Annotated in this window: 55 protein-coding genes and 2 pseudogenes; 7 read left to right on the top strand and 50 right to left on the bottom strand. The window is 59.1% G+C overall.

Features of this window, described 5'->3' with window-relative positions; genetic code table 11:
• Position 1: 1 nt before the first annotated feature.
• From NITLEN_RS18945 to NITLEN_RS15500, 4 genes are all read left to right on the top strand, one after another.
• Positions 2-391: a helix-turn-helix domain-containing protein gene (locus NITLEN_RS18945; protein WP_121990545.1), complete on the top strand. Its 390-nt coding sequence runs from the start codon at positions 2-4 to the stop codon at positions 389-391.
• Entirely contained in the window at positions 384-1,250 is an 867-nt protein-coding gene (locus NITLEN_RS15510; protein ID WP_121990544.1) for an ImmA/IrrE family metallo-endopeptidase, read from the top strand. The genes NITLEN_RS18945 and NITLEN_RS15510 overlap by 8 nt, the downstream gene beginning before the upstream one ends.
• 10 nt (positions 1,251-1,260) lie before the next feature.
• Complete coding sequence (locus NITLEN_RS15505; protein ID WP_121990543.1) at positions 1,261-1,569, top strand: helix-turn-helix domain-containing protein; 309 nt, start codon at positions 1,261-1,263, stop codon at positions 1,567-1,569.
• A 502-nt stretch (positions 1,570-2,071) separates the two neighbouring features.
• Positions 2,072-2,386, top strand: a complete 315-nt coding sequence (locus NITLEN_RS15500; RefSeq protein ID WP_121990542.1) for a helix-turn-helix domain-containing protein — start codon at positions 2,072-2,074, stop codon at positions 2,384-2,386.
• A 661-nt stretch (positions 2,387-3,047) separates the two neighbouring features.
• Here NITLEN_RS15500 and NITLEN_RS15495 read toward each other — a convergent pair.
• The 17 genes and pseudogenes from NITLEN_RS15495 to NITLEN_RS18940 all read right to left on the bottom strand — a co-directional run bounded on the left by NITLEN_RS15495 (position 3,048) and on the right by NITLEN_RS18940 (position 22,736).
• On the bottom strand, positions 3,048-5,108 hold the full coding sequence (locus tag NITLEN_RS15495; protein WP_219999476.1) for a heavy metal translocating P-type ATPase: 2,061 nt from the start codon (positions 5,106-5,108) through the stop codon (positions 3,048-3,050).
• 269 nt (positions 5,109-5,377) lie between these two features.
• On the bottom strand, positions 5,378-6,322 hold the full coding sequence (locus NITLEN_RS15490; protein ID WP_219999475.1) for a copper resistance protein B: 945 nt from the start codon (positions 6,320-6,322) through the stop codon (positions 5,378-5,380).
• Entirely contained in the window at positions 6,319-8,214 is a 1,896-nt protein-coding gene (locus NITLEN_RS15485; protein ID WP_121990541.1) for a copper resistance system multicopper oxidase, read from the bottom strand. Before NITLEN_RS15485 ends, NITLEN_RS15490 begins: the two co-directional genes overlap by 4 nt.
• A 37-nt stretch (positions 8,215-8,251) precedes the next feature.
• Positions 8,252-8,614: a DUF1622 domain-containing protein gene (locus NITLEN_RS15480; protein ID WP_121990540.1), complete on the bottom strand. Its 363-nt coding sequence runs from the start codon at positions 8,612-8,614 to the stop codon at positions 8,252-8,254.
• Between the two features lie 98 nt (positions 8,615-8,712).
• Entirely contained in the window at positions 8,713-11,109 is a 2,397-nt protein-coding gene (locus tag NITLEN_RS15475) for a glycoside hydrolase family 15 protein (RefSeq protein WP_121990539.1), read from the bottom strand.
• Positions 11,102-12,502 carry a glucose-6-phosphate dehydrogenase gene (gene zwf, locus NITLEN_RS15470; protein ID WP_121990538.1) on the bottom strand — a complete coding sequence of 467 codons (1,401 nt, stop codon included), beginning with the start codon at positions 12,500-12,502 and terminating at the stop codon, positions 11,102-11,104. Before zwf ends, NITLEN_RS15475 begins: the two co-directional genes overlap by 8 nt.
• Positions 12,503-12,512: 10 nt before the next feature.
• Complete coding sequence (gene gnd / locus NITLEN_RS15465) at positions 12,513-13,592, bottom strand: phosphogluconate dehydrogenase (NAD(+)-dependent, decarboxylating) (RefSeq protein WP_281267830.1); 1,080 nt, start codon at positions 13,590-13,592, stop codon at positions 12,513-12,515.
• Positions 13,593-13,612: 20 nt separating this feature from the next.
• Complete coding sequence (locus tag NITLEN_RS15460) at positions 13,613-14,305, bottom strand: ROK family protein (RefSeq protein ID WP_121990536.1); 693 nt, start codon at positions 14,303-14,305, stop codon at positions 13,613-13,615.
• Positions 14,283-14,432, bottom strand: a complete 150-nt coding sequence (locus tag NITLEN_RS18215) for a hypothetical protein (protein ID WP_181416912.1) — start codon at positions 14,430-14,432, stop codon at positions 14,283-14,285. The genes NITLEN_RS15460 and NITLEN_RS18215 overlap by 23 nt, the downstream gene beginning before the upstream one ends.
• 188 nt (positions 14,433-14,620) lie before the next feature.
• Positions 14,621-15,004 (bottom strand): CBS domain-containing protein, encoded by a 384-nt coding sequence (locus tag NITLEN_RS15455; protein ID WP_121990535.1) that lies wholly within the window; start codon positions 15,002-15,004, stop codon positions 14,621-14,623.
• Positions 15,005-15,146: 142 nt separating this feature from the next.
• Positions 15,147-15,962 (bottom strand): cytochrome c3 family protein, encoded by an 816-nt coding sequence (locus NITLEN_RS15450; protein ID WP_121990534.1) that lies wholly within the window; start codon positions 15,960-15,962, stop codon positions 15,147-15,149.
• An 8-nt stretch (positions 15,963-15,970) separates the two neighbouring features.
• Complete coding sequence (locus NITLEN_RS15445; RefSeq protein WP_121990533.1) at positions 15,971-16,714, bottom strand: hypothetical protein; 744 nt, start codon at positions 16,712-16,714, stop codon at positions 15,971-15,973.
• A gap of 2 nt (positions 16,715-16,716) precedes the next feature.
• Positions 16,717-19,035 (bottom strand): 2Fe-2S iron-sulfur cluster-binding protein, encoded by a 2,319-nt coding sequence (locus NITLEN_RS15440; protein ID WP_146216222.1) that lies wholly within the window; start codon positions 19,033-19,035, stop codon positions 16,717-16,719.
• A gap of 381 nt (positions 19,036-19,416) precedes the next feature.
• The gene (locus tag NITLEN_RS15430; protein ID WP_121990530.1) at positions 19,417-20,343 is read right to left on the bottom strand and encodes a periplasmic heavy metal sensor; all 927 of its coding nucleotides are present in this window, start codon (positions 20,341-20,343) and stop codon (positions 19,417-19,419) included.
• Positions 20,344-20,577: 234 nt separating this feature from the next.
• The gene (locus NITLEN_RS15425) at positions 20,578-22,149 is read right to left on the bottom strand and encodes an oleate hydratase (RefSeq protein WP_121990529.1); all 1,572 of its coding nucleotides are present in this window, start codon (positions 22,147-22,149) and stop codon (positions 20,578-20,580) included.
• Between the two features lie 73 nt (positions 22,150-22,222).
• Positions 22,223-22,453, bottom strand: a pseudogene (locus tag NITLEN_RS15420) (aldehyde dehydrogenase family protein); the annotation flags it as partial.
• Positions 22,454-22,601: 148 nt separating this feature from the next.
• Positions 22,602-22,736: a DUF2934 domain-containing protein gene (locus tag NITLEN_RS18940; RefSeq protein WP_121990528.1), complete on the bottom strand. Its 135-nt coding sequence runs from the start codon at positions 22,734-22,736 to the stop codon at positions 22,602-22,604.
• 218 nt (positions 22,737-22,954) lie between these two features.
• Between NITLEN_RS18940 and NITLEN_RS18210 the strand changes: the two genes are divergently transcribed.
• Positions 22,955-23,119 carry a hypothetical protein gene (locus tag NITLEN_RS18210; protein ID WP_181416911.1) on the top strand — a complete coding sequence of 55 codons (165 nt, stop codon included), beginning with the start codon at positions 22,955-22,957 and terminating at the stop codon, positions 23,117-23,119.
• 527 nt (positions 23,120-23,646) lie between these two features.
• Here the strand turns inward: NITLEN_RS18210 and NITLEN_RS15405 are convergent.
• The 4 genes from NITLEN_RS15405 to NITLEN_RS15390 form a co-directional block, all read right to left on the bottom strand.
• Entirely contained in the window at positions 23,647-24,963 is a 1,317-nt protein-coding gene (locus NITLEN_RS15405) for a type II restriction endonuclease (RefSeq protein ID WP_121990526.1), read from the bottom strand.
• An 11-nt stretch (positions 24,964-24,974) separates the two neighbouring features.
• Positions 24,975-25,181, bottom strand: a complete 207-nt coding sequence (locus tag NITLEN_RS15400) for a hypothetical protein (RefSeq protein ID WP_121990525.1) — start codon at positions 25,179-25,181, stop codon at positions 24,975-24,977.
• A gap of 166 nt (positions 25,182-25,347) precedes the next feature.
• Entirely contained in the window at positions 25,348-25,539 is a 192-nt protein-coding gene (locus NITLEN_RS15395; RefSeq protein ID WP_121990524.1) for a hypothetical protein, read from the bottom strand.
• A gap of 75 nt (positions 25,540-25,614) precedes the next feature.
• A complete protein-coding gene (locus tag NITLEN_RS15390; RefSeq protein ID WP_121990523.1) occupies positions 25,615-28,320 on the bottom strand; it encodes a calcium-translocating P-type ATPase, SERCA-type in 2,706 nt (901 codons plus the stop codon).
• Between the two features lie 105 nt (positions 28,321-28,425).
• On the opposite strand from NITLEN_RS15390, the gene NITLEN_RS15380 reads away from it, so the two are divergent.
• The gene (locus tag NITLEN_RS15380) at positions 28,426-29,241 is read left to right on the top strand and encodes an SHOCT domain-containing protein (protein ID WP_146216221.1); all 816 of its coding nucleotides are present in this window, start codon (positions 28,426-28,428) and stop codon (positions 29,239-29,241) included.
• A gap of 55 nt (positions 29,242-29,296) precedes the next feature.
• On the opposite strand, the gene NITLEN_RS15375 is transcribed toward NITLEN_RS15380, so the two are convergent.
• From NITLEN_RS15375 to NITLEN_RS18935, 14 genes are all read right to left on the bottom strand, one after another.
• Positions 29,297-30,508 carry a hypothetical protein gene (locus tag NITLEN_RS15375; protein WP_121990520.1) on the bottom strand — a complete coding sequence of 404 codons (1,212 nt, stop codon included), beginning with the start codon at positions 30,506-30,508 and terminating at the stop codon, positions 29,297-29,299.
• 24 nt (positions 30,509-30,532) lie between these two features.
• Complete coding sequence (locus tag NITLEN_RS15370) at positions 30,533-31,000, bottom strand: c-type cytochrome (RefSeq protein WP_121990519.1); 468 nt, start codon at positions 30,998-31,000, stop codon at positions 30,533-30,535.
• Positions 30,997-31,728, bottom strand: a complete 732-nt coding sequence (locus NITLEN_RS15365) for a hypothetical protein (protein WP_121990518.1) — start codon at positions 31,726-31,728, stop codon at positions 30,997-30,999. The genes NITLEN_RS15370 and NITLEN_RS15365 overlap by 4 nt, the downstream gene beginning before the upstream one ends.
• A 124-nt stretch (positions 31,729-31,852) precedes the next feature.
• Positions 31,853-32,089 (bottom strand): DUF2934 domain-containing protein, encoded by a 237-nt coding sequence (locus tag NITLEN_RS15360; protein WP_121990517.1) that lies wholly within the window; start codon positions 32,087-32,089, stop codon positions 31,853-31,855.
• A gap of 19 nt (positions 32,090-32,108) precedes the next feature.
• Positions 32,109-33,110, bottom strand: coding sequence for a sugar phosphate nucleotidyltransferase (locus tag NITLEN_RS15355; RefSeq protein ID WP_181416910.1), 1,002 nt, complete (start codon positions 33,108-33,110; stop codon positions 32,109-32,111).
• Between the two features lie 187 nt (positions 33,111-33,297).
• Positions 33,298-33,948 carry a response regulator gene (locus NITLEN_RS15350; RefSeq protein ID WP_121990515.1) on the bottom strand — a complete coding sequence of 217 codons (651 nt, stop codon included), beginning with the start codon at positions 33,946-33,948 and terminating at the stop codon, positions 33,298-33,300.
• Between the two features lie 67 nt (positions 33,949-34,015).
• Complete coding sequence (locus tag NITLEN_RS15345) at positions 34,016-36,343, bottom strand: glycoside hydrolase family 57 protein (RefSeq protein WP_121990514.1); 2,328 nt, start codon at positions 36,341-36,343, stop codon at positions 34,016-34,018.
• 32 nt (positions 36,344-36,375) lie between these two features.
• Positions 36,376-37,050: a methyltransferase family protein gene (locus NITLEN_RS15340; protein ID WP_121990513.1), complete on the bottom strand. Its 675-nt coding sequence runs from the start codon at positions 37,048-37,050 to the stop codon at positions 36,376-36,378.
• Entirely contained in the window at positions 37,043-37,303 is a 261-nt protein-coding gene (locus NITLEN_RS18590) for a DUF2933 domain-containing protein (RefSeq protein ID WP_425464147.1), read from the bottom strand. Before NITLEN_RS18590 ends, NITLEN_RS15340 begins: the two co-directional genes overlap by 8 nt.
• Positions 37,290-39,143 (bottom strand): alpha-glucan family phosphorylase, encoded by a 1,854-nt coding sequence (gene glgP / locus NITLEN_RS15330; RefSeq protein WP_121990511.1) that lies wholly within the window; start codon positions 39,141-39,143, stop codon positions 37,290-37,292. Before glgP ends, NITLEN_RS18590 begins: the two co-directional genes overlap by 14 nt.
• Before the next feature lie 76 nt (positions 39,144-39,219).
• Positions 39,220-39,432, bottom strand: coding sequence for a DUF2934 domain-containing protein (locus NITLEN_RS15325; protein WP_121990510.1), 213 nt, complete (start codon positions 39,430-39,432; stop codon positions 39,220-39,222).
• Positions 39,433-39,620: 188 nt separating this feature from the next.
• Positions 39,621-39,965, bottom strand: a complete 345-nt coding sequence (locus tag NITLEN_RS15320; RefSeq protein WP_121990509.1) for a hypothetical protein — start codon at positions 39,963-39,965, stop codon at positions 39,621-39,623.
• A 47-nt stretch (positions 39,966-40,012) separates the two neighbouring features.
• Entirely contained in the window at positions 40,013-40,357 is a 345-nt protein-coding gene (locus NITLEN_RS15315) for a hypothetical protein (RefSeq protein ID WP_121990508.1), read from the bottom strand.
• 154 nt (positions 40,358-40,511) lie between these two features.
• A complete protein-coding gene (locus NITLEN_RS18935) occupies positions 40,512-41,162 on the bottom strand; it encodes an RNA polymerase sigma factor (protein WP_425464149.1) in 651 nt (216 codons plus the stop codon).
• A gap of 801 nt (positions 41,163-41,963) precedes the next feature.
• On the opposite strand from NITLEN_RS18935, the gene NITLEN_RS15300 reads away from it, so the two are divergent.
• Positions 41,964-42,323 (top strand): hypothetical protein, encoded by a 360-nt coding sequence (locus NITLEN_RS15300; protein WP_121990505.1) that lies wholly within the window; start codon positions 41,964-41,966, stop codon positions 42,321-42,323.
• 24 nt (positions 42,324-42,347) lie between these two features.
• Here the strand turns inward: NITLEN_RS15300 and NITLEN_RS15295 are convergent, their stop codons facing one another.
• The 15 genes and pseudogenes from NITLEN_RS15295 to NITLEN_RS15230 form a co-directional block, all read right to left on the bottom strand.
• A complete protein-coding gene (locus NITLEN_RS15295) occupies positions 42,348-42,764 on the bottom strand; it encodes a tetratricopeptide repeat protein (protein WP_121990504.1) in 417 nt (138 codons plus the stop codon).
• Between the two features lie 34 nt (positions 42,765-42,798).
• Positions 42,799-43,395 carry a class I SAM-dependent methyltransferase gene (locus NITLEN_RS15290; RefSeq protein ID WP_219999473.1) on the bottom strand — a complete coding sequence of 199 codons (597 nt, stop codon included), beginning with the start codon at positions 43,393-43,395 and terminating at the stop codon, positions 42,799-42,801.
• Positions 43,396-43,467: 72 nt separating this feature from the next.
• Complete coding sequence (locus NITLEN_RS15285; RefSeq protein ID WP_121990503.1) at positions 43,468-46,641, bottom strand: efflux RND transporter permease subunit; 3,174 nt, start codon at positions 46,639-46,641, stop codon at positions 43,468-43,470.
• Between the two features lie 6 nt (positions 46,642-46,647).
• The gene (locus NITLEN_RS15280; RefSeq protein WP_181416909.1) at positions 46,648-47,901 is read right to left on the bottom strand and encodes an efflux RND transporter periplasmic adaptor subunit; all 1,254 of its coding nucleotides are present in this window, start codon (positions 47,899-47,901) and stop codon (positions 46,648-46,650) included.
• Positions 47,898-49,241 (bottom strand): TolC family protein, encoded by a 1,344-nt coding sequence (locus tag NITLEN_RS15275; protein ID WP_219999472.1) that lies wholly within the window; start codon positions 49,239-49,241, stop codon positions 47,898-47,900. Before NITLEN_RS15275 ends, NITLEN_RS15280 begins: the two co-directional genes overlap by 4 nt.
• A gap of 95 nt (positions 49,242-49,336) precedes the next feature.
• The gene (locus tag NITLEN_RS15270; RefSeq protein ID WP_146216220.1) at positions 49,337-49,693 is read right to left on the bottom strand and encodes a hypothetical protein; all 357 of its coding nucleotides are present in this window, start codon (positions 49,691-49,693) and stop codon (positions 49,337-49,339) included.
• 534 nt (positions 49,694-50,227) lie between these two features.
• Entirely contained in the window at positions 50,228-50,584 is a 357-nt protein-coding gene (locus NITLEN_RS15265) for a carboxymuconolactone decarboxylase family protein (protein ID WP_121990501.1), read from the bottom strand.
• Positions 50,581-51,021, bottom strand: a complete 441-nt coding sequence (locus NITLEN_RS15260) for a heavy metal-responsive transcriptional regulator (RefSeq protein WP_121990500.1) — start codon at positions 51,019-51,021, stop codon at positions 50,581-50,583. The genes NITLEN_RS15265 and NITLEN_RS15260 overlap by 4 nt, the downstream gene beginning before the upstream one ends.
• Positions 51,022-51,660: 639 nt before the next feature.
• Positions 51,661-52,071, bottom strand: a complete 411-nt coding sequence (locus tag NITLEN_RS15255; RefSeq protein ID WP_121990499.1) for a tetratricopeptide repeat protein — start codon at positions 52,069-52,071, stop codon at positions 51,661-51,663.
• Positions 52,072-52,103: 32 nt separating this feature from the next.
• A complete protein-coding gene (locus tag NITLEN_RS15250; RefSeq protein ID WP_146216219.1) occupies positions 52,104-52,877 on the bottom strand; it encodes a transporter in 774 nt (257 codons plus the stop codon).
• Positions 52,874-53,884, bottom strand: coding sequence for a hypothetical protein (locus NITLEN_RS15245; protein WP_121990497.1), 1,011 nt, complete (start codon positions 53,882-53,884; stop codon positions 52,874-52,876). Before NITLEN_RS15245 ends, NITLEN_RS15250 begins: the two co-directional genes overlap by 4 nt.
• Before the next feature lie 121 nt (positions 53,885-54,005).
• Complete coding sequence (locus NITLEN_RS17935) at positions 54,006-54,260, bottom strand: hypothetical protein (RefSeq protein WP_146216218.1); 255 nt, start codon at positions 54,258-54,260, stop codon at positions 54,006-54,008.
• Between the two features lie 244 nt (positions 54,261-54,504).
• Positions 54,505-56,931, bottom strand: coding sequence for a heavy metal translocating P-type ATPase (locus NITLEN_RS15240; RefSeq protein ID WP_121990496.1), 2,427 nt, complete (start codon positions 56,929-56,931; stop codon positions 54,505-54,507).
• Positions 56,932-56,944: 13 nt separating this feature from the next.
• Positions 56,945-57,115: pseudogene (locus NITLEN_RS18725) on the bottom strand (cupredoxin domain-containing protein); the annotation flags it as partial.
• Between the two features lie 205 nt (positions 57,116-57,320).
• Positions 57,321-57,539: a heavy-metal-associated domain-containing protein gene (locus tag NITLEN_RS15230; RefSeq protein ID WP_121990495.1), complete on the bottom strand. Its 219-nt coding sequence runs from the start codon at positions 57,537-57,539 to the stop codon at positions 57,321-57,323.
• Positions 57,540-57,671 lie beyond the last annotated feature (132 nt).

Here is a 57,671-nt window from a genome sequence, read left to right as displayed (position 1 = left end):
TATGTCGATAGGGTTTGGTGGACTTCTTGAGCGTCTCAGGACCGAAAAGGGCCTATCATTGCGACAATTGGGTCAGTTGGCCGATCTCGATCATGCATATGTGCATCGACTGGAGACGGGGGAAAAGGCTGATCCATCGGATGACACTGTGGATAGCTTGATCCGCGCGCTGCGACCTGGAGAACGCAAAGCAAGAATCTTGAAGTTCCTCGTACAACAACCAGTTGACGAGGATTTATTGAACTATGTTTTGGAAAGTTCCAAAGTTTCCATCGAGGACTTTGAATCCGCTGCCAGAATGAGATCGCGTGGACGGCCAATAGGAAAGGACGCCTGGGAAAGAGTCCTCGAACAGATCCGGAAAATCAGGGAGACTATGGAAGGTGGATGAGTCTACCGTTATTTTGAAAGCTCGTGCTTTTGTGCGAAGCTTTCCAGATCTTACATGCCCAGTTTCAATGGAACGCTATGTCAAGAACATCGATGCAGGGCTTCGATATGAGACAGAACTTCCTGAAAACGAATCCGGTCACTCCCTACCCATCAAAGACAAGTGGCACATCATTGTAAATAAGAACCACCTTGAAGAGCGGCAGCGCTTTACCATCTGTCATGAACTTGGACATATTTATCTAGATCTTTCGAGTGAACACACTGGCAAGAGTGATTCGCAACATTATACCAAGCGGCCTAAAAATGAAGTGCTCTGTGACGTCTTTGCCTCTGAAATTCTATTGCCCTCTGATCATTTTAAGCCGCTAGTAAATGCAGTAGATCTGGGGTTTAATTCTGTAGTCACATTGGGAAAGAAATTTAAGGCCTCGCTGACAGCGACGGGATCCCGTTTTGCGGCGCTGAACGACATGCCTTGCACATTTGTCTTATCTGAGCATGGGATCGTGCGTTACGCGAGCCGCTCCCCTTCCCTGAGAGAAATGGGAGCATGGGTTCAGATTGGATATCGTGTGCCGCCTTCATCCCTGGCAGCGCAAGGAGCAAAGCTTGTTCAAGAGGGTCCCTGCGAGGTTGACCCCACAGAATGGTTTGAAGACTGGACTCGAGGCGGAACTCTCTATGAGGAGTCGAGGTATTTGCCTGATTGGGATCGAATGTTGTCGTTGCTCTGGTTCGAGGAAGACTCTCTTCCTGCGGGAGGAGTCTCAGCAAACGAGGAAACGGAAGACGGCGACCCGTACTGTCGAGAATTAGATGGTATGCTTTCATGGCCAGACAGAACGAAGAAGAGATAACGTCATACAAATGAAAGAAGATATTATCCGTGGGAGCGGAAACGTCTATCAGGATTTGAACATTCCTTATGCAGATGTTCGGCAGTTTAAAGCTATTCTGGCCGCTGAAATCATTAAGGCGCTTGATAAGAAAGAACTCAGTGTTCGGAAGGCGCAAGGCCTTACAAGGGTTCCGGCTGCTGACTTTTCGCGAATACGAACGGCTGATCTCGAACGGTTCACCTCTGACAGATTGATGATGATCCTCAATAAGCTTGGCTCGCGCGTCGAAGTCTCTGTGAAAGTAAAAGAGCGGAAACGAGAGGCGGTTCACGTCTGAGACGGTTGCGTTCTTCGGTCTTGGTTATTTCTTTCGGGCGCGGGTTGGCGGCTGCGGGTACCTCATTCCATCCATTGACAACATAAGCTCTAATCTGAGACGGGTCAAATGGAGAACTTTCTGGCATATTCAGACGCCAAAACGATCGGTTGAAAGCACACCAGACAACCAGGTGGATAGTTGGCAAAGACTTTTCTACCAGCCGGAGTGTGCACTGCCGAAGGACTCCGAATATGTGAGCCGGCTGTCGACGATCAATGATGCATTGTTCCGCCTGCGCCGGTTTCTCTGTTCATACTTCGAATTGACTATGCCGGTTATGCCAGACGAGGCGCTGCGCCTCATGATGCCCGGGTGCTGTCCTAGTTAGGTCAGTGAAAATTAAATTAGGACACTTCAAATGAGCCTAGGACAGCTCAGGGGAAACGAGGACAGCACCCACTCACGGCGCAAGCGCTCGGCCACGCACAGCGTGCTGGTGAATTGATGGAGGTGGATTGCGATGCGAAAGACCAAATCAGCGATTCTTGAAGCCGTCCTCGAAACGGCGAGGGGGCTACACAAGGCTGGCGCGATGGATCAGCTCACGCTGCAGGAATTTGACCGTCTGTGCGTGCCGCCCGTCACGCCGTTGAAGCCGGCGCAAATCAAGCGCATCCGCGAGTCCTCACGGGTGAGCCAGGGAGTGTTTGCCCGTCTTCTGAATACAAGTGTGTCGACGGTCCAGAAGTGGGAGATCGGCCAGAAGAAGCCCACAGGCACCGCTCTCAAGCTGCTCCACCTGGTGCGACAGCGCGGTTTGGAAGTTGTGGTCTAGTCGGCAATCGAGAAGTGGAGCGAATCTATCTTGCTGGGGCGCACGCCATCGTCTACTGAACCGATTGTGGAGATAAATATAGTTGTTTACAGCACTCCACACTAATAGCGGCAATTTCGGAATTTTTTCGATTGGCCAGATTTCATCCAAATTGATTACTTTCCAGATTCGCTATAGGCCAAAGAAAAATAAAGTCGTTTATAATCCGCTTATGGAAGGAAACAGTGTTTTGTGACACTGAGGTCAAACAGCTTTGGCGCTCAGAAATATTTTGCCAATTACGTCACTTTATAATTGGACGACTACAAAGTCATGCTTGGAGCGACCCCCTGTATATAGACGCGAGACCTTGAGGTCAATACCAAATATAGTGCTAACCCTTACAAAGGTCGTATGACAGGGCGCTCATGCGATCCAGCCGCAGCATTAGCTGGCACGCTCATGACCATAGCATTACGGCACTCACGAAACTCCGCTGAAGTCCACCCATAAAGACCACCTTCCGACGTCTTGCTTAGATGAAGATCGAGACAATTTTCTAACCTATTCGCCAGATGTCACGCTGGGAGACTAAAGGAACCAGTGAAAGCACTAGCAATTCTATGCCCAGCATCATGCAGATGTGCTCCGAGCCGAGCCGCCCCTATGATACCTGTATCGTTCAAAGGGTCTCACGCTGGAGTTTCAGGCGACGAAGCAACTGCGCATTCGCCGCCACAATGATTGTGGACATGCTCATCGCGACAGCACCCACACTCATGGGAAGATCGAATCCCCAGCGGACGAGCAGCCCCCCGGCGACCGGGATAGCGACCAAGTTGTATGCGGTTGCCCAGATGAGATTTTGGATCATCTTCCGGTAGGTCGCACGCGAGAGCTCAATGGCTCCGACCACGTCGCGCGGATCGCTCCGCACGAGCACGATGCCTGCGGATTCGATGGCCACATCCGTTCCAGCACCAATCGCAATCCCGACATCGGCGGTGGCCAGTGCCGGAGCATCGTTCACGCCGTCTCCCACCATGGCCACCCTCTTGCCGCCCGCCTGAAACCGCTTGACGGACGCAGCTTTGTCGCCGGGAAGCACCTCCGCTGCGACCTCATCGATCCCAAGGCGCCGGGCGACGGACTCCGCCACGGTTTTCGCATCTCCCGTGATCATCGCGACTCGGATACCCAGGCGATGCAGGTCGGTGACGGCTTCAAGCGACTCGGGCCGGATCTCGTCTTCTACAGCAAGCGCACCGAGCAGCCGTCCTTCAGCGACGACAGACAGCACGGTCCTTCCTTCCGACGCCCAGGCGCTCGTGGCCTTCTCAATTTCCGGAGGCACCGTGGCCTTGGCCTCGACCAACAGGCGCGGTCCGCCGACAGCAATGCTCTTGCCATCCACCATGGCCCGCGCCCCTCGCCCTGCCAGCGCCTCGAAGTTGGCCGCTTGCAGTTGGCGCACGCCCCGGCGTGTGGCTTCTTCGACGACGGCCCGAGCCAGGGGGTGCTCGGAGTTGGCCTCGACAGCAGCGGCAAGGGCAAGCAATTCTGATTCCGACGTGCCAGGCACAGCCGCAATTCCAGATACTGCAGGAGCGCCGCGGGTCAGCGTGCCGGTTTTATCGAATATCACCATGTCCAACAGGCGGGCTCGTTCCAGGGCCAGTCTATCCTTCACGAGCAGCCCATTCCGCGCGCCGAGTGAGGTGGAGATGGCGATCACCAGCGGGATCGCCAGCCCTAAGGCGTGGGGGCAGGCAATGATGAGGACGGTGGCCGTCCGGATCAGGGCATGTTGGGTGTCCCCCGCCACCCACCAGTAGGTGAACGTGATCGCGCCGGCTGCGACGGCCACATAAAACAGAATGGCGGCGGCACGGTCGGCAAGGACTTGCGTGCGAGAACTCGACGCTTGGGCGGCGGCTACCAGCCGCATGATACCGGAGAGGGCGGTCTGCTCGCCGACTGCGGTCACGCGGACTCGCAGGCTGCCACCGCCGGCGACCGTTCCCGCGATCACGGTCGTCCCTGGTTCCTTCGAGACCGCTTTCGACTCGCCCGTGATCATCGACTCGTCGACATCGGCGACGCCTTCGACAACGGCGCCATCCGCCGGAACGCGCCCTCCGGGCCGGACAAGGACCACGTCACCCACGTGCAGTTCCGATAATGGCACCGTACGGACTTCCGCGCCGGTGACCCGCTCGGCCGTGTCTGGGAGCAACGCGGCGAGTGCAGTGAGCGCGCCCCGGGCTTGGAAAATGGCGCGCATTTCGAGCCAGTGGCCCAACACCATGATCGTAATCAACGAGGCGAGTTCCCACCAGACTTCGACCTGGAAGAGGCCAAATGTCGCAGCGAGCGACGTCCCAAATGCGACAATGATGGCCAAGCTGATGAGCGTCATCATGCCTGGCTTATGGTCGGCAAGCTCACCCTGTGCCCCCCGCACAAACACGAGGCCGCCGTATAGGAAGACGGCGGTTCCCAGAATCGCGGGAATCAATGTGGAGCCAGGGAAGGAGGGCGCCGTGTAACCAAGCCAGTGTTGAACCTCGGGCGACCAGAAGACCGTGGGAAGTGTGAGGGCAAAACTCAACCAGAATTTCTCGCGAAACATCGCCACGGAATGGCCCGCGTGGCGATCGTGGCCCTGGTGGTCGTGCGACATCTGGTGACCAGCATGTGGGTCAGACGTCTGTCCGGGATTTGTGTGTGTCATCAAGTCCATGGTGCGCTCCGATCGTTCCCAATGGCTGTCCTTTTACCACGAGTCCGGTGACTGGCCCACAATAGGGCGGAAAACAGGTTTCATGAAATCTAAGGCCCCATCCTGAGGGATGCTGTCCCTGGAGGGACAGCATGCTTACATTCCCTCAGTCAGATAGCTGGATCGAGTGGCAGGGGGCGTGAGTCAGGATTTCCATTTTACCTTCCGAACCCCGGACATAGGCTTTCCATCGCGTCCCTTTGTCCACATCACAGTGTGCTCAGCATAGGTCAAAACCACGCCCGCACGCCCACCATGAATCGAATTTGACTCGGGTTTCCCCCCTCTTGGCGCACAAGCGTGGCCGTCTCGCCAAAACTCCGATCGAGAGAGATGCCGACATAGGGGGCAAACTCGCGCCGGATTTCATAGCGCAGCCGAACCCCAAATTCCAGGTTGTTGAGACCTGAGCCCGTCGTGAACTCCTCGACTCGTTGTATAGCGGCGTTGGTTTCCAAGCGGGTCTGGAGGATCAGTCGTTCCGTCAGCAACAGATCCTTGGTCAAGGTCAGACGCGCAGACACGGCGCCGTTTTGATCGATGAATGCAGTGGCCTCCAATGCATAGTTGTACGGTACGATTCCCTCGATCCCGATCACGCCGAACCCACGGGTCACGTTGCGTCCGCGGAACGTTTGCGTCTCGACGCGTGGGCCGATCTGAAAATCGTAATATTTCTGAATGAACCGGCCATACAGCAGTTGAAAGTCCACATCGTAGTCTGCTTTGAAGGCGGTACCGCGCTGCCCTTCGCTTTTGAACCAGAGTCGGTTATAGTCTCCGCCGTACCAGCCCTCGACATCCCACCGGTAGTCGCTCGTACTTTCACCTCCCCCTGTTTTTGGACGGAATTCGAGGACGTCGACGAGGGTGAACAGATGGTGCTCCTCATCGTTGACGGGTGGAGGCCAGTCCTGTTGCGGCAATACATTCGGTCGCGTCCGATCCCGTCCGGTGGAAGCGTTGCTGCTCAGCGATTCACTCGTAGCGGTGAAACGGCGAGGAGCCTTTGAAGAGGTGTTATTGGTCCCTTCTGACCACGTTACATGGGGGGAGGGGTCGAAGGTCGATTGCGCCCCGATGCCTCTTGCGCCGATACCTTGGCCCACTAAGCAGAGCAGAAACACGGCGAGGAAGCTCGCAGACAATCTGCCAGGAGGACATGATCCGGTCACTCTGACACCTCGACGACGCGGAACATCCCGGCCTCCATATGAAGCAGCAGGTGACAATGAAACGCCCAGCGTCCCGATGCGTCCGCGCTGATGGCGACGGACAGCCGCTCGGCCGGCTTCACGATGACCGTATGTTTTCGCGGAAGATACGCTCCGGCGCCGTTTTCCAGGTGCATCCACATGCCATGCAAATGGAGCGGATGCTCCATCATGGTATCGTTCACGAAGGTCAAGCGCACCCGCTCGCCGTAGCGAAAGCGAATCGGCGCTTTTTCATCCGAATACTTCTTGCCATCGAAGGACCACATGTAGCGCTCCATCTGGCCCGTGAGGTGGAGTTCAATCTCGCGCTCCGGTTCCCGTTGGTCCGGATAGGGCGCCAGGCTTTTCAAATCGGTGTAAAGCAGCACCCGCCGCGCACTGCCTTCCAGTCCTCTCCCTGGTTCCCCCATCCGGTTCTGCGAATATTCGGCGACCACTTGATTGCCGGTGCCGTGATCGTCGGGGCCATGCTTGACAGGTTCGGCGCCAGGCATCTTCGAGCGATCTTGATCGCCCGTCCCCATATCCGGCGTATCCTGCATGCCTGGCATGGGCTGCATGCCCGGACCATGCTCCATGTGCGGATTGTCATTAGACGGCTTCCTGCTCGGCCTGTCGCCGGCCGTGGCCAGGCCAGGCATCTTCATGCCGCTGCCATTCAGGTTCTGTTTCATACCTGGCATATCCATGCCCTCCATCGCCATACCTGCCATGTTCATCCCCATGTCTTCCATCGTGCGGAGCGGTCTGGGCCGACGTGCAGGGATCTCCCCACTCATGCCCGCTTGCGGTGCAAGGGTCCCGCGCGCATAGCCGCTGCGGTCCATCGTCTCCGCAAAGATGGTGTAGGCGCGATCCTCGACGGGTTCGACGATCACATCGTAGGTTTCCGCCGGTCCCATGCGAATCTCATCCACCACGACGGGTTGCACATTCTGCCCATCCGCTTGGACGACCGTCATGGTGAGCCCCGGGATGCGCACGTCTAAAAAGCTCATGGCAGCCGCGACGATGAAGCGCAGCCGCACCCGATCGCCTGGACGAAACAACCCCGTCCAGTTGCCGGTGGGCGACAAGCCGTTCATCAGATAGGTGTACGTGTAGCCGGTGACATCTGCAAAGTCCGTCGGGTCCATCCGCATCCGGTCCCAGCTCAAGTAGTCCCTCAGTGTCGGTAGCCAACCGGACCGTGCCACATCCGAGAAGAACTCGCGCGCGGCGCGCTTCTGGAAGTTATAGTAGCCGGGGAGCTTTTTGAGATGGGCAAGCAGGGCTTCGGGTGATTCAAAACTCCAATCCGACAGCATCACCACATAATCACGCTCATAACGAAACGGCTCCGGCTCGACGGGGTCGATGATCATCGGCGCGTACATGCCCAAGAGCTCTTGGCCGCCCGAGTGACTATGACACCAATAGGTGCCACTCTGGCGCACCGGGAACTGATACGTAAAGGTGGTGCCCGGCTTGATGCCGCCGAAGCTCACCCCGGGCACGCCGTCCATGTCGGGCGGCAGGAGCAACCCGTGCCAATGAATCGATGTGATCTCCTCCAAACGGTTTGTGACGCGTAGCGTGGCCTGTTGACCTTCTTTCAGCCGGATCACGGGACCCGGGATCGTCCCATTGATCGTGATGGCCGGCGCGGTCCGGCCGTCCAGGCGAAACGGAGTCTCGGCGATGGTTAAATCAATGACCGTTCCGCTCAACGGCAAGCTGTGCGCCGCACCGTTCGTCGCGCTGGCCCATGCAGAGGATGGAACGAGATGTTCCACCGCGGCCAGCAGCCCCAACGCCCCCGCGCGTTGCAGGAACACACGCCGCGTCACACTGTGATCGTGGATGTCCATGGTGATGTTTCCTTTTTCTTCTTCTCGAGGGGTACCCTCACGCTTGTCCTGTACCGTATCCGCCCTTCACTCGCTCTTCTTTCATTTCGCGCATGAGAAAATAGTTGAGTCCGGTGCGGATCACCACGATGGCGCCCAACTTGCCGATTTGGTCCCAGCTCGGTGCAATCGCCGTCGAGAGGATGTCCGCGGCCAGTTCAAACTCAATCGCGAGTGCCAGATAACGCGCCAAGGTCAGCCGGACCTCGACGTAATGTTCGGGCCGTTGCAAAGCAAGCGCGCGTCCAAAACCGTAGATCGCCACAATGACGCCGACCGCAATCACGAGAGCGCCCATTGTTTCTACGGCGAGCCGCAGCCACTGCACCAGGGTAACAATGGTGCCTTCAACCGCTTCCATGTCATTGGTGCCTTCTTCTGCAATGCTCCGTCATGCGCCAAATCCCGACGCTCCATCGATGAGGCTTGTCGTCGTATCAACAGCCCAGTTGGATTGGTTCATGCCATGTGCCGGGTGGGAGGTGACGCATCAATCAGCACCTGAAAATCTTGCCCCTCCCATCCCTCTTGCCACAACAACGTAAACACGATGCGGGTGCGGGCCGAGAGTTGGGCCGACGGCAAATCTCCAAACCAGCACCCGAGTCCCGCCTCCCGCGTGTCCAGATCATTCGCCGTCACCCATCCATCAACGCTCCAATGAATCGTCGCTGCCTTTTCGGTGATAATGCGGAGCGTGTTCCCTTGGGCGATCCGTTGCGGCTGATGCGCGAGTGTCCACATGTCAATGGTGCTGCTTGTCCCGGCCTTGGCATAACGCTGATACACCGGCTCGATGCGGTCAAAGCACACCCCGTCCTTGTGACTGCGCACCAGGGTCACATACTCCGCGTGCGCCCAACACAGCGGCATGGCCGACCCGGTCGGGCGACCGCGTTTCATCGTTCCCTCCGGCAAATCATCGGCGTCCCAGAGCTGTTCCGGTAACATGCCGCCCTCGTTGGCGAATGTTTCCATCGCGTCGATGAACGGCAACGGATCGCGTCCAGCGGCCAGCTCATAATGACCACGTTCGCCCGTCAGAATCGGCCAGCAGCGACCTTCACCCGTCCCGTCGTAGGCGCTGCCGTCGGGCTTCTGGCCATAGCCATCGTGATTGTAGCGCCGCCAGCACGGGCCTTGAGGCAGATCGCGTTTGAGCACGTGATCGATCACCGCGAGGGAATCGACGATCAGCGGGTCGTCTGCAGCACGAACCCCCAGCCGGACAAGGTGGAGAAAATCGCCGCTGACAATGTTGCGCGCCGGATGTGTGCCGCCACCGTTCGCTATGACAATCTCCGCCTCATCCTGGTCAGGCGAAGCCACGGCGTGTTTCGGATCGGCCGGCGTGATGCGGACGTAGTGTCGCGGTGTGCCCTTCACGAGTTCGCCGCGGGTCGTGACGGTCCATTCCTCTAAATGGGCCACCAGCCAGTCGGCATAATCGAGCAAAAAGTCCGCCGCGCATGTGTCTTTTCTGCCGCGGGAAAATTCCGCCGCACACACCACGCTCGCGATGATGGTCGCCAGCGTCGAAGGCGAGTAACCGGAGTTCTCCTCCCACCGTTCCTGCGAAGTCACCGGTCCGTGCAGGATCACATACCGCGCGGCGCGCGAGACCAGCGGCCACGGATCGAATTGCCGGAGTGCGGCCGCCTGCTGCACACGCCAGGCGAGCAGAATCGGCCCCGCCACTTCATCCAGTTGAATCCCGTGCCAGTACGCCTCGCCGGCGATCGAACTGTTTTGCGGCAAGCTGCCATCGGCTGCCTGGACACACGCAAGCCAGATCAGCGCGCGCAATGGCGACTCGGTCTGCCCGCAGGCCAGCAGCGCCGTGGCGGTTTGCACCATGTCGCGCGTCCAGACCAGATGATACCCGCCGCGATCGCTGTCGTCCTTCGTCTCGCCCCAGGGAATGCTCAGCGACGCCACGAACGCGCCCTGGAACGTCTTATCTTCATGCGCCAGTAACACACATTGACTCACGCGCATCAGTGACCCGCCGTCTTTGGTGTGCGTGCTCAAATCGACCTCGGCACGAGTGCGCTGCCATTGGCTGATATACTTCTCGCGCTGGTCGGCGAACGGGGTGGCGAACGCTTGCAAGAGGTGGGCTGATGCACTGTGCCGAGTGCGCCCGAAACCCACGCCCAGCGTGAACTCCATTCCATCCGATAAATCGATCTCCCCGATCAACGCGATGTTGCCGTCCTCGGCCTGTTCGAATTCCCAATCCATTGTGAAGTTGTCCATCAAGTCCTGCCAGCCATCGCTGAATCCGACGTAGCCGACGGAGCGCCTAGTGAAATCGGGCGTACAACCGAACGACAGATCAATGTCTTCTCGTTGCACGTCGAAGAGTTTCCGGCCATCCAATCCACACCACCAGGCCGAGTTATTCTTGCCCGTGCCTTTCATGTGAGGGGCGAGCAACGCATAGAGACGGAGTTTGCCGCGCAGCTTCGGGTCCAAGACGTCCAGCCGCGTGTGCATCAACAACACCGACGAGTGCGGGTCCACGACGATTTCTTTGACGAGGCGATAGCGGCCCTCGCGGTCGGAGTTGGTGAGGCGATACAACAACGCGTTTGGCTCCGGGTGTTCGGTTTTGTGAAGCAGGTCGCGCCGCTCCTCGTGGCAGAACGATTCGCCGTCCGTGATGAGAAACTGCAAGTCGCGCGTATTGGGCGTATCGACATGGGGAAAATAGATCTCGTTGACGATGCCGTGGCTCAGCGTGAACCAGACGCGGGAACTGCTGTGATACGCCGTGCCGATGCCGTCCTTGGCGCTGGACGTCCAGCGCGGCTCAATCCCTGGCGCCCCAAAGGCAATGCAGTGATTATTCATGGGGCACCATAGGTTGCCATGGGGTATCAGCCGCACTGGGCTGTGCGCCACAGATACCCGCCGTGAGTTTTTCGGTCTCGGACGGTCCCCACGTACCGGTTTCGTATTCATGCACGGGTGTCACCACCCCCAAGATGGGTTGAACGACCGCCCACGCGGCCTCCACGCCGTCTTGACTCGCGAAGAGGGTGCCGTCGCCTACCATGGCGTCGCTCAACAGACGCTCGTAGGCGGCCATCTCATCCCCGCGCGGGTGGTTGACCACTTTGAGTTCCGTCGGATCACCAATCAGTTCATCGCCGGGGCGCTTCACACGGGCGCCGATGGCAATCGTCACGTCGGGGCTCAGCCGGAAGCGCACATAGTTCGCCTGGCCTGGGCACAGGGTGCTGAGTGCGGGTCGTTTGAGCATGACCAGCACCTCGGTCATCGTCGTCGGGAGGCACTTGCCCGCCCGGATGAAGAAGGGCACGCCGTTCCAGCGTGGAGAGTCGATGCGGAGCCGGGCGGCGGCGAATGTTTCGACCATCGAGTCGCGAGCAACGCCGTCCTCCTGGCGGTAGCCACGGAACTGCCCGCGCACCAGGTCCTCGGGGCTGAGCGGGCGGATCATCCTGAACACCTTCATCTGCTCCTCGCGGATCGACTCGTGATTCGTCGTCGTCGGCGACTCCATCGCGAGGAAGCCCACGACCTGGAGCATGTGGTTCTGGATCACGTCACGAATGGCGCCGGACTCCTCGTAGAAACTGCCACGGCTTTCGACGCCAAAGCTCTCGGCCATCGTGATCTGCACGCTCTCGACATAGGTGCGGTTCCAGACCGGCTCGAGGAAGGTGTTCGCGAAGCGGAAGACCAGCAGGTTCTGCACCGGTTCCTTCCCCAGGTAATGGTCGATGCGGAAGACACACGACTCGTCGAAGACCGTGTGGAGCGTCGCGCTGAGCGCCTGCGCGGACGGGAGGTCACGGCCGAAGGGCTTCTCGACGATCACGCGCGCACCGCGGGCGCAGCCCGACTGGCCAAGCCCCTCGACCACCCTCGCGAATAGGCTGGGCGGGATGGCGAGATAGTGCAGCGGATGGGCTGCACCGCCGAGTGCCTGACGGAGCGCGGCGTGGGTGGCCGGATCGCCATAGTCGCCGCTGATGTAGTGGAGCCGCTCCTGAAATTTCGCGAAGACCGCCTCGTCGAAGCCGCCCTGTTTCTCAACACTCGCGCGGGCACGCGCCTGGAACTGCTCGATCGTCCAGTCCGATCTCGCGATCCCGATGACGGGCACTTGGAGATGTCCCCGCCGCTCCATCGCATAGAGAGCGGGAAAAATCTTCTTGTACACGAGGTCGCCGGTGGCTCCGAAGAAGACGAGAGCGTCGGAGTGAGGAATGTGCATACGTGGCTCCCTATTTCGCAGATTTCTCCAGATGGCCGCCGAACCCGAAGCGCATGGCCGAGAGCAGCTTGCCCTGGAAATCCGCCTCGCCGCGGGACGCGAATCGCGCATACAGCGCCGTGGTGAGTACCGGCACCGGCACTCCTTCATCGATGGCGGCTTTGATCGTCCACCGACCTTCGCCGGAGTCCGACACCCGGCCCGCAAATTGCGCGAGGCCGGCATCCTTGGCCAACGCGTCCGCCGTCAAGTCCAGCAGCCACGAGGCGATGACGCTGCCGCGCCGCCACACCTCGGCGATGTCAGCCAGGTTGAGGTCGTATTGATACTGCTCGGGATCGCGGAGAGGCGTCGTTTCGGCGTTGGGGTCCTGTGGTTGCTTGCCGATATTGGCGCCGCGCAAGACGCTGAGCCCTTCAGCATAGGCGGCCATGAGGCCATACTCGATGCCGTTGTGGACCATCTTGACGAAGTGGCCGGCGCCGTTCGGGCCGCAATGCAGGTAGCCTTGCTCGGCAGTGCCGCCGAGCTTCTCGCGTCCGGTTGTGCGCGGAATGTCGCCGATGCCGGGCGCCAGCGTGGCGAGGAGGGGATCGAGATGCTGCACCACGTCTTTCTCGCCGCCGATCATCAGGCAGTAGCCGCGCGTCAATCCCCACACCCCACCGCTCGTGCCCACGTCCATATAATGAATGCCCTTCGGCGCAAGGTCCTTCGCGCGCCGAAGGTCGTCCACGTAGCAGGAATTGCCGCCGTCAATCAGGATGTCCCCGGGCTCCAGCAGCGGAATCAGGTCGGCGATGCACTGGTCCACGACGGCGGCGGGCACCATCAACCACACGGCCCGCGGGTTCTGGAGTTTCGTCACGAGGTCGTCGAGCGAGGAGGCGCCGATGGCCTTCTCCTTGACCAAGTCCTTCACCTTCTGTGGCGACCGATTGAAGACCACGCACTCATGCCCTCCCTTGATCAGCCGTCGCACCATGTTGGCACCCATCCGGCCCAGTCCCACCATTCCGAGTTGTGTTGTTGTGTTTTTTTTCATCACAGCCTTTGCGATGTGTTGAGGTACGTCTCTTACTTGGTCCATGGCCGTTCGCCGTGTCTCTCTCACGAGGGACGGGCCTTCTTCATAGGTCGTCGCACGCCAGTGGCATGTGCCCACAGCCAAAATCCGCCGATGAATGCCTTCGCGTTGTCGCCGGCGCGGCAACCGGGAGGCAGCTTCTTCAGTTTCTTGACATTGTCTCCGCCCAGCACCACGTCGTCGGGTTCGAGGGCGGCGATCAGGCGCTCCACCACGTCCGCGACATGTCGCCGCCATCTTTCTTTGCCGTGCTGCTTCAGTCCGCGAATCCCCACATAATCCTCGTACGTTGCCTTCCTGTAAGGCAGGTGGGCCAGTTCCATGGGCACGACCATGCCCTCCACAATCATGGCGGAGCCCAGGCCGGTTCCCAGGCCCAGGAAGAGCATGGTGCCGCGCTTGTAGTTACCCAAGGCTTGCAGGGCCGCATCATTGATGACCGTGACGGGACGCTTAAACGCGGCGGCGAAATCAAATCCAACCCAGCCCGGCCCGAGGTTGTGCGGTTCCGAAACGGGTCGCCCGTGGACCACAAGGCCCGGATAGCCAATCGACACCACGTCATATTTCCAATCCTTTGCCAGTTTCGTGACGGCCACGACCATCCGCTTGGCCGTCAGCGCCCGTCCGGAAGGAAATTCCCGATGCGTGGTCTTTCCGGACGCAAGGATTCTGACGTGCGTTCCACCTCGATCAATCGCAAGGACATTCATCATCAGATTCTCCAGAGGTGTACGCGATGACCCCTTTCACCTCGCGTGTGAGATGCGCGATCGGCACGCACATGCCGCGCGTGACAAGCCCGGCGCCGAAGATCTCGACACCGAGCGTCACCCAACGCACGACAAATCATTGTGCCTTCGATGGAATCTGGCGTAAGGGTCATGGCTTCTCGGTTCCCCGGCTCCGCGATGTTTATACAAGCCCACAGGGGATGCCCCCCCCGTGCTGCGCCGACACGCCCGTACAGGGGTGTGGTTTCGGCGTCGTCGAATGGCTCGTCGCATTTACCGATGCCGTCGTCCGTTGCTCTACCACTTCTCCAAACCGTGAACGCTGACTGTGCCGCAACAACCGCCCGCCTTGTCCGCAACGGGCAAGCATGTCGCGCGCTGCTCGTGGAGTTTCCGGCGCGCTTCTTCAACCGGCTCGCTCGCCCCACAACAGGCAGACACGGGTCGCATGATTTTCTCGACGCGCACTTCCGACGCGCGCCGGTCATCAGCCGCCCCGCCGCAACACACGTCGCGCTCGGTGACGACGCCGACCAGCTTGAGGTGTTCTGTATCCTCAACCACAGGTGCGCAGCCGCAACCGGAATCACGCATTGCTTGCGCCGCGTGTGCCACCGTATCGTGCGGGGTACAGCATGAGGACGCTTCGATGGGTGTCATCACTTCGCTACAACAACTCATGTGCTTTTCCTCCTTCAGTTTGGGAGATCGAAATTCAGCCGCAGCTCCTGCACGAGATTGATCATGGTGCCTTCGCCTGCGTCCATCTCACTTTCTCCTCCTCTGAAACGCTCCGTCACGCTCCAAACCTCGTGTCGCTCCATCAATGGTGCTTATACCAACCGACGCCTTTGATGTCGTTCCAGGATGTGGTCTGGTGGCAGCGATAACACTGGTTCACTTGAGCAGGCCCGCAGCACTGGGCTACTTGCGCATCTTCCTGCCTGGCAATCCGTTTCGAGATCATGTCGAAGTGCATCATATAGTGACTCGGCGGCGCCTGGTGGCACTGGGCACACTCGACCGACCGCGGAGAGGGATGGCGAAATCCGGCGATGGCCCATTGTGTCGTCCCGTGGCACACCGCGCACTCGCCTCCAAAAAGACCACGGTGGCGGTCTTTGGTGCTGTGGCAGCTCGAACAATTCAATGTCATTTCGAGCGCTGTCACGGGAGGCAGCTTCGGCAGGGAACCCGGCATGGTGACCTGGCGGACCCAGGCCACCAGCTGATCGGCGGCCTGCCTCTGCTCACTATCAGACGCCGATCGCTCCAACTGCTGCAACCCAATTTCCGCTAACTTCACGTGATCCATCCTCGTCAGTCGTGCATACGTGCCCTGATGTTCGATATGGCATTGCGCACAATGGCCGATGTTCACGTGAAACGCGGTGGGTTGACGTTGCAGCAGCGTGTCATTGTTGGCATGGCAGCCGATACATTTCACATCGACCGGTCCTTTCACGGGCGTGTGACAGGCGGCGCAATTGTTGTCGAGCGACGCATGCGCCACCGAGAGGTTCCCCGGGCGCACCTGCCTCTGCCACAGAGCGACGTCGTTGGCTCCCGATTCCCACAGAGCGGCAAGCGCGGCCGCCGTGGCGAAAACGAGGACGAGTAAGAGAATGGATTTCTTCATCTATACGCTCAGCTGAACCACCTGAGTCCGAAATGAATCCCCGACCAGATATGGAGCAGCAGCAGGACATAGAGCACGAAGGATGCTGTTATATGCAGCGTGAGAGATCGGCTAAACCAGCGCTTGAACAACTCGTGCGTGCGGATCGCATATTCCAGGTCCGCTACGCCATCGGCCGTGCGGATGACCTCACCGGCTGGGCCGCCGAAGGGGAGCTCGATTCCCAGCGACGCCAGGCCCGTTGCCAGGACAGGTGTCTTGGGAAGGACTCTCATCTCAGCAGGGGTGTGCTCAAGCACTCCCCACGCACTGTCGAGATCGCCCCTGGCGGTCTGCAGCAGGAGTAATTTGTCTTTGATCTCATGGGCGCAATGCGTGAGCAGATAGCGGACGGCAAACCCGCTCACGACGACGAGCAGCATCACGGCCGTGAGGGCAATTCCCAGCACGCTGTTGAACTTGTGACCCGTGTGAATGATCGCGAGCAGAGGGCCCAAAATGCCGGCGTAGACGTGTAGGGTCAGCAACGACTGCATCGACACGTGCGGTGTAATTCGAGCCTTGAGGAAGCGAATACGCTTGACGATCGGGTACGCGAGCGGGACGAGCATGAGCACGGCCCCCGCGATCCCGAACACGGCCCCCATTCCGCTGCCCGCAAAGCGCGGCGAGCGGTGGAGGAGGAAGCCGAGCCAGGCCAGCAATAAGAGGCCAACGGTGCTGCTGACGACGATGCCTTCACGTTCTTTCATGGCTACGCCTCCACCGTGACTTCGCCCTTCGGCTTGGCCTGGCAGGCAAGAATGATGTTGTTGGCTGTGTCGTCAGCATCGAGCGCGTCCTGCACCGCCATCTCGACCTCGCCGGACGTCAGCTTCACTTTGCACAGGCCGCAGGTGCCCACGCGGCACGAGAAGTCGATTCCGATGCCGAGCTCCTCGGAGAGTTCCAGGATGCTCTGCTTCGGCGGGCTGTCTCCAGTCTGGAGATCCACACGAATGTTGGCCGACTTGTTGTTTTTCGAAAACGTGACGAGCGGGCCGGTCGCGGGGGCAGTGGGTTTGGCGGTGGTCCCCGCGGCGGCCGGGGTGGGCTTGGGTGCGCCGAATGCTTCGGTCTTCACGCGGTCCGGAGGGACTCCGATCTCGGCGAGGAGGGCCTTGGTCGTGTCCATCATCGCTGGCGGCCCACACAGGTGGATCCTCCGCGAAGCCAGATCGGGAACCGTCTGCGTGAGCCATTCCTTCGTGATGCGTCCGCGAGCGCCCTTCCAGTCTGTCCCTTCTGCCTTAGAGATCGTGACCGCGACGCGCAACTTCGGATTCCGGCGCTGAAGCGCGGCGACTTCGTCCGCAAAAATGAAGTCGGCCGGAGTGCGGCACGTGTAGATAAAGAAGATGTCTCCGGCCCATGCCCGCTCCGTGAGATAGCGAGTGATGCTCATCATGGGCGTAATGCCCACGCCGCCGGAGACAAGCACGATACTGTCGGCCTCTGTTCCGGTAAACGTAAATTTTCCGACCGGGCCTCCCGCTTCGATCTGGTCGCCCACCTTGAGCAGATCATTAATGTGACGGGAAACGGCGCCCCGTGGCTCACGCCGCACGGTCAGCTCGACGTAATCCCGCTGCGTCGGGGAGGACGAGATGGAATACGAGCGGTTCATTCTCGCGCCGCCAATCCAGAACGCGACGTTGAGGAACTGACCGGGCACAAACGTGAACGGCAGCAGGCCGTCGTTGGACAAAGGCAGGAGACGAAACGTTTTCACGCTTGGCGTTTCCGTGACGATGCTCCCCACGCGGAGCTGCCCTCGCCAATTCGCAGTCAGGGGAGGCGCGGAGCTCGCGGTCGGAACGGGGATCGCCGATGACTCTTCTCGCGATGGCGCTGATGCCGCGGGCGCGGCAGGCGACGGAGTCGGCGGCGGTGACTTTTCGGCTGGGGGCGCCGCGGGCGAGGGCAGCGAACCTCCGGCAGCAGGTGGGGCTGCAGGCTTTTCCGCCACTTTGGCGAGTTCCTCTTCGGCTCGCACCCAGTCAATTTCGGGAGAGCCCAGAGGCCGCCCTCTCGCTTGCCAGAGTTCATCTGCTCGGCCGGCAATTTTTGCGGCATCTCCGCCACCCGGCGCGGCTGGCGGCGTGGGAGGCGAAGGCGGCGCCGCAGGTGGCGGTGTCCCTCCAGCCTGTGGTTTCCCTCCGGCTGGCGGCGCGGACGGCCCGGGGGCTCCGGCAAGCGGCGGTGACGCGCCGGGCGGCGGCGGCCCCGAGCCGGGATCGAGACGTCCAAAGAGAGCCGCGGCGCGGCGCATCTTGAAGAAGTACATGGCAACCATGGCGAGCGCGAACACGATGAGCAGCCCCATCGTGAAGAGGTGAAATGGCGTAATCCCAAGAAGCGCATGTAGCTCGTCGCGCGGGATGGGAGACGCGAGGTTCATCTCGCGTTTGAACCACTGCAGGGCCACGTTGCGGGTGACCTGCCCCTCGCTCAGCGCTCGGTGCGCCGCCAGCCCGCTTTCAAATTGGGCAAGGCCCTGTCGCATGTGCTCGGTCGCTTGTTGCATGGCCGAGTAGTCATCATCTGAGGTTGCCCCGGCGAGCTTCTCCAAGCCGGACGAGAGACGTGCGGTCCCCGCCTTCATTCGTTCATGCGCCAACTGCTCGACCTCGGCACGCTGTTCGGGCAGCAGATCCGGCACATCCATCAGCAAGGGGTAGAGTTCCTTGGGTGGCGGCGTCCCCATTTTGTTCATCATCTCGTCCATACCACCGCCCATGCCGCCTGGCGGCCCAACGCCAGCGGGCGGCCCCATACGGCCGGGCTCTGGGCCTCCACCGGCCGCGGACTGGTCTCCACCCATACCAGCCCCCATGCCCGGCCCCATCCCCCCGCCCACGCGGCCGCCCGGAGCTACACCCGCCGCATTCCCACCGGCAGCCGGATTGGCTGTGCCCGGTTGAGGATGGTGTTTGGCATGCTCGTCGGGCCCTATCTGGCCGGTGGCGGGCGTGCCCAGCACCAGAATTGTCGCCAGGGTCAGTACGCAAACGTTACGGTGAGGATCCTTCATGGCATCACACGCCTCTGCTAGCGCATCTCATGAGGACCTGTCATGGGACCCATGCCCTCTGGACGCATGCCACGAGGACCCATCATGTGTCCCATTCCCTTTTCAATCGGACACTGACCTGTCTTCGCGACCACCGGGCAATCTTTCGCTATCTGTCGCTGGCAGTCCTCGCTTGACTTCCCCGTTCTCACACAGTCCGCCATCTTCTGGTACATATCCGCCATGTCTTTGCGCAACTCAGGTGACATCTGGTCCGTCATGGACTGGGACTTGTCTGCTCCGAAGCTCAAGGAAGAAAGACCCAACGTGAAACAGACAAGAACAGCTGAAATGGTGTGTCTTTGGGTACGCATGGCATGTGCTCCTTTCATGGTTCGGTCCTTACTTTTGATTAGACGTCATCGTCCCTAACAGGGCTCGATGTTGATCATGCGTGAGAACGTTGGTGGCCTCCCCCACCGCTCGGATGAAATTCATGCGCTGATCAGTCCGCAGTTTCTCGATCTCGGCTATTTTCGCCTGAATCTGAGTCGTGTCCGGCTGGTCGGCGCCTGTCAACTGGTACAGCTCCTGCTCGGCTTGATCGATGCGTCGTTGTGCCGTGGTGCGGTCAAGAAATGCCCTCTCCTTGAGCCGGTTCAACGTCATTTTTTGGTCGGCAGTCAGGGTGATATGTTTCGAATGGTTGAGGAAAAAACCGGTTGACCCGATGTGATACAGATGGGAGGCGCCAGGCTGTCCAGGCATCGTGGAAGACGAACTTTTCATGCCTCCCATGCCGCGACCAGGACCCATCATGCCACTCATCATCCCGCCCATCTCTCCCATACAGCACATCCCCATTTCTCCCCCTGAAGCCATCCCGCCCATCTCACCTTCATCCATCATCCCCATGCCACCGCCCGCACCAGACGACTTGCCACCAGGTGACATGCCCCCCATCTCACCCTGGTCACCCATCTTGCCCATCCCCCCGCCTAGACCTTGCGACATGCCACGGTTCTGACCCGTACCCATGCCGCCCATCTCACCCATATCGTCCATCACGACCATGGCCTTGCCGCCACCCATCTTCATACGGGAACCCGCCCTTGATCGCTTCATCCGATCTGTCTGTTGCACCGCCGCGCGCAGCTTTGCGACTTCCGCTTGCAGTTCTGTGATCTGATCGAGCAGGGCTTGAGGATCCTTATTCGAAAAGACATCTTCCCCCCAGCTCACTGAAGGCCATACAAACGTCACTACCATCACGGCTACAACGAGGGCATGAAACACTCGATTGGCCATAAGCGGTCTATTCTGTGTCATCGAACGACTCCTTTCTTTAAATGATTATGTAAGTAAGATCGCATTCCCTATCTGTACGGAAGCCGTTTCTAAAATCAGACCAGAACGCCGCTGCCGAAGCCTCTGACGCTTTCATGTTCGGCCTTCCAAGACTCGGCGATTTGCCCCACCTCGCTAGGTCCATGACACGCCGACGTATGGGGCCGGCACCGATCTCTTTGAGCGTGCCTTCCATTCGGTGCTATTTTCCCAACATCACTTAAACGCCTTGATCAACGCCTCAAACTGCGTTCGAAGTGATTTGTCGTGGGGCGTGATGGGCGGGATCGCGCGGTCGATACCGAGCAACTCATAGACGGCTATCTGCGCTGCCCGCACCGAATACTCCACCGTGAAGACGACATCGCCAGGAATTTCGACGAACTGGCTGATGAACGCGAAATTCCTCGAGTCACGCGGCACCGGCAGCGGCCGGTCGCTGCGCATGCGCGGCATGAACATGCTGGTGATGTAGGGCATCCGGCAAGGAATGCAGTTGGCCGATGCAACGGTCTCCAGATCGAAGCGTAAATGACCGCAGAGCTCCTGCAGGATGTCGGTGCCAGTGCATTCGGCCATCGGCTTCGGAACGAAATCGCCGACCCGATCCGGAAACAGCGCGTACCCCCAGAACACCTGGACGTCGACAGGCTGGTTGGTGAAGTGGGGCTGGTGCGCCAGCACGATCGACATCAGCCAGTTCGAGTCCTTGAAGGTCACCAGCCCGCCGGTGCCCGGCTCATTGCCGCTGAACTGATTCATCTCGTCGAAGAATGCGGGGTGCTTGAGCGTTACCGTGAACGACTCCCAGCACGACTGCGCGATGCAGCTGTTGAAGGCCGCAGGATTGCCGAACTGCGGCCGGCCTTGCGCGAGCTTTTCCCAGAGCGTCCAGCCGCCGCTGTCGGCCTTGGTTAGCTTCGCGGGTGCGCTCGTCATCGAACCGAGGCTGGAAGCGTCGGTCATGGAGCCGTTCTGCAGGAAGACGAGGTCGCCATCATTCACCGCAATCACTTCGCTGTTGCCCTGGCACAGACAATGGATCCCGGTCACGACGAACTTGCCGTCCTCGCTCTTGTGATCCAGGTCCGTCACCGTGCAGTCCCGGACCAGACGCACGCCCTGGGCCTCAAGCCAGCCCTGCAACGGCAGCACCAGGGAGTCGTACTGGTTGTAGATGGTCCGCTTGACGCCGCCAAGCGTTTCTATGCGCGAAAACTCCAGCATGAAGCGGTGCAGATAGCGCTTCAATTCAACCGCGCTGTGCCAAGGCTGGAACGCAAACGTGGTGACCCACATGTACCAGAATTCGGTCTCGAAGAACGCCGGCGAAAGCCAGTCGGTGATCCGGCTTGCGCCCAACGCATCTTCGTCGGCATTGCTGAGCTTCAGCAATTCGATCCGGTCCTGCATCGAGAATCCCATCGATGTCACCGGCACCTTGGCGCGCCGGCGATCGACAAGCCTCGCCATCGAATGCGCCTTGTACTTCTGGTTGAACTCGACGGTTTCCTCGAACACCGTCTTGCCCGGGTTGCCCAGTGAGGGAATCGACTTGAAGAGATCCCAGGTGCATTCGTAGTTGTCGGTGGTCAACATGCGACCGCCGCGCAACGAATACCCGTCCGCGGGATTTCCGGCGCCGTCCAGGCTTCCGCCCATGATGGGTGCCGCTTCGAGGATCGAAATGTTGCCACCAGGCATGTTGCCGTCGCGGATCATGAACGCGGCGGCGGCCAGCGATCCGATGCCGCCTCCCACGAGATAGGCCTTTGATTTCGTGCTCATGTCGTCTGGTTCGTCAGAAAGTTTGGTTACTTACGCAATGCACCTGCCTCGTCGGAATTCTTTTTTCCACTGGCTATGCCGGGGTGTCGATTGAAGCGACGCCCACCAACTTTGTGTTCACGAACTCCTGGATGCCCATGCTGGAGAGCTCGCGTCCGTAGCCAGAGTTCTTGATACCGCCGAACGGCAAATCGGCTGTCGTCCAGGTCGGGTGGTTGATGAACATCATGCCCGTGTCGATGCGGCTCGCCACGCTCTCGTACATCTCTGCCAGGGCCCCGGTTTTTTGCCCTGCTATCCCGTAATATCCTGCAAGTCGGGATGTCCGTTTGGGAATCCCGCATAGCTGTGAACACGGTGTGCCCCGAAACCAACCTAATGCTAGCGATCCATGCGGTGAGATATCTGTGCAATATTGGCCACATCACATTATTCTTTCTTTTGGATGTAGCTTAGCTGCGTGGCAACGTAAGAATCTCTCGCTCCGCGTCCACCCAGTCCGCCAGGGCGCACCCCTCCCGGCAACCTCGCTGGAGGTAAAGCTCGTAGGTTCGCTTAGTGATTCGCTCCTGTAACTCATCGGGCAACGAATACGTTGGGGTTTCATTCTTCCGTGTCCTTGTGCTTCCCCTTCAATAGTGGCTGCTTCATTTCGATCCCCTTTTCAATCTGCATCCTATTAAGTCGCACTTCCTCTTAAGTCGTACTTCCTCCTTCCATGCGCGAATGGCCCTGTCATGATCGTCAAGCTTTCGTATAAGTCCCCGGTGAACTTTCGCCTCACCGTGTTCACGGAACGAACAGCATGGAAACGGTCTCTAAGCCAAATCTCTCCGTGATATTGACCTTCATGACACTCTGCTCTCATGTCCGCCTGCTCTGGCGCACATACCATCGACATATCGAGGTCGACGACGACGACCCGAAAGATCAGCGGTGGAAGCGCCAGCACGAGCCCGACCGCGAATAACATTCAAACCAATCTAGCTCTCAACGCCCTCCTGCGGTGGCAGTGAACCTTGCCACTGCATCGATGAGGTGCAGTTATCTCGCATTCATCATCCGTACTGTGTTCGCGTATCTTCCCACTGCTCAATCCAACACATGACGCACTTCTTATTATATAGACGTTAAGGACCCTCCAGCATTACAGGTTGAGGTCTCCGCGCGAATGCCGCGCCCGGCTTTTCATCGTCGGAAAGGCGGACCCGTCACACGTGCAGTCCCGACAATCGCGCTCACAGCACGGATCGCACAAACGCACTAACCGTGCTCGTAAGACTTGGCGTGTAAAGACCTCTTTCTTTGAAACGCATTCACGGCTCATTGTCGGTCAATGCGGGGTGACGGGTGTCGATATCCGTCAACGGTACCTCCGGGTCATATGGCCCTCGCTGCAATCGTGGCCGAACAGCCGAAGGGACGGTCCTGCATGGCGTGGGAGATGACACATTCAGCGTCGTCTCCAGACGCTTCGATGGTCCGCTCTGAGATCGCTCAAACAAGTCTTCTCGCGAGCGCCTCGATGGGCTTCATCCCCTGCCCGAACCGTGCGATCGCTTCTCGGTGCCGTTCCAGTTCGGAATAGGGCAGATAGCGAACCTGGAGATCGCTCACCCGGCTGAACGCTGGGCGCCGCAATTGAGCTCTGACATCTTCCTCGCGCTCGTCCGGTGCCACGAGAAAGAGGCCATGCGCCGTCCCTGCGGCGCTGCCCAATGCCAGATCCAATAGCCGGACCACACCAGAATAGATGGACGTCGTATGCTCCACCTCGAAGGCCCCGGCGACCCGTCCACTGGCGGGATCCAGCCACAGGACATCGATTAAGCGCACGGCTTCCGCGCCCGGTCCTTCGCCTAACACGGACGGTAACGCCTCAAGACATCCATCTCCAAGGCGGCCGGTGCCGAGAGAGCGACCGCGGTCGTTGGCCGCAACCCACACCGCGAAGCCCAGCGCTTGTCCGAGATCACGCAACCAACCCTGAATTTCCGTGTGCGTGCGGTCTTCTTTTTCTGCGGTCGTCCTCGACTTCTCGAATTTCTTCGCTGTCGTCTGGACATCCGCAAGATCTCTCTCCCAGGTAGCCCGCGCGTGAGGGTCGTCCTCCTGTGGAGGCGCCGGATACCGCTCGACACCGAGATCGAAGAGCAGCCCGGCAAGCGCTCCGAGGTCATTCGACAACATATCTCGGTATTGCTCATTCAGTCGGAGCATCCCGCTGCGCATGGCGAGATACTCATCCCACCTGCCAAGTTTCACCCGAGCCCCGGTCAGGCGATTGTATCCCTTGACCATGGCGGTGTTGAACGGCGGTGCGAGGGTGGGATGCAGAAAGTAGAGAAGATTGCCCACCGCCGGGCCGAGGCCTTTGATGCGTTGCCGGTCCAACGCCTGAATTGACTCGAGAATCGTGTCCTCATCGCTACAACAGACACACCTGTCGAGGAATCGTGCGAAGGCAAGTTGATTGGCATGATTTTCATAGATATCAGGGATACGCAGCTTGGGCTTCCACAGGAATGCATGATCGGCTCCCTTGAAGATCTGGCGCTGCTCAGCGATGGACCCGACTACCGTTTCTAGGGAAGAGCCCTTGTACACGTTCCCGAAAGTGCCCTGTTCGATTTCTCTGACCACCTCGCCGATGCCTCGCCGTATGGATCGGAAGTTCTTCAGGCGTTCTTCCCATAAAAACCACGTTTGGTACGTCCCGCTGGCGTCTTCGCGCCACCTCAGAAGGAGGTCACGAAGAGGTCCAACCGTCCCTGTATCAGGAGTACTCGGCCTGGCACATTCACTCTTTTTCATCCGCTGCACCTTTACCGTTCAGATGACCGTAGTCGAACTGTTCCGACGAGGATCAGCAGGATGCCAGCCAGTGGCAAGCCGTGGGCCCATGGCGCATGGCGAAACTCAGACATGACAAACTCAAGACCGTGCTGGGCCACGTCAATAATCATCCCAAACGTAAAGAGCACGAGTCCACTGACCAGCATGAGGTAGGCCGGCTGAACAGGCTTGTACATGGTCGCACCTCCGTAACTTCGCCTATGAGGCTCGTACAGCGAGCCTCATAGGCATGCCATAAGTTAGTGACTATGCCCATGGCCGTCGGACATGCCCGAGGGTCCACTGGGCCTCGATGGCGCCTCCACTTTACTGAACGGAGGTGCGTCCTGGATGACGTCGTTCTCAGGCGCCAACGCCGCCGCTTTCAAGAAGTGAGGCTTTGCCTCGGCATCTTTCCCTTGCCGGTATAACACCATAGATCGTCGTCAGGGTGATGCGGATCACTACCTCGCCGACTCCAGCATGCGGCCGTTCCACCTCTTCCACACGGATGTTGTTGATCCCCTGAAACACGGTCGCTCGTATCGTTTCCATTGCGCACCTCTTTCCGCCCAGCAGAAACACATCGTCGACCGAGGCAAACCCAGAGACATCGATGGCTGTCCTGTTCTAGACGTCACCTTTCTTTCTTGCTGCCTTCCAGATCTCCATGGCAATCAACGGCAGGATGCCGATCCCGAATGCAAGAATCCAATGTTCAGGATCGAAGGGGACGACTTTGAAGATACCTTGAACAGGAGCCCAGAACACAATGCCGGCCTGCAGCAGCGCAGACAAGGCGACCGTCGCCAGCAACGGCTTGTTCGTCCAGAGGCCAAGCGCAAAGATCGATCGGTCCTCGCTCCGGTTGTTCAGGGCATGAAAGAGCTGCGCCAACACCATCACCGTAAAGGTCAGCGTGCGGGCACGCTCCAGATTGAGGTCCATGCCGTAGAGACAATACACAAACGCCAAGAGCGTGATCACAGCAAGGAAAGTTCCTTGAACAAACAGTCTCAGCAAGCGTGCCCGTGTGAGGAACGGCTCCTGCGGCGGGCGAGGGGGCCGTCTCATGAGCCCCTCATCCGCCGGGTCAACCGCCAAGGCTAGAGCAGGCAAGCCGTCCGTGACCAAGTTAATCCAGAGGATTTGCACCGGAAGCAGGGGGAGCGGGAGGCCAAACAGCGTCGCCAGCAACATGAGCAGGATCTCCCCGATGTTACAGGATAGCAGGTAGTACACACTCTTCCGAATGTTGTCATAAATCGCCCGACCTTCCTCGACGGCCGCCGCAATGGAAGCGAAGTTATCATCCATCACGACCATGTCTGAGGCCTCTTTGGTGACGTCCGTCCCGCTCATGCCCATCGCCACTCCGATGTCCGCCGCCTTCAGAGCCGGCGCGTCGTTCACCCCATCGCCGGTCATGGCCACAACCGCCCCCTGTTGCTTCCACGCGTGGACGACTCGAAGCTTATGTTCTGCCGTCACACGCGCATAGACGGCCACTGCCTTCACACGATCACGCAACTCCTCATCCGACATTTGGTTCAGCTCCGAGCCTGAGATGGCTTGCGCACCCGACTCCATCAGCCCGAGTTCTTTCGCAATGGCGACTGCCGTGTCCTTGTGATCACCCGTGATCATCACCGTCCGAATCCCAGCGGCGCGACAGGCTTCCACGGCCGCCTTCGCTTCCGGCCTGATCGGATCTTTCATCCCAACCAATCCCAAGAACACGAGATCGTGCTCCAGACTCTTGGCGTCATAGACGTCCGGAATCCGATCCAGCGGACGCAGGGCCACCCCAAGAACCCTGAGCGCGTGAGACGCAAGGCGCTGATTGGTGGCCGTAATCTCTTGGCGGATCACATCCGTGAGCGGCTGGATAGCCCCGCCTCGCGTGAGCCAGGCCTGGCAGTCGCGCAGCAGTACGTCTGGAGCCCCTTTGATAAAGGCGACGGGACCGGAGGGAGTGCGGCGCACCACCGTCATTTTCTTTCGCTCTGAGTCAAACGGCACTTCGCCCAGCCAGAGGTTTTCCTGTTCAAGGTGATGCTTTGTCAATCCGGCCTTGGCTGCCGCAACCAGCAACGCGCCTTCCGTGGGATCACCCACGATGTGCCAGAGAAAGGCCTCCAGCCGAAGGTCGGCACCATTACACAGCACCGAGGCGCGCAAGAGCGTCATGAGTCCTGGTTTCAGAGCTGGTGCCGTCGGCTCACTGTCCGACCGGATCTCCCCGACCGGCGCGTACCCTTCACCGGTCACGGTAAAGACGTCGCCCCCTTGATAGAGGGTCGTCACCGTCATCTCGTTCTTCGTGAGCGTCCCCGTCTTGTCGGAGCAGATCACGGTGGTCGAGCCCAAGGTTTCGACGGCGGGCAACCGCCGGATCAAGGCATGCCGTTTCACCATCCGCGTCACGCCTAAGGCCAGCGTGATAGTGACCACGGCCGGCAGGCCTTCTGGGATCGCCGCCACGGCCAGGCTCACGGCGGTGAGGAACATCGTCACCAGCGGAATGCCGCGCAAGGCCCCGAGCAGAAACACCACCACCACGATGCCCAGCGAGAGCCACAGTAAGGTGTGGCCGAGGTGCTCCAGGCGACGTTGCAGCGGCGTTTCCTCTTGCTCGGCCTGGGTTTCTCGGTGAATCAGCGCGGCAATCTTCCCAAGCTCCGTCTGGGCTCCAGTGGCCGTCACCAGCGCGCGCCCTTTTCCGGAGACAACGATGGTCCCCATGAAGAGCATGTTATGGCGGTCACCCAAGGGCACCTCTGTCTGAAGAATCGGCTTGGCGGATTTGGCGACCGGGGTCGATTCGCCGGTCAGCGAGGCTTCCTGGGTCTGGAGCCCCGTCGCATAGATGACGCGACTGTCCGCGGGAACACGGTCGCCCGCTTCGATCTGAATGAGATCGCCCGGCACGAGCTCACGCGCGGGGATTGACCGGATCACCCCCTCTCGGATCACGCGCGCCATTGTGATCGAGAGCTTTTTCAACGCCGCGATGGACTGCTCGGCTCGGTACTCCTGCACAAAGCCCAGGAGAGCGTTCAGCAGGACGATGGCGAGGATCGCGGCGGCATCCACCCATTCTTGCAGCAACCCGGAGATGATCGCCGCTCCGATCAGCACCCAGATGATGACGCTGGTGAACTGTCCGAGGAGGAGCGTCAGGGCTGAGACCGGAGGAGTCTCGGGCAGTTCATTCGGACCGTGCTCAGCCAGGCGCTGCTGGACCTCCCGCTCAGCCAATCCTCTGTCCAGATTGGACTGCAAGGTCGTCTCAAGTTCGTCCGGCGTATGCGTGTGCCAATCGTGCGCGTTCATGTCACCTCCGGCAATGTCCGGCCTTCACTCACGTTGTCCTTCCCAGTGCGTCTGCTATAATCCTGCGCGATGAGCATTCTGGCCACTTGCTCCGAGCAGGCACGCGTGATCACGTCCAGCCTTGCCGCCGTCGTGATGGCCTCCCTCCTCGCGAGCTGTGCGAGCGCTCCCACTTTTTCCCGAACGGTGTACGAGGACCCAACCATTCTTGTGCGGTTGGACAGTCCCGTGGTTCAGGAGGAGGTGTCTGGCGAACCCCGTGGGGAGATTGCTGAGTTGACTCCCGGTAATCTCGCTGAACTCTTGCAATCCTTGAGGATCCAGCCGGAGATCAGCTTTCTCAGCTACTGGGTTCTGAGACAAGAGCCGCAGCCTGAAACGGCTTTTCCCAAGGACGAAGCCCAACTCCTCGCCCCACATCTCCGAGCCGCATTGGCCAAAGCCCGGCCCAACGAAATGCCGGTCTTTGTCCTCCGGCGGACCCGCGAGGATGGCATTCCCCTTGTCACAACCGGAGGTTTGCTCATCCATGGCGATCAACTCCTTGTCCTGCTGGCCAATGCCCGGAGACCTGCCACCACGCAACGAAAGATCGAGATGGCCCGAGAGACGCCACTTCACCCGCTGGGCGAGGTGGATTTTCACTTCGTACCTGGACCCTACCAGGCCACGCTGGTCAGGAACGACCTCCCAACAAGTATCGCCGTGACTTCTGCCCCGGCTCTCTCGGTCGACTACCGGGCATGGCTCGCCAGCTTCTTGCAGCATGGCCGAGGTTCCTCTCCGACTCAGACAGAACCGGAAATTCCGGCGGCGATGATCGAAGAGAAGCTCCACCGCTTGAAGACCTGGCGCGAACAGGGCCTGATCACTGACGACGAATATCAACAAAAGCGCCAAGAACTCCTCCAACATTTTTAACCCACGTCTCGCGCTGCACTACCCGTCGATGTAGTGACCGCATGGCGGTCTCACGCTAAAAAGCGAAGTGAAGGCCGAGCAGGTACCGTTCTTGACTGCTTGATGCAACGCTGTTGGGTTCCCCGATCCCTAGGACGTTGAGCCCCTCTCCTCTCACCTTGGTGAACTCTGCGGTCACACGCACATTCTCTACCACGTAGTATGAGATATGGCCGGTCACGAGCGTCCCGTTCGCCGTGGTCGGATTGTTCGGACTTCCAGCGACGCTCCCCGTGTCCTGCATCTCATAGCGAGCGTCCAGGAAGAGTTTCTCAGGGATGACTTCCAGGATACCCTCGACCAGGTAATTGCGCCGATCCTGTTTATAGACTCCCCCAATGTCCCAGTTGTAGTAGTAGCCGAGCAAGACTTGGCCCCGACCAAAGCGGAGATTCAGAGTCGCATCCAGTTGCTGCCGAGTCCGGCCGTCAATGATCGGGGAGGGCTGATCGGAATTCGCCTTCGTGTTGATGTACCTGATGCCGATGATGTGGTCCCACAAGGTTTTGCTACCCCAGGCATAGAAGCCTTGCAGCTTGGTGTTCAGGTTGACGGCGGGGGGATTCGTACCCTCTTCCCGTTCATCGTTCACAATCCCGGCCGCGTACCGGAACCCGGACCAGAATCCGTTCAACTCGGCTCCCGTCACATTGAACGTGACCGGGGCCAGGTACTGCTGGAACGTCAAGCGGCGCTTCTGTGACAGATAGTAGTGTTCGTTCAGCATCTGGCCCGCACGCGCGTTCAGCACACTGGCGGGTATGATGTCGCTGAACTGCATCCAGATCTGCTCATTGCTGAACGGCCCTCTCTCGGCGACATTCTGGGCGAACTCCGCCAGAAACCCGACCTTGGGCGCGGCGGTGCCCGCGGCCATCAGCTCTACCTCGCCGATCTGGGCCTCGCTCGTGGTCGAAAGCCTCGCTTTCGTCACCGGGTCATCCTGATGGGCATTGAGATACTGCATGGTGCCGATCACCGAAACGGGCAGACTCTTCAGCTCCCAGGGATACTTGCCGTTCTCGCCCGGCAGCCGGAAGCCCCGTTGCTTGAACTCCATGCCGAACTCGTTCAGCAGTGGAAACGCCGCATGGCAGTCGCTGCACTTGAGCCCGTGTTCCCGCGAAAACGTAGGAATAGCCGACGCCCGCCGGGCGGACGCCAGCACCACAGCGACCAATACCACGAGCATCAGTACGATCGTCACCGGTAGCAGTGGTTTCCTCATGCGCGCCCCCTCCACTCAGGCGATCTACCTGCCCGCCTGCGCCAAGGTCCGCAGGTATGTGATCACCTGCCATCGTTGCTCTTCGCTCAACTTGTCTTTGAAGCCCGGCATCTTGGAGCCAGGCTTTTTCTCGGAGAGACGCCAGAACCATTCGGCGTCCGAATGCTTCGCGCCTTCAGTCGGATCAGACAAATCGTGCGCGCCCTTGCCGAGTTTCGTCGGCTTGCCGTCACTCCCATGACATCGGGCACAATTGACCTCCGGATTGACCGTGCCGTCGTAAAGGTCCTTTCCTGCTACCCGGGCTTTGGGATCGTCGCGCATGCCCATCGGCATGATTTTGCCGGCATACTCGGATGGAATGGCGTCCTTGGTGCCCTCATCCGCCATCGCAGCAGCCCACCCGAGACACAGCAACAATCCAGCTTGGAGCATCATCCTAAGCAGCGCGCCGCATGTCCTTCTTGCCCATTGAGCATAGTCAGTCGTCATGGTCTGTCTCCCGTGTGTCGATCGTTTCCTCGAGCCCACCACATCTCATAGAGCGAGATACCAATTTGCAGGGCCAGTGACAGGCCCATGAGCACGCCCCCACCAATCACAATGTAGGCAAACAGCGGATCGTGTTTGGTAAACCACCAGGATCCAATGTCGAGCCAGATGGCCAGGAAGGGAATCACCACGAGAATGGCCCGAACAGAGGACGGCCTGTCACTGAAGACGAAGATGAGACTGGTAAACATAAAGATGAAGCTCATGCCGAACAGATGAATATGAGAAACCCGCACGAGTGACTTGATGGATTGCCCGAGATCCACCTCGGTATAGCGAGCGACCTCTGCATAGGACGTCAGCGTCGGCAAGCCCGTCCCTGATGACACGCTGTGACATTCCGCGCAGGCCTGCGTCAGGGTTGGCTGGACCTTCGCGAACTCGGCTTCGCCCGCTCCCTGTCGTATCCATTGGACGAGCACTTTTCTCTGGGCGTCGCTCACATACTCCGCCATGGGTCCTCGGAGAGCCGCTTCAAGCTTGGTCGTGTCCCGTTGACCGTAATATTTCATGATCACGGCGGTGACGAGTCCCATTCCATGCTTGGTGTGTGGCTCCACATCCATCAGATAGAGGTAGGCCAAGGCGAAGAGATAGGCGACGCCGATTGTGAGCAGAAAGACGCTCGCGAGGACTTTGAGGGGCAGCGCCAGTGTTCGGAGGGTCATCTTATCTTCCCATACGCAATATCCTGCAGAACGATGGCCTCAGGGTCTCCGACCGATACTGTCTGGCTGCACTCAAAGTCCTTGTGACTAGGATTGGCGTCCACAATTAGATTAGACTGGAGGCTCATCGGCCGAGCATCTCCCGTTCCGCATCAAGCCAATCCTCAAGAGCATAGCCTTCGCGACAGCCGCGCTCCACATACAATTCATACGCACGCTCTTCAATTCTCGCTGTGAGCTCATCTTGACCATGCGCTGGCTGCTCACCCGGTTCGCGAACAGGAACAGCTCCTTTGAGTGCTTCCTTGACCTGGATACGGGAGGATTTCTTCGTTTGGCGGTCTTGGGACGGGGTTGCCATGCTCACACCTTTCTCTTGTTCAGACGTTAGCGGCCACCGAGCGTTCACCTTCAACGACGGGCATTGGGGCGAAGGGCTGATCGAGACAGGCGGGAGGGAACGCAGGCGTTTTCGCGATGCGCCGGAGCGTTTCCACGATCCGTTCCGGCTTGCCCCAGTCACTCCACAGCACTCCGGTCAGCTCCATCACCGCGACACATTCCGGAACCAGTTGTAATAAGTCCGATGAGAAGTTCTTCGTCGGCATGGCTTCATAGATTGAATTGAGCACGCGGCCTTCCTCTGACGTATCAAGAGCGTGTTCCAGTCTTTCGAAGAGGGGAATGAGGTCGGGGAAACACTGCCTACCCAACTCCCAAAGCGTACTGATCTTGCTGACCATGACGAAGGTGTTCCAGAGCGCCCTTCGGGCAAGCGCGGCATCCGCCTGCGCTACGGTGGGTTTCTCGATGAATGCTCGCACTGCCTGGACATTCGCATCCAATCCCCCAGCAGGCAAGATCTCCCCTGGCAGGATCCACCCGTATTCGAGCTCAAGACGATCCGGCATGACACCCAACAGCAGAATCCGGTCTGGCAATGACTCGGCAACGCCGGTGGCTTGCAGCACGACGTCCAGAAATCGCGATTCGGGATAGACAAAATGATCCGATGGGTAGATGACGACCGTGGCGTCGGGATCTCGGGCTCGCACATAGGTCAGGGGCAGGAAAATCCCGGCCGCAGTGTCGCGATTCTCAGGCTGCAAGACCAAGGTGCCCAGGCCCCGCTGTTTGAGCTGTGCGAGGGCGTCCGGTCGATGCCCACGCGCCACCACGGCCACGGTCCGCTTGGGAGGAGTCAGTCTGGTCGCCCGATCGACGGTATGTTGGAACATAGACCGAGATCCCACAAACGTACAGTACTGTTTCGGCTTATGGCGGCCCAGCCATCGCTCAATCAGTGGCCGCACCCGCTCGCCTTCCCCACCAGCCAAGATCACCGACCAGGCCCGCGCCGATCGCGATTCACGAGATTCCATGACCTGCCTCCTCTTTGCTGTCCGCTGCATTACAACCATGGCTCACGCACCGGTGGAGGTCGGCCCTTTTCCACCGGACGCGCTGCGAGGATGATGTCGGTGTCGCTTCACAAATCGATGCTCCCGGACCAACACTTCTGATCCCCTAATCCGGTCCGCCACTCTTTGATGTCACTCACCATGGAAATCATTCTTTGTCGATGTAGCGCCGTGGACTCTGTTCGAACAACTGCTTACACGCTGGGGTGCAAAAGTAATAGATATCGCCTTCGTGCTCGCTCTTCCCCGCGCTTTGGAATGGGATGACCTCCATCCTGCACACTGGATCAATGGTCTTGGCTGATGCCTCAAGGTTCATGGTCGCCTTTTCCCTAACGGGATCTGGCAGAGGCCCCACCCAAGAGCCGTCAGGTCTCCTGATCGCCTCTGACACGGCAGATATCAGGGCATGGCTGCTGTACGGTTTCGTCAAAAAGGCCCTTGCACCATAGTGGAGCGCCGCTGTTTTATCGGCCTCGTTAGCTGTTGCGGTCAGCATAATAATTGGCAATGTCGGATCTCCCTCCTTGAGTCGTCGGAGCACCTCCAATCCGTTCACATCTGGCAACTCCAAGTCGAGGATCACGACCCCAAATCGTTGATCCCGTACCTGCTCAAGCGCCTGAACGCCTGTCCCGACGCTCTTGGCCATGTAGTGTTGCGACTCCAGCAAATCGTGCAAGGCTCTACGAATATCCTCATCGTCATCGACAATCAACACTCGCATTGCACCAGGATTCATTTGAGCATCGACCTTTCTCTCTTCCAGGCGGTTGCGGCGGTTCGGCTCTACGCGCATGCGCGCCTTCTCCGAAACGTTACTTGCACGCCCTTCCGCCCTTCATATGGGCTTACGAACGGGTCTATCAGATCTCTCCGAACGCTGCCCCCGGCACAGAAGACGCCCCTGTGACCTTGATCCGTCGAAGTTCGAATCGGCAGCAGGGATCGGTACCGCAGCACCCGGGATGCGCGCACTGAAATTGGAACTCCACCGCGCGCACGGAGGCCGGGAACGGTCCGAGGGTGACTCCGAAGCGGTGCACCGCGGCCATCACCCCGCCAGCCGGGATCATCTCGTCCGTTCGCCAGGGTCCGTCGGGATCGATTCTCCACAGCAGCTGACCAGCGCAATTGGTCCGGATCGTCAGCTGGTCCTCGGGCCGGATCGAGGCGATCGGTCGCGCGAACGTCCAGATCAGCGTATGGGGCACGATGGACGTCCTGAGGGTCACTGGGGGCGTATGATCCGCCGCGCGATAGACATTGGTCAGATGCTGTCGGAACAGATCGTCGAAGTCGGCATCCGAATCCGAAGTCTGGTCTTCGCCAAACCACCAGAACCAGTCGCTGCCCTCGGCCGCGTAGAGGGAGTCGAAGGCTCGCACGCGGCGTCGAGGAGTCGTCTTGACCTGATCGAGCCAGTCACGGGTTTCCCGCAGGAGGTCCCAAGCCCGGTTTTCTTCAGCCTCGCCGATCCAGGTGCCGAGATCGTTCCCGGACCGCGAGCCGTTCTCGTCGATCCAGCTCGCCTCGAACAGGTCATACACTTGAGGCAATGCGGTCAGCGAATGTGCAGGCACCCGCCGCGCCGGATTGCCTTCGAGGTATTCGCGGAACGTGACGGTCCGGATCTCAGGATCGCCGGCGAGCGCCGCGTACAGCGCATGCAGGAACGGCCGCGCCTGCTGCGGATAGGCTCCCCAGGCGTTTTCACCGTCCAGGATGATGGACACGATCCGGTTCGGCGGATCATTGACTCGCCACGCGAATCGTTCCTTGAGTTCTCGCAGGAAGTCCATCGCCGCCTCTCGAGGGTCCGGATAGCGCTGATACTGAAACCCGATCTTGTCCGACAGCCTCGTGTCCCGGAAAAATACGGCCAGGCCGCGACCCGCTTCGCCTTCTGCCCGATAGCCTTGGCAGAGGACATTGGGGTTCTGAACGTCGTATCCGTACTGCCCGGACCGCTCCAGCACACCACGATCCGTGGCGATCCAGTGCATGCCGGCCTCGGCAAACAGCGAGACCACTGGCTGCCCGACCGCGCCCTCGGCGGGCCACATCCCCGCCGGCGGATGGCCGAACCGGTCCAGATAGAAGGTCACGGCCTGATGCACCTGCACAGTGGCATCCTCCGGCCGGTGAAAGCGCGTGGGATGCGTGGCGCCGTCACGGTCGATCGTGGCCTGATCGGTATCCACGAGCAGGGGGAGAATGGGATGGTAAAAAGGGGTTGTGGAGACTTCGATCTGTCCGCGGTCCTGGAGCCGTCGATGAATCGCGACCACGTTGCGCATGATCGTGAGCTGCTCGCCGACCATCTGTTCGATCTGAGTCATCGTGAAGCCCCTGCCCTGTCGGATGAGGTCAGCCACGGAGGCGGTCCCCCCATCAGGCAGCGACACGGGTCCTTCCTGAAACTCTGGCGCGAACCACGCCAGGTTGAACCACATCTGGAGATCGGTCAGGTCTTGGGTAGTAAAGAGCTTGCCGTCCCGGCGCTGCGCAAAGAGTTCGCGATAGCGGGGCCAGGGGTAGATCTGCCCGTGCCAGTCCGCCTCGAAGAACGTGCTGAGGAGTTCCTCGCGCTGCGCGGCCGAGAGACGCGCGGCCGCCGTGAGCGTGAGATCCAGCGCCTGATCTGTGGCATCACGTTCGGCATAGTCTTCGATCTGCCACAGGAGGACTGGCGTGAGATTGATCGTGAGATGCACGTCGGGATAAGGCTCCAGCATGGCCGCCATCGCGTAATAATCACGAATGGCATGCAACCGCACCCAGGGAAACCGGTAGGCCCCTTGTGGTCGCTTAGCCTGCAGATCCTTGTAGAGCGGTTGGTGCTGGTGCCAGAGGATCGCGAGGTGCAGCTTCGGACCCACCTCAAAGTTGAAGGTTCCGCCGTCGCGCGGACCGGCCAGAGACTGCCCTCGCAGCCGGTACTCCACCCGATCCCCGTCCGTGAATGGCCCAACGTTGAGATACCAGAAGCTATTGGCCTCCCGGTTGAAATTCCAGGTGCCCGCCACCTGTCCTGTGGTCTTCGTGCCGTCCTGGTGCAGGACCCGATAATCGATCCAGATCCGCTGGCCAGACTCAATCGGCCAGGTGCCGAACTGAAGATTGGCGTGCTGCCCCCCGCTCACCAAGAACGGGACGCGTGGCGCGTCGGGTGTGAGATGCCAGATGACCATCGTTCTGCTCGCCTCTCCCCGATCCGCCTCAGTCAAAGCGAGACCGGTTTTTCTCCGTCCTCGGGCTCATACGGCTGCCGGCGACGGGTTGGCAGGAATCCGGGAGTCACCGCCGCATAGCGGTCGTACACCTCCCCGAACTCTTGCCGCATGGTGCGCTCCTCGGTCTGGGCCAACCGGGCATACATGCCCACGAGCACGGGAAACATCAGCAGCGTCGGGAGCGTGGGCCACAGGACCAAGAACCCGAGCATGATCAGGATAAACCCCGTATACTGCGGGTGACGGATGTGCGCGTAGGGGCCTGTCATGGCCAGCACATGAGTGCGTTGGACTTCATGTAACACGCTCCAGGCCGAGGCCAGGAGTGCGAAGCCGCCGACAATGAGGGCGCTGCTCAGGAGATGGAACAAATCGAAATGGGAGTGAGCCTTGACGCCCAGCAGCGTCGGCCATAGATGGCCGGCTTCGTGAGAAAAGACATCAAGCCCCGGATGCTGGCTGACCAACCACCCGGACAGGAGATACACGGTCAACGGGAACCCGTACATCTCGGTGAAGAGCGCCACAATAAAGGCGACAAAGGCGCCCAGTGACCGCCAATCACGCGCCGTGCGCGGTCTGGTGAAACTGAACGCGAAGATGATGAAGACCAAGGAATTGATGAGGACCAAGGACCACAGGCCGTAGGCAGGTTCCCTAGTCATGTCTGTGTCCTCCCGCATGGTCAGCGTCATGGACCGACTCTGAGGCCGGGCGGTTTGGTGCTTCGTCGTGACCATGCCTGCCATGCAAGAACAGATGAAGCAGCGGGCACGCGAGCAGCAACAGATACGGCAGCAGGCCAAAGAGATGGGCCCGATGTTCGGTCAGCAGGAAAAACCCCGTGATCGCCAGAAAGGCGCAGAGCGCGATCCAGGAACGACTTGACGGGCTCGAGCGACGATCAGACATAGGCATTCGCCGTATACTGTTGCACCATGCGGTGCGTGTTGAAGAAGGAAGCGTTGAAGGCAATGGTCGACCGCATGATCTCGCTCCATCGCGCTCGGTCCTGATAGAACAAGGGCGCAATCACCCCGCGCAGCTTGTCGTAGAGCTCACGGGCATCCTGGGCTCCGCTCCCCTCCCGTGAAGGGGCATCAGAAGCCCCGCGCCCAATAGACCACCCCGTCACACCTTCGACATAGCCTTCCACCCACCAGCCGTCGAGGACGCTCAAGCTGGGCACGCCGTTGTGCGCGGCCTTCATGCCAGAGGTTCCGGAGGCTTCCAACGGACGCAGGGGTGTGTTCAACCAGAGATCGACGCCGGAGGTGAGGAGCTTGGCCAAGTCCAGGTCGTAATCCACTAAGTAGACGATTGGAATCTCCAGCTTGAGCTGCTCGGCGATGCGGATGATCCGTCGAATGATTTCTTTCCCCGACTCGTCCTTGGGATGGGCCTTCCCCGCAAACATGAATTGGATCGGGCCCACTGTGCGGGCCATATCGATCAACTGGCTCGGCTCTGAAAAGACCAGCTCCGCCCGCTTATATTGGGTGGCGCGACGTGCGAATCCAATGGTCAGCGCGTCGTCGCGAAAGGGCACGGGTGTCCGTTTCCGAACCTCTCCGAGCAATCGCCGCTTGGCGTCGACATGCGCGGCCCAGATCTCTTGGGTCGGAATGCTGATGGCATGGCGGAGGGCGAAAGGATCAGTTCGCCAGCCAGGGATATGCCGGTCATAGAGCTGCTGGAAGCTGGGAGCTGTCCAGGTGGCCGAATGCACCCCATTCGTAATGGAGTCGATGGCATACCCCGGAAACATGTCCTGCGAGACTTCCCCGTGACGCTTGGCGACCCCGTTCACGTAGGTGCTCATATTCAAGGCCAGGAGCGTCATGTTCAGCCGGTCTCTGCCGCCCAGCATCTGCAGAACTTCCAGCGGCGTGGTGTCGCCAAGCATCTGCTTCACCAGCTCATACGAGAACTGATCATGGCCGGCCGGCACGGGGGTGTGGGTGGTGAAAATGCAGGCCCGCCTCACTCCATCGAAATCCCAGGCCGCCTGCTCTCCCTGTTTACGCTCGCCTAGCAGCTCAAGGGCCAGCACGGCCGCATGGCCTTCGTTCATGTGGAACCGTTCAATGTGGGTATAGCCCAGGGCTCGGAGCATTCTGACCCCGCCGATGCCTAAGACAACTTCCTGAGCCAGACGGTAGCGTTCATCGCCACCATAGAGGTCACTCGTCAGGTCCCGATCGCCGGCCGCGTTCTCCTCGACATTAGTATCTAAGAGCAGCAAGGGAATCACATAGCCCGTGAGGCCGGTGATGTCGTACTGCCATGCCTGAACGACGACGGGACGGCCTTCAATGGACACACGGACCGTCGCCGGGAGCAGCCGGGCGAGCTTCGAGGGATCCCACTGTACGGGCTGTTCATGCTGATTACCCCATTCATCCAGGTGCTGTTCGAAATAGCCACGCCTATAAAGCAGACTGACCGCAACAATCGGGATTTTGAGATCGGCGCAGGATCGCAACGTGTCACCCGCCAGGACGCCCAAGCCCCCGCTGTAGGTCGGCATGCCTTCATCCGTCGCGACTTCCATCGAGAAATAGACAATGCGTCTGCTTACATCCGTAGCGCCAAGCGCCACTCCTGCCGATGCAACCGCGTAGCGTTCTGGTCTGGCCAAGAAGGTTCGTTGGCAGAGCTCGGAACAGAACCGAAACTCTTGTCCCTGAGAGACGACAGAGAGTCCTTCACCAATCGGAAGCATCATGCCGCAGACCGGATCTTTCACAGTATTCATCGGTAATGCACCTTCTCTCTTCGTCCGTACAGAGTCCCGACGACGTTGAACCTGTCGACTAGGAGGACATTCGTGCCTACCCTCGGGGTACCGTAAGAATCTCTCGCTCCGCGTCGACCCAATCCTCCACGTCGCACCCCTCCCGGCAACCTCGCTCGAGATAGAGCTCATAGGCCCGCTTCGCGATGCGCGCCTGTAGCTCATCGGAGAAGGCCCCTTCTTGGGGGTTATCCTCCGGTGATGTGACGGCCTTTTCGTCACGCTTCCCCTGCACAAGTTGCTGCTTCATGTCGATCCTCCCTTTCTACTGGTCTCCAATCGAGTGGTTCTTCCTCGTTCCACCGCAGGGGCCTGCCCTGGTCGTCAAGTCTTCGCAAGAGACCCCGTGAGAACGCTCGCGTCACCGTATTTCACGGAACGAACAGGCGGCTCGGACGATGACCCGCTCACGTCCTCCCCGCCGTGAGAGGGACTGACTCACCGCGGGTCCTGCTGCCCGCGCAACCTCTCCAGTATCCAATCCTGAAACGCTTGGTGCGCGGCGACCTCCTGGAATACGGCCCGCTCAAGCGTCGAGTGATGGTGGAGATGTTCGGCGAGGAGCCGGGCAAGCTTTCGATCCCCATCAGGTCCTTGTCCAAGTTGATGGAGCACCTCGTGCACAAAGTGCTCATCCTGCGTACCCCGTGCCACCAGTTGCTCCCGCAAGGCTCGATCTCCCAGGACCCGTTCCACCACCGGCGCATCCGCCGGCATCGCCTGGGCACAGGCCGAGAGTCCTAGCGCGATACCAATCCCCAGCCATCCCGTCGGCCACCGCATCCTGTCCTCCTTGGGCCAGATCCCATAAAACGGTTTTGCGGAGTCATTTACTGAATTATGCCGTGCGGACGCATCGCCCGGTGTTCTTGGGCCAGCGCATCCGCTTCGTCCGCCGCTTTCAGATTGTTTTGAGCGATCGCCCGACAGTGCGCGGCGTGCTGCTTGGGCTCAGTCTTCCCGTGAGGGTCTGAATGTTTGTCATAGAACTCAGCCCAGGACTCCCACTGCTTGGCCTTCTCCCTCATTTCTTGCGCCTGCTGGGTGTAGTAGTTGGCCAAGCCGTTATGATCGTTTGCGTTAATCATCCGTTGAGTTGAAGTCTCTGCACAGCCTTGCAGCACCAGCACGAGCCCGACAACGAATACCATAGAAACCAATCTCACTCTCAACATGGCGCCCCTCCTGTGGTGGCAGTGAACCTTGTCACTGCATCGATGAGTTGCAGGTGTCTCGTATTCATCACCCGTACTCTGTTCCCGTATCTTGCCACTTCAATCCAAGACACTGACACACTTCATCTAGATAGACGTTGAGGACCCTCTAACATTACAGTTGGGGGTCTCCGCGCGAATGCCGCACCCGCCTTTTCATCGTCGGAAAGGCGGACACATCACACATGCAGTTCCGACAATTGCGCTCACAGCACGGGCCACAAAACCGCACTAAGCGTGCCCGTAAGACTTGGCGTGCCCGATGTAACCGCACTCTCAGGTTATTGCGGGTCACCGCCAAATCTTTCGCGACTGTTTTGGATGACTCGCCCTTGAGATCAATGCGCCGGATGAGTTCCGCATAACTTGGCCGCAGGGTGGCCAGAAGCACGGATGCACAACTGCACGGGTTGTCGCCGACCTCCTCAAACGGAGGCACCTTGCCATGCCCTGAGTGGATGAGGGCCTGGCGATAGGCTTTCTTTCCCCTCGCTTCGACTCCATGCTTCCGCAGATAGTCGACAAGGGCATGGCGGAGGATGCTGCAGAACCAGGCCACGGCATCCTCACGACGCCGTAACGAGGATCGGCGTTCTACGGCTCGGAGAACACCCTGCTGGAAGAGGTCCTGCGCCACGCCGGTATCCCCAATTCGGTGACGCAAAAAAGATAGAAAGGCGGCCCTCGCATTCAGAATTTGCTGGATCGGGTCCTGCCCACTATGCGCTTGTGCATGCCGATTGTTGCTTTGGTTCCTACGCCTCATCATGACCTGGCCACTCCCTGTCCAACAGTGCTGACTTGCGCGGCACCGCCCCCCTCCGACCGATCCGCGTCGGAGCAGGCCGTTTCTACCTTCAGCGCTGGACCTCGTTCACGGCTCACCAACTCGGTGAATTGGCCCATAGCTGGCCTGCCTACTGGACCAAGCCGTGTGGGCGCATCGCTCTGTGTTCCGCAGCCAAGGCATCGGCTTCATCCGCCGCCTTCTTGTAGTTTGGGGCGATCGTGCGGCATGCTGTCCCGTGGCGTCTGGCTCCGGGTGTTTCTCATACAATCCGGCCGCGAACTCCCACTGCTTCGCTTTCTCCCGAAGCTTCTGAGCCTGGTCAGCATAGTAATTGGCCAGGTGCGGATGATCGTGAGAGCTAATCATCTGTTGGGCTGGCACCCCGGTACTCTGTTGGGACGACATTCCTGCACATCCCTGACTCCAGAGAGCCAAGCCCAGAATCGACACGACGGACACCAAGCGAATCATCAACCGCTTCTTGACCTCCTCCTGTTTTGCAAGAGCACCCAGAGTTCTCGCTTCAATGAATCCATCCGACGACTTCCACAGCCCAACCCACTGGTTGAAACGGCAAAACCAATGCCGTCAACGCATTTATGCCGAAACTCACTGGTGAAGCGGGTCATGGCGAAACTGTTCCCCAACACTCAAACCGTTTAGGCGCTTCTTAAGAGGCACAAAGGGGCAAATGCCTGAAACTCCATGACCCCAAACGCTACACCTGGACACCATCGTTGACTGCATTCTGAGCCTGTGTTACCGAATGATGCCGCCATGACAGAAAGGATGAAGCTCATACGCACCTTTTGGTTGGGCCGATGTCTCAGTGCCGCGCTGCTGGCAACCAGCATCGGCTGCGCATCGGGTCCTCCACAAGATCTCATCTTGCGGGACGATCATGCCGGGCTCGCGCGCTGGTATGAACGGGAGGCCGCCACCCTGCGGGATAAGGCAGAAGAGATGCGCCGCATGGCGGAAGAATACGCAAAGCCCGACTACCTGCCATCTCCGAAACACACCAAGGAGGACCTGATTGCTCATTGTCGGCTCTTCATTAAGCTGTACACCGAGACTGCGCGGGAAGCCGAGACTCTGGCCAAACTGCATCGCGACCTGGAGAAAACTATTCCCTAAATAAAGGACACCGTTCCGCCCTGCCTAGTGGCTGTGCATATGTCCATCCGACGACATTCCCGGAACTTCCTTGTCCGGAACCTTCACGCCTCTGAGAGGCGGCGCATCCCAAATGACTTTGTTCCCCGGCGCGAGATTCGCGGCCTTGATGAAATGCGCATCGCCCTCTTGCATCGCCTTCAGTCGATACAAGGTCATGCCTAAGTTGTAGTGGGCTTCGGCGAACTCCGGAGACGCGGCGATCGCCGCGTCGAAATGTTGTTTTGCACGCTCCCACTGTTGCTGTTGATAGGCCTGGATCCCTTCGTCATTGTGACGCGACGCCGCGGCATTCGTCCCGCCCGGTGCGGACAAGACCGTCCGCTTGGGTGTCGACTGGCACCCGAGTCCCAGAAGCGTGAGTCCCACCATCGCCATCACCACGATCTCCCTATACGTCATCCTGTCCTCCTGTTTTTCATACGAGGGCCTGCGTTCACACTGACTCACTTCTCCGTGGGTTCTCCGCTTTCATCAACGACAAGGTCCCAAACGCTGTGCTGTAGCGAGCCGTTTCTTCGACCGCTTTAAAGCCCGCTTCGCGGACCAAGTCCGGGAGGAGGCCTTTCATGTTGTCGCTTGCTTCTTCGAGCCACCGCATGATCCAAGAAACGGCAGCCATCCCGGCATGGTGCGGTGGGCCGAAATCCGCGATGTGGAGTTCCCCGCCTGGACGCAGGACACGAAACGCTTCGCGCAACGTCCGCCGTTTGTCGTCTCGGGTCAAGTGATGCAGTAGCAGACTGGTCAAGATCCGATCGAAGACCTGGCTCGGATACGGCAACTCAAAGGCGAGGCCCTGATCGAGCGGGATCGTCACCGCTGCGTCGGCCAGTTTGGTTCTCGCAAGCGCAAGCACCGTGGGATCTCCATCAAGTCCGATGACCTGGGCCTCGGGATGCCGCTGCTTAATCAGGATCATGAGGGTCGCCGTGCCACAACCAAGATCCAGCACGTGATGCCCCGGCTGGATGTGCGCCTGCTCCACGAGCGTCGGCTTGAAGACCGCTTCCCGCATGGTCCAGCGGATCATAGAGCGGCGTCAGCCAGCCGAATCGCAAAGCCGGGATGTATTTGATGTATTTTCGGTGTGTGTCGGTCATGGTCATTCGCTCGCTGCCTCACCCTGCGGGTGTGTTGCCCCGGGCGCCGTGACGTGAGCGGCCTGTCGTTCTTTCCACCACCGCCACATGACATAGACGGGCGGGATGACAAACAGCGTGAGGATCATGGCGGAGAAGACGCCGCCGACCTGTGGCGCGGCGATCCGTTTCATCACATCGGCGCCGGTGCCGGTGGCCCACATCACCGGGATCAACCCAATCACGTCCACAAGGCCAATCATCATCATGGGCCGGATCCGTTCCACTGCCCCGAATTGCACCGTCTCGATGACATCCTGCAGGGTCGTAAGCCCGCCGGCCGCTTTACGGCGGGCACAGGCTTCATCCAGATAGGCCAACATGACGGCACTGGTCTCCGCCGCCGTCCCGACGACGGTGATGAGTCCCACCCACACCGCGATGCTCATGTTGTAGCCCAGGATCGACAGGTACCAGATGGCCCCCACCAGCGAGAGCGGCACCCCCACCATCACCATGCAGGTTTGTGCAACCGAGCGGAACGTGAAATAGAAGGTGACAAAGATGATGATGAGCGTCAGCGGGACGACCAGTTTCAGGCGCTCCTTGACCCGCTCCATGAACTCATACTGGCCGGACCAGACGATCGTGTAGCCCGGAGGCAGGGTCACCTTCTCTCTGACCACTCGCTTGAGATCCTCCACATAGCCGCCGACATCCCGCCCCGTCATGTCCAGGAAGACATAGCCCGCGAGGAGGCCGTTTTCGTCCCGGATCATTGGCGGTCCATTGACGAATCGGAGCGTGGCCAGTTGCGCGAGCGGCACTTGCGCGCCGGTCGGGGTCTCCACGAGCACGCGCTTCAGCTTTTCAGGATCATCCCGCAACTCACGCAGATACCGGACGTTGATCGGATAGCGCTCCCGGCCTTCGATGGTGGTGGCGATATTTTCACCCCCGATGGCCGTTTCGATGATCCTTCCGACATCCATCAGCTTGAGCCCATAGCGCGCAATCTCGTCACGGTTGATATCGAAGTCGAGGAAGTAGCCGCCGGACACTCGCTCCGCATATACGCTACGTGTGCCTGGGACCTCTTTGAGCACCATTTCCAGATGTTCACCGATCTGTTCGATCTGTTTCAGATCGGGACCAAAGATCTTGATCCCGACCGGCGTCCGAATGCCAGTCGTCAACATGTCGATCCGGGCCTTAATCGGCATCGTCCAGGCGTTCGTCACACCAGGAATCTGGAGCGCGCGGTCCATCTCATCCACGAGTCCCTCATAGCTCAACCCTGGTCGCCACTGCTCCTTCGCTTTCAGCTCGACGACCACTTCCATCATGCTAAAGGGCGCCGGGTCGGTGGAGGTTTCGGCTCGTCCCGCCTTGCCAAAGACATGCTCCACCTCCGGAAAGGATCGCAGTTTTTGATCCATGATCTGCAGCAGCCGGCTGGCCTCCGTCACCGACAAGCCCGGCAACGTCGTCGGCATATAGAGGATCGTGCCTTCGTACAAGGGCGGCATAAACTCGGAGCCCATCTGCTGATAGAGCGGCACGATGCTGGCCATCAACACGATAGCCCCGATCACGACCGCCTTCCGATAGTGCAAGGCCGTGCGCAGCACGGGCGCATAGAGCCGTTGGAGCGAGCGGGTGACAGGATGCTTCAGTTCCGGAAAGATTTTGCCTCGAATGAACGTCGGTAAGCAGGCCGGGACCATCGTGATGGCCAGGACCGCGCACATCACGATGGCCAGGTTGTTGGTCCAGGCCAGCGGCTTGAACATGCGGCCTTCTTGCGCTTCGAGCGCGAAGACCGGGATAAACGAGATCGCGATGACAAGTACAGACGCAAAAATGGGCGGGCCAACTTCTTTGGCCGAATCGATCAGGACTTGGAGCCGGTCGCCGACCTTCCCATCCCGCTCCCATTCCTCGAGGCGCTTGTGGGCGTTGTCCACCATCACGATGGCGGCATCGACCATGTCGCCGATCGCCACGATGATGCCGCCCAGCGACATGATGTTCATGCCGATGCCCATCATATAGATGGGAATGAATGAGATCAGGACGGCAAGCGGCAGGGTGAGGATAGGAACGATCGCGGACCTGACATGGAGCAAGAACGCCAAGATCAGCACCCCAGTGACGACCAGTTCTTCCAGAAGGCTTTCGTTGGCCGTCGCGATCGATTCTCGAATCAAGTCGCTCCGGTCATAGACCGGGACGACCTTCACGCCTTTTGGCATGGAGGGTTCGAGTTCTTTGAGCTTGGCCTTGACCCGTTCAATCACGGTCAACGCATTCTCGCCGAACCGCATGACCACGATGCCGCCGGCAACTTCGCCTTGACCGTCTAACTCCGCCAGCCCTCGCCTCATGTCTGGCCCGAGCCGGACCGTCGCCACGTCGCGCAATAGAATCGGCGTGCCGTTCTCATTGACCCCCACCGCGATCTTCTCGATGTCCTCCGCTTTCTTGATATACCCACGCCCACGAACCACGTATTCGATCCCCGAAAACTCCACGACGCGGCCCCCCACGTCGTTGTTGCTCTGGCGTATTGTTTCGACAATGGAAGGGAGGGAGAGGCGATAGGCTAATACTTTGGTCGGATCAAGGTTCACTTGGTACTGCCTGACAAACCCGCCGATACTGGCCACCTCGGCCACGCCTTCCACGGCCCGCAGCCAGTACCGCAAATACCAATCCTGGAAACTGCGCAGAGCGGCGAGATCGTGCTGTCCGGCTTCATCGACCAAAGCGTACTGAAAGACCCAGCCCACGCCCGTCGCGTCTGGCCCGAGCTGCGGTGTGACCCCTTCCGGCATGCGGCCGGAGAGTTGGCTCAACCGTTCGAGGATGCGCGACCTGGCCCAATAAATATCCGTGCCGTCCTTGAAGAGAATATAGACGTAGGAATAGCCAAAGTCCGAGAAGCCCCGGACGACGGTGACTTTGGGCGCGGAAAGCAAGGCAGTGACGATCGGATAGGTGATTTGATCTTCCACGAGATCAGGCGAGCGCCCTGGCCAGGTGGTGTAGACGATGACTTGCGTGTCGGAAATATCCGGCAACGCGTCGATTGGTGTCTCCCACATCGCCCAGAGTCCGACGACGGAAAACGCAAAGACCAGGAGGAAGACAATGAAGCGGTTTCGCGCGCTGAATTCGATGATCTGTGCAACCATGTCCGCTTAATCCTTCATCTTCATACCCGGCATGCCACCCATGCCTTCGACCACGGACTTGAGCCGGCTTTCGCTGTCGATCAGAAAGTTGGCCGAGGTCACAATGTGCTCGCCTTCTTTAAGTCCTTCCAGCACTTCAGACCACTCCCCGGTCTTCACCCCGGTCTTGATCAATCGCGGCTCCAACTTTCCCCCGCCGTGATGCAGAAATACCACTTGCTTCTGACCAGACTCGATGACCGCTTCTTGTGGAATCGCGAGTCGTGTGCCCAGGCTGACCCGCAGTTCCACGTTGGCATACATGTCCGGCTTGAGCGTTTCATCACGGTTGTCGAGTTCGAACCGCACTTTGGCGGTGCGGGTCTTCGGGTCCAAGGTGGGATAGATGAAACCCACGTGTCCGGTCAGGACCGTGCTCGGATCATAGGACAGGGTGACGGCCGCTTTCTGATCTTTCTTCACGAACGAGAGTTCGTATTCGTAAATGTCCGCCAAGATCCAGATATGGGAGAGATCCGCGATAGTGTAGAGCTCCTGGCCAGGATCCACATGCGCCCCGGCGAGAGCGTCCTTCTTGATGACTGTCCCGGTGATGGGCGAATGGATCGGCAGAGTCTTCAACACCTTACCGGTCTTTTCGAGTTCTCGGATGTGATCATCCGTGATATCCCAGAGCTGAAAACGGCGCTTGGTCGCTTCCAGCAGGTCCTGTGACCCCCGAGCCACTTCCGGAAATTCACTCTCCCCCATTTGCTTGCGGCCTTGCAACGCCAGGAGATACTCCTCCTGAGTGGCGACCAGATCGGGGCTGTAGATCGTGAAGAGCTGCTGCCCTTTCTTGACGTGGTCTCCGGTCGCGCTGACGAATAGTTGCTCGATCCACCCGTGAAACTTGATCGTGACTTTGGCCAGCTTGCGCTCATCCACGGCAACGCGCCCGACGGTCCGGATGATCTTTTCCAGAGGACGACGCGCCACCGGCTCATACTTTACGCCGATCGTTTGGAGGCGATCCGGTGCAATGGTCACGATGCCTGGCACACCTTCGGACTCGAGGGGAGTCCCTGGTCCAACCGCTTCCTCCACCAGGGCCGGCTTCTTCTGTTGCTCCTTTCCCATCCACGGCATGTCCATCCCGGCCATCTCGTCCTGTCGGGAATCCGCCGGTGGCAGCACCACCGGCCGTGACATCAGCCAGACGAGTGCGGCGCCAGCCGCAATGAGCACGATCCCCATGCCGATGAGACGCTGACGAGTCATGATCCCGGTTTCCTTTCCGGCTGCGGGCCACCTAACGGTCCACCGGTTACGGCTTCGAGCCGAGCGAGCGCTTTCTCGTGGTTCACCATCTCGCCATGCAGTTCTAGCTGGCTGTCCTGGAGCGTCAAGAGACTATTGAGCAGCGTCAAAAAATCTACTTTCCCCACCGCGTACCCGGCTTGCGCGGCCTGCAGGCCAAGCGTTGCCTGGGGAATGATGGCATCGCGCAGGATGGTGATCAGCCGCTCGGCGCGCTGCGCTTGCACGAACCCATCCTTCACCTGAAATAACAGGTCCTGGCGAGTCGCCGTAAAATCCTCCCGCGCGCCCTCCAAGCTGGCGCGCGCCTCCCGCACGCCTTGCTTCTGCTTCGTTTCGTAGAACAGCGGGATCTTGATCCCCACCATCACCTGGTACCCGTTGTCGTTGGTCCGATCATTCCGAAGTCCCAAGGCCGTCAGATCAAAATCCGGGTAATATTGGCGTTTGGCCAGCGAAACGGACCGCTCCGAACGATCAATGCTCTTTGCCGTCGCCAACAACGCGGGGGAGAACTCGTCGGCGCGGCGGCTGAGTTCCTGTAATGGGATCGTCATAATCGTGGTTTGAATTTCCTCCGGTGTTCCCAATGGTCCAGCCGGCGGTCGATTCACGAGACGATTGATCGCGGCATGCAAACTCTCCTTTTGCTGATCCAACACGGCAAGGCGATCGAGCACCCGCGAGATCTCGACCTGGGCGCGGAAGACATCCTGCTGCGCGGCTTGGCCGACACTGTACCGAGCCTTGGCCGTCTTCTCGAACTGCATCAAGAGGACTTTGTTCTTTTCGACGATCTCGATGCTCTTGTGCACGTAGTGGAGGTTGAAATAGGCTTCTTTCAACGTCGCAATGAGCCTCAGCCGCGTGGCATTGAATTCCTGCTCCAGCCGGTCGACGTCGCTTTGCGCCACCTCGCCCTTCAATCTGAGCTTCCCTGGGAACGGAATCTCCTGGCCGAATCCATACATCGCGCCCTGAAGCGGATCGGTCATCGGCATCCGCTGATACCCCAACTGCAATCTCGGATCAGGGAGTGTTTGGACTTGCGGTACGACGGCCTTGGCTGCCTCCCACCGTTCTCTGGCCGCCTTAATTTCCGGACTCCGGGCGACCACTTCCTCGATGAGACTCTGGAGAGTAATCCGATCGTCACCGGGTGCCATGTGGACCACGCTATCCGGGCGTGTGGCACCACCAGTCTCTTGCGCGCCGCTGGCGCACAGCGGGGTGAGACCTACGACGGAGAGCGTGAGGGCAGAGAAGACCCACGCCGGAATATGAACGAGTGATGGTTTCACGGCAGCACCTCCAGACGACATTGAAGAAAGAAAGGAGGCATCGCCCGCTCAACATAATCAGCCGAGCGGCGAGCGAAAGCACTGAAGAGGTGGAATCAGATTCGGAGGACCGAGGAAGAACCTATGGAGAGAGGGACAATGGACCACGCGCGACTCCAGGACCACAGCGTCGGGGCCGAGGGAACTGTGCGCACGGCAGCAGGACTAAGCGGGATCGCCTCATGATCAACATCCATGACCATGCTGTTCTTAATCTGACGTTCGGGAGACGAGGTGAGTGACGGTGGGCACATGGTGGTCCCATCCATTGGACAGGCCATTTCCTCTTCCACAAGCAGCGCCGCACCTTCCATCGACGAGAGATCCGGCGACATACACATCATCCCGATCACCTGGCACAAGGTGAAGAAGAGCACCAGGGCAACGTATTGCGTATTAACTCGTCGAATCATGGGATTGACCATTTCCTACAAGACCTGAGACCTGTCAACTTCGATGCCCAGGCTCTATCAACTGCAGCTGACACATCAAGTCTCACCGACCACACGTAATATTGTCTAAGCATCAGCGGTGCCAGAAATAACGGCTGCCAGACATTCTAGAAACCTCATTTGATTTCATGAGCTTATGCAAACCAGCAGGCCGCGCCTCGGACCTCATCATTGGATGCCACTGAGGCATTTCGGGTCAGTCTCCATATCGATATCCGTGGCAAAGCGCGTCAGCTGAGGAGATCCTGGAGCCTGTTAAAGAGTTCAGCCGCGAGTATTCTTATGTTGTTGTGCTGGATGAAAAATGAAAGTGGGCACGTCTGAATACAATCACGGAATGTGGCTACCTAGAATCAGTCAAAGTGGCCACTCTCGATCAAGAAGGTCGATGGGAAGATCATTAAGCCGGGGAAAACTGGTCTCACCAATGGCTGTTCCGTTTTAAGCCGGGCCCCTTGCACGTTTGACAGGAATCGTCGTCGGGCATTGATTCATTTAGTGAACGCAGCACACAGCATCTGCCGCCTGCTGCCCGCTCACACATTCCTTGAAGGCCGCGAAAGCTTTTAACGCCCACTCTTCCCCAGGACAGCCTTGCATCGTCATGGCCACTTCGAGGAATTCAATCAGCTCCTCCTGTGAGACACCCTTATCATAGACCATCCTCACATACGCCCTGATACAGGGTTCGCAACGAATCGCAATGGAGACGACCATGGCCGTCAGCAGTTTGTATTTGGCTGCGACAGCCGCATCCCGATAGGTCACCTGGCGCATGCGTAGTAAGCCGCCGGTTACCTTCGGACTCAAGCGACGTAATTCCGCGAACAGCCTCTCGCGTTCCGTTGTCATCCTTTTGCCACTCCCTTCTTCGCGCCAGATTTTATTTCTTCTTCAAGGCTCATCAGAATCGAACAGTGGCCGGTGGGCCGGCCAACCCTGCAAGCCCGGATCAAACTGTTCAGTGCGCGGGCCAGTGCCTGTAAGTCGTCAATTTTGGATTCCACCTGCACCAGTTTCGCCCGAGCCTTTTCCCGCGCTTCACCACAGCGAGTCGTTGAGGCAACCCGGAGAACGAGCAACTCAGCGATCTCGTGCAGCGTGAAGCCGAGCGCTTGGGCGTTCCTGATGAACCGGAGACGTCGTTCCTCTTCATGACTGTACAGTCTGTACCCCGAAGGCCTCCTTGCTGATGGCCTGAGCAGATTCAGACGCTCGTAGTAGCGGACGGTTTGGACATTCACTCCGACAATTCTGGCAAGCTGACCGATCGTTAGTTGAGCAGCCATGTCACCACCATGGGAGACAGTCTACACCTTGTACTCTGGTATAGAGTCAAGCGCCTCAACAAACAGCTGATACCCCTTGACCCCGTACCACGGTATAGGCCGTAGGATAGTGTGCACGAAGGGAGGTGATGACTATGTGTCCCTGGATAGAACAGTTTGGCTTTTGCCCCTATGAGGCCGCTTCCAAGGCGTGGGAGTGGGTGCATAACCTCGTGAGCTGACCGCTGAGAGAGCAGAAGGGCGGCTTCTCAATATGCCGCCCTTCTGTGGCTTCTCGTATTCAGGCGAAGCACATCTATACATGTTCTGGTTCAGAACTTCTTACCGAAACTCTCTACGATACAGGACTCGGAATCACGCAACAGAGCTGAACGCGTCGCCACATGGCATAGAGGATCGGAATAACGATCAGCGTCAGGATGGTCGAGCTGGCCCTACCTCCGATCATCGGTGCAGCGATCCGTTTCATCATATCGGCGTCGGTGCCGGAAGATCTGCTGGCCTTTGAATACAGCGGGTCGCAACACGCGCAGTCGAGGCCAACCCACACCGCACTCTACACCTCGCTATGTGACTGTTAACATTTCTTAGCCTGACTCTTTTCACTCCCCAGACAACATCCGACTGCAAGGACACGCGTCAGTGACTGTGGCCATGTCCATCGCTGCCAGGCATTTTGATCTCTTTCTCTGGAACCGACACGCCTCCGAGCGGGGGCGAATCCCGGATCACCTTGTTGCCCGGCGCTAAATTGGCTGCCTTGATGAAATGCGCATCTCCTTCACGCAGGGCTCCAAGGCGGTACAATGCCATCCCGAGGTTGTAGTGAGCTTCGGTCAACTCTGGCAACACAGCGATTGCCGCTTCGAAATGTTGCTTCGCGCTCTCCCACTGTCCCTGCTGATAGGCTAGAATGCCCTCGTCATTGTGGCGGACTGCAGTTGCAGTCGTGCCGACTGGTGCAGGTAACACCATCTGCTTGGGTTTTAGCGAGGACTGGCAGCCCTCGCTCACCAACCGGGCCACTGCAACGAGGGCGATTCGGGGCATGAAAGTGTTGAGTGCCAGAGGCTTCTCCTCTCTCAGAATCCCACCGACAGTCCGATGGTGCTGAAGAACACGGATCGATCTGCTGGCCCGATTAATTCACTCCCGATGCCTACATCAGCGACGACTCGGGAACTGACTTGATGCCGAAGACCGATCCCAATGCCTGTCGGATTCCGTTGGCCCAGGAGATCAGACTGGCGGGTGAAGACGTTGGCAATAATGGTATCGCGAAAACTTGTGGGATATCCGAGCGGATAACTGACCGCCGCTACCACACGGTACGCTCCCACCCGTTCCATCCCCTGTGGAGATCCCAGAAACGTATACCCCACATTCACATGGGTTCGCCATTGCCCGAACGAGCGCGTCATCACGCCGGTCAGCGCGGTATCGACTCCCTTCGCACTCACACCGGTGGGAAACCCCAGTTGTACGCGGGCTGCAAAGGCTGGCAGGCTCAGGGTCTCGGTATTGAAGTTATACAGCGCGCCGACCGTGAGATTGCCTGATTTATCATCCCCTACGACGGACCTCGGGTCCGTCGACACATCGCTACTCAGCTCCAATTGGGTATTGTTGAATGCCCCGATGATCAGCTGAGGCTGGAACACGAGTCGGCTGTCCCCTCGCTTGCGGTCACTAAATAATAGTCCTCCCTCGACCCCGATCTCTCCTTTCGGAACCACATAAGCATCTTCAATCGCAATGGGACGGTTGGGGTCCAGATTGTCGTGGTCCAACGCCCAGACGACGGTCGGCACCATCAGCAGGAACAGTACGACACCCCTGGAAGTATTCCTTTTCACTGGTGACCTCCTGAGTGTCCGGACTGTTCGCCCGGCGCTCCGGGTTCTACCCCTGGGGTCAAGCCAGAGTGGTGGGGTTGTCCCTCACGAACGAAGAAGGGGTTCGTGGCATCCGCACTGGTCCAGTAGTAGGTCTGGGTCACGCGGTAGATTTCCTGGCGCTTTCCCTCCCAGGTCGGGAGGAGATCGCTGGTGAGAATGTCACTGATGTTGTCATGCATCATGTGGAGGTTATCGAAGATGTTGGCGATCTCGGGATACTCCGCCGCGAACTTCGGACTCAGCTCTGCCGTCATCGGCATGAACGTCCATTCCACCGGTGGCTTCTGCAAATAGCCATGATAGGTCCTCAGGATCGGCTCGACAGCTTTTTGTTTTGCCGGAAGGTCCGGAGCCACAGCTAACGCGTCATAGACCACAACCTGGAGATAGTGGTAGGCCCAAATTGTGGCGTTGAAGAGCGGAAACTTTCGGCGAAACGATTTCGAGTACGGGAAGGTATCCAACCGTTGATGATCCAGCTGCTTCGCGGTGATCGCATACTGACTCTCCTTGTAAAACGCCAATACGTTGTGGATGGCCGTCTTTTTGTCTTCGATGTCCGAGACATAGATATCGTAGGTGGCCCGGTGAAGCGCATGGGCTTCATCAAACGTATTCTGCGCCTTCCACGCCAATTTCATATAGTTTGGCGCAATCGCTTCTTCATTCGGGTTGAGAACTGGCCGAGAATAAATAAACCGGAGCGTCTCCTTCCTTGCCCTGTCCTCAATGGCCGACACATCTTTGGCTCCCGTCAACAGGAGATTTTCATAGAGGTTCGAGTGCCCAAAGTCGACGCCATTGAATTCAATATCCAGTTCTTTCAACTGCTCCCGCAATGCAAAATTCCACAGGGCGCGGTAATAGAACCGCTTATCCCGTTGCTCGACCGGGGCACAGGCCCCCGTGATGCCGGCGATGAGGATCGTGACGCCGAACAATGCCAACAGTTGTCGCGTACGCATGATGTTCTCTCCTGGAACGCCTGAGCGGATCCGCTGTTCAAACACAGCTGACCAGCACACGTGAACCTGTCACGGCTGTTTTCTGATAATGCTTTCTGGAAGACGAAACGGCGTTACAGCGTCAGCGCACGCGGGGAGGATGGAACTGATCGACGACCAGTGTGAGAAGAGGCGCAGCCGGAATGATGAGACTCGAAAAGCCCAGCAAGGCGAAGAGAACACCGACCGTACTCATGGCCGCAGATCCCATGCAGGTAGAGCAGGAGACTGACGCATCGTGGTGCAGATGGTCTGAGGCCAGATGATGGCTCCCCATGAGCGGGACCATGCACAACACTGACAGACACAGCAGACCGAGAAGGAAGAGTTTAGTCATAACGAGGCTGATAATACATCAGCACCTGTGCTTGGTCAAATGAACGGTGCCCACTTCAGAACGTGAGCCTTCACAAAGCGGCAAGGGCCATATCCAAGATGCTGCCCAGTTGGACCATAGGGGATCTTTCTTGGATCGATCGTTCCTCGTACTCGATAACGGTGATCGTGTATGGCTTCTTGGGCGTCTTGGTTTATAGGTTTTCATTGATCTGTTGATCGCTCTCACCTCGCATCCGAACTCCTCACGCCACCCGCGCATGCCGGAGGCGGAGGCTGTTCGTCACCACGCTGACTGAACTGAACGCCATGGCCGCACTGGCAAGAATGGGGCTGAGCAGAATACCGAAGGCCGGGTAGAGAATACCGGCCGCGACGGGAATGCCCACGACGTTGTAGACAAATGCCCAGAACAAATTTTGTTTCATCGTCCGCATCGTTCGCCTGGCTAGCAAAATAGCCGACACGACGCCGCGGAGATCGTTCCGCATCAATGTCACGTCGCTCGCTTCCATAGCGATATCGGTGCCGGTGCCGATTGCGAACCCGACATCGGCCTGTGCCAGGGCAGGAGCATCGTTGATGCCATCGCCCACCATCGCGACGACCTCTCCCGCCTGCTGTCGGCGACGGACCTCGGCCACTTTGCCTTCCGGCAACACCCCAGCGACCACGCGGTCAATCCCGGCCTGCCGTGCGATGGCCTCCGCCGTGCGGCGGTGATCCCCAGTCAGCATCACCACCATGAGCCCCAGCTGGTTCAATTTTTGAATGGCCTCACGAGATGTGGGCTTGATCGGGTCGGCTACGGCAATCAACCCTGCCAACTTCCCGTTGATCGCGATATACATCGGCGTTTTTCCTTCACCGGCTAGACGTTCCACCTCCTCTTTCACTGCGGTGAGATCCACCGCATAATCAGCCATGAGCGCCTCATTGCCAACAGCCAGCGCGGCACCATCTACCACGCCAGTTGCTCCCTGTCCCGTGACCGATTGGAACGAGTCTGCCGTCGCCAGGGGCAACGACTGCTCGTTCGCATAGCGCACGATCGCCTCAGCCAGCGGATGTTCAGAGGAGGCCTCGATCGAGGCGACCAGCCGTACGAGATCTTTTTCAGACCACTCCGTACCCCAAACCGGTACCACGTCCGTGACGGTCGGCCGTCCCTCGGTGATCGTGCCGGTCTTATCCAACACGACGGTGTTAATCTGCCCAGCCCGCTGCAACGCCTCACCGCCCTTGATCAGGATACCCCTTTCGGCTCCCTTGCCGGTCGCCACCATGACGGCAGTCGGCACGGCAAGTCCCATTGCGCAGGGGCAGGCAATGATCAGGACCGCAACCGCCGCGGCAAACGCACGCATGGCCGGCGCCTGGTCAGCCGTAACAAACCAGATCACAAACGTCGCGATCGCGAGTGACAGCACGATCGGCACGAAGATCCCGCTGACCTGATCGGCGAGCCTCTGGATGGGAGCCCGTGAGCCCTGAGCATCACACATCAGCTTGACGATGTGGGCCAGGACGCTGTCCGACCCCAGCGTCGTCGCGCGATACCGGAAGGCGCCGGTCCTATTGATCGTGCCACCGATGAGGCGATCCCCCGGCTGTTTTTCGACCGGCAATGATTCGCCCGTCACCATCGATTCATCGACCGCGCTCGTCCCGGAAATGATTGCTCCGTCCACAGGGATGCGTTCTCCCGGCCGCACGATCACGATCTCCTCGCTCTGCACGTCGTTCACTGGGATGTCGACCTCAGCGCCGGCCCGCACCACCCGCGCCGTTTTCGGTTGGAGTTCCACCAGGCGCCTCAAGGCCACGGAAGTCTGTCGTTTGGCCCGCGCTTCCAGCGCGTTGCCGGTCAGGATCAGCGCAATGATCATGATCACCGCCTCATAATAGAGGTCCGGCAGCACGCCCCGACTCAGGAAGAACTCCGGCGCCACAGTCGCCAGCACGGAGTAGAGGAAGGCGGCCCCTGTGCCCACGGCGATGAGTGTGTTCATGTTCGCCGAGTGATGTCGGAAGGCGGACCAGGCGCGCACATAGAAATGCCGCCCCGCCCAACCCATGACGAGCAGGGTCAGCGCGAGCAGCGCGTACGATAATACCCATGGGGTGAACGTATAGAGCCAGGGAGCGACGGCATGGATGGCGGGGGTCATTGATTCCATCGCCCATCGCATGAACAGATCGGCAACCGGTCCATGGACATCTGCATCGGCAGCCCCCATAAGCGGCATGGAGAGTGTCATGGCCAACAAACCGATGCTTCCACTCAATAACGCCTTGTGCCTGAGTTCCCGATACTCTTCCTCCTGCGCCCGATCCTGTGCCTCCTGTTCATCGAACGCAGTCTGATCCTGCGCGGCGAGTTCTGCACCATACCCGGTCTCGCGGATCGTCTCGACCAGGGCCTTGGGGGAGGTCACCACAGGATCGTACGTGACGGCGGCATTCTTCAGCATGAGATTCACTGAGGCGTCGAAGACGCCCGGTTTTGCCTGTAGCGCCCGTTGCACGCGCGCCTGACAGGCGGCGCAGGTCATTCCCTTCACGGGAATTGTGACCTTCTCATGGGCAGTCACTGCATTGGTCCCGGTTTGTTGAGCCGTATTTTTTGGGTTCCGTTTCTCTATCAGTATCAAGGGAGTCGTGGTCGGCATGGTTTCCTCCTCGTCAGTCTTGCACGATGAGCCGGCCGCGCAACATGCTCATCCCGCAGGTGAACACGAAATCGCCTGTCTGTGTCGGCGTCAGCTCGATCGTGGTCTTTCGGAAGGCGGGCAAGCACTTGTGGACCCCAAAATCTGGAAAGACGATCTCTTCCGAGCAACCTGACCGTTCTCGTCGGTCAAAGACGAGCCGGACCGGCCTGTCCCTCTCACGCTCACCACGGCTGGGTGATAGCCGCCTTCAACCACAATGGCGACCTCCTGGACTCCCTCCACATTGATCGCGGCGTTCGACACCGTCTGTCGGGCCAGAAAGAAGTACCAGTTGATCCAGATCATCGCCGCGATGCCGCCGATGATGACCATCCATTCCATCATGCTCATGCCACCCTCCTGACCAACTCGGCCTCATATCCCGCCTCGTTCACAGCTTGGATAATCTCCGTGGGAACGATCTCCCTCGGGTCATAAACGACGATTGCTTCGCCGACCTTCACGCTGTTCACCCGCACACCGTCGAGCCGGGTCAGCGCCTTCGTGACCTGTCCGACGCAATGCCCGCAGCTCATTCCGGCGATCTTCAGGGTCAATTCGTCCATGTCGAACCTCCTCAGTGAGTGGGTTTCGCGCATCTCACATTCAAGAAACGCGCATCCTTCACCCCTTCAGACGGAAGAGGACGCCAATTATTACAGTGCCTGTAGATACGATTGGGCGTGGGTATGAGGCGA

Source organism: Nitrospira lenta (assembly GCF_900403705.1).
Taxonomy (GTDB): Bacteria; Nitrospirota; Nitrospiria; order Nitrospirales; family Nitrospiraceae; genus Nitrospira_D; species Nitrospira_D lenta.
Note: the sequence above shows the minus strand (reverse complement) of the source record. Positions and strands in the feature narration are given on the sequence as shown.

Coding starts and splice junctions, on each gene's coding strand:
- NITLEN_RS18945 (WP_121990545.1), top strand. CDS start 2: ATGTCGATAGGGTTTGGTGGACTTCTTGAGCGTCTCAGGACCGAAAAG.
- NITLEN_RS15505 (WP_121990543.1), top strand. CDS start 1,261: ATGAAAGAAGATATTATCCGTGGGAGCGGAAACGTCTATCAGGATTTG.
- NITLEN_RS15500 (WP_121990542.1), top strand. CDS start 2,072: ATGCGAAAGACCAAATCAGCGATTCTTGAAGCCGTCCTCGAAACGGCG.
- NITLEN_RS15495 (WP_219999476.1), bottom strand. CDS start 5,108: ATGGACTTGATGACACACACAAATCCCGGACAGACGTCTGACCCACAT.
- NITLEN_RS15485 (WP_121990541.1), bottom strand. CDS start 8,214: ATGGACATCCACGATCACAGTGTGACGCGGCGTGTGTTCCTGCAACGC.
- NITLEN_RS15480 (WP_121990540.1), bottom strand. CDS start 8,614: ATGGAAGCGGTTGAAGGCACCATTGTTACCCTGGTGCAGTGGCTGCGG.
- NITLEN_RS15475 (WP_121990539.1), bottom strand. CDS start 11,109: ATGAATAATCACTGCATTGCCTTTGGGGCGCCAGGGATTGAGCCGCGC.
- zwf (WP_121990538.1), bottom strand. CDS start 12,502: ATGCACATTCCTCACTCCGACGCTCTCGTCTTCTTCGGAGCCACCGGC.
- gnd (WP_281267830.1), bottom strand. CDS start 13,592: ATGGACCAAGTAAGAGACGTACCTCAACACATCGCAAAGGCTGTGATG.
- NITLEN_RS15460 (WP_121990536.1), bottom strand. CDS start 14,305: ATGATGAATGTCCTTGCGATTGATCGAGGTGGAACGCACGTCAGAATC.
- NITLEN_RS15455 (WP_121990535.1), bottom strand. CDS start 15,004: ATGAGTTGTTGTAGCGAAGTGATGACACCCATCGAAGCGTCCTCATGC.
- NITLEN_RS15450 (WP_121990534.1), bottom strand. CDS start 15,962: ATGAAGAAATCCATTCTCTTACTCGTCCTCGTTTTCGCCACGGCGGCC.
- NITLEN_RS15445 (WP_121990533.1), bottom strand. CDS start 16,714: ATGAAAGAACGTGAAGGCATCGTCGTCAGCAGCACCGTTGGCCTCTTA.
- NITLEN_RS15440 (WP_146216222.1), bottom strand. CDS start 19,035: ATGAAGGATCCTCACCGTAACGTTTGCGTACTGACCCTGGCGACAATT.
- NITLEN_RS15430 (WP_121990530.1), bottom strand. CDS start 20,343: ATGACACAGAATAGACCGCTTATGGCCAATCGAGTGTTTCATGCCCTC.
- NITLEN_RS15425 (WP_121990529.1), bottom strand. CDS start 22,149: ATGAGCACGAAATCAAAGGCCTATCTCGTGGGAGGCGGCATCGGATCG.
- NITLEN_RS18210 (WP_181416911.1), top strand. CDS start 22,955: ATGGAAACGGTCTCTAAGCCAAATCTCTCCGTGATATTGACCTTCATG.
- NITLEN_RS15405 (WP_121990526.1), bottom strand. CDS start 24,963: ATGAAAAAGAGTGAATGTGCCAGGCCGAGTACTCCTGATACAGGGACG.
- NITLEN_RS15400 (WP_121990525.1), bottom strand. CDS start 25,181: ATGTACAAGCCTGTTCAGCCGGCCTACCTCATGCTGGTCAGTGGACTC.
- NITLEN_RS15395 (WP_121990524.1), bottom strand. CDS start 25,539: ATGGAAACGATACGAGCGACCGTGTTTCAGGGGATCAACAACATCCGT.
- NITLEN_RS15390 (WP_121990523.1), bottom strand. CDS start 28,320: ATGAACGCGCACGATTGGCACACGCATACGCCGGACGAACTTGAGACG.
- NITLEN_RS15375 (WP_121990520.1), bottom strand. CDS start 30,508: ATGAGGAAACCACTGCTACCGGTGACGATCGTACTGATGCTCGTGGTA.
- NITLEN_RS15370 (WP_121990519.1), bottom strand. CDS start 31,000: ATGACGACTGACTATGCTCAATGGGCAAGAAGGACATGCGGCGCGCTG.
- NITLEN_RS15365 (WP_121990518.1), bottom strand. CDS start 31,728: ATGACCCTCCGAACACTGGCGCTGCCCCTCAAAGTCCTCGCGAGCGTC.
- NITLEN_RS15360 (WP_121990517.1), bottom strand. CDS start 32,089: ATGGCAACCCCGTCCCAAGACCGCCAAACGAAGAAATCCTCCCGTATC.
- NITLEN_RS15355 (WP_181416910.1), bottom strand. CDS start 33,110: ATGGAATCTCGTGAATCGCGATCGGCGCGGGCCTGGTCGGTGATCTTG.
- NITLEN_RS15350 (WP_121990515.1), bottom strand. CDS start 33,948: ATGCGCGTAGAGCCGAACCGCCGCAACCGCCTGGAAGAGAGAAAGGTC.
- NITLEN_RS15345 (WP_121990514.1), bottom strand. CDS start 36,343: ATGGTCATCTGGCATCTCACACCCGACGCGCCACGCGTCCCGTTCTTG.
- NITLEN_RS15340 (WP_121990513.1), bottom strand. CDS start 37,050: ATGACTAGGGAACCTGCCTACGGCCTGTGGTCCTTGGTCCTCATCAAT.
- NITLEN_RS18590 (WP_425464147.1), bottom strand. CDS start 37,303: ATGCCTATGTCTGATCGTCGCTCGAGCCCGTCAAGTCGTTCCTGGATC.
- glgP (WP_121990511.1), bottom strand. CDS start 39,143: ATGAATACTGTGAAAGATCCGGTCTGCGGCATGATGCTTCCGATTGGT.
- NITLEN_RS15325 (WP_121990510.1), bottom strand. CDS start 39,432: ATGAAGCAGCAACTTGTGCAGGGGAAGCGTGACGAAAAGGCCGTCACA.
- NITLEN_RS15320 (WP_121990509.1), bottom strand. CDS start 39,965: ATGCGGTGGCCGACGGGATGGCTGGGGATTGGTATCGCGCTAGGACTC.
- NITLEN_RS15315 (WP_121990508.1), bottom strand. CDS start 40,357: ATGTTGAGAGTGAGATTGGTTTCTATGGTATTCGTTGTCGGGCTCGTG.
- NITLEN_RS18935 (WP_425464149.1), bottom strand. CDS start 41,162: ATGAGGCGTAGGAACCAAAGCAACAATCGGCATGCACAAGCGCATAGT.
- NITLEN_RS15300 (WP_121990505.1), top strand. CDS start 41,964: ATGACAGAAAGGATGAAGCTCATACGCACCTTTTGGTTGGGCCGATGT.
- NITLEN_RS15295 (WP_121990504.1), bottom strand. CDS start 42,764: ATGACGTATAGGGAGATCGTGGTGATGGCGATGGTGGGACTCACGCTT.
- NITLEN_RS15290 (WP_219999473.1), bottom strand. CDS start 43,395: ATGATCCGCTGGACCATGCGGGAAGCGGTCTTCAAGCCGACGCTCGTG.
- NITLEN_RS15285 (WP_121990503.1), bottom strand. CDS start 46,641: ATGGTTGCACAGATCATCGAATTCAGCGCGCGAAACCGCTTCATTGTC.
- NITLEN_RS15280 (WP_181416909.1), bottom strand. CDS start 47,901: ATGACTCGTCAGCGTCTCATCGGCATGGGGATCGTGCTCATTGCGGCT.
- NITLEN_RS15270 (WP_146216220.1), bottom strand. CDS start 49,693: ATGATTCGACGAGTTAATACGCAATACGTTGCCCTGGTGCTCTTCTTC.
- NITLEN_RS15265 (WP_121990501.1), bottom strand. CDS start 50,584: ATGACAACGGAACGCGAGAGGCTGTTCGCGGAATTACGTCGCTTGAGT.
- NITLEN_RS15260 (WP_121990500.1), bottom strand. CDS start 51,021: ATGGCTGCTCAACTAACGATCGGTCAGCTTGCCAGAATTGTCGGAGTG.
- NITLEN_RS15255 (WP_121990499.1), bottom strand. CDS start 52,071: ATGCCCCGAATCGCCCTCGTTGCAGTGGCCCGGTTGGTGAGCGAGGGC.
- NITLEN_RS15245 (WP_121990497.1), bottom strand. CDS start 53,884: ATGCGTACGCGACAACTGTTGGCATTGTTCGGCGTCACGATCCTCATC.
- NITLEN_RS17935 (WP_146216218.1), bottom strand. CDS start 54,260: ATGACTAAACTCTTCCTTCTCGGTCTGCTGTGTCTGTCAGTGTTGTGC.
- NITLEN_RS15240 (WP_121990496.1), bottom strand. CDS start 56,931: ATGCCGACCACGACTCCCTTGATACTGATAGAGAAACGGAACCCAAAA.
- NITLEN_RS15230 (WP_121990495.1), bottom strand. CDS start 57,539: ATGGACGAATTGACCCTGAAGATCGCCGGAATGAGCTGCGGGCATTGC.